The organism is Nocardioides sp. Z50_6, assembly GCF_058215755.1.
In genome coordinates this window covers 1-56,365 of the sequence record NZ_JBZAJB010000001.1, presented here as the reverse complement: position 1 = coordinate 56,365, position 56,365 = coordinate 1, and the positions used below count along the sequence as shown (strand labels likewise).

Genomic DNA, 56,365 nt, shown 5'->3' with positions numbered 1-56,365 from the left:
CGTCCACGCGGTCGCGGTGCCGACGTACCAGGCCCATCCCGCGATCCCCAGCAGGACCAGCAGGGTGCCGGGCAGGACCGGCACCAGGATGCCCACCAGGCCGATCGCCAGGACGAGCCCCGTGACCAGGGTCGCCGCGCTCACCGGTCGACCTCAGCGCAGACGTCGACGGCCCCGGACCGGGAGGTCCGGGGCCGTGTGGAGCAGGGATGCCTCAGGCGTCTGACCCGGAGGTCGAGCCGGGGGTGCCGAGCTTGTGGGTCTCATCGACGACGGCGACAGCCACCTGGCGGAGCTTGTCACCGTGCTCGCGGGCGTGGTGCGCGCAGAAGAGCAGCTCGCCGCCGCTCTGGAGCTCCACCCGGAGGTAGGCCTGCGCTCCGCAACGGTCGCAACGATCCGCCGCCGTGAGGGCGGGTGTGGGGGCAATTGCAGTAGTCACATCGGCCTCGTTTCTCTCCATCGGTGTCTGGCCCAACGTACTTGGTCCGGCAAAGATTCCCCGGGATGTCAGGTCGACGAACCACTATCCAACCATGCGGGTCTCTACCCGTTTTCGATTATGCCCAACCCTTGGTGGGCCGTTCTTGTTCCCCGCCCGCTCCCCGCCGCGGGTGTGCCGCCACGCTAGACCCGCAGACGGCGGCGGGGGTGCAGGCGTGCCGCGGCTGATCGCTGGCGTGTCGCGGGTAGATTCTCCTCCCGTGGCAGCACCGACGGACACCTCCTACAACGCAGCGCACCTCCTCGTCCTCGAAGGACTGGAGGCGGTGCGCAAGCGGCCCGGCATGTACATCGGCTCGACCGACACCAAGGGCCTGATGCACTGCCTGTGGGAGGTGATCGACAACGGCGTGGACGAGGCCCTGGCCGGGGCGGCCCAGCGGGTCGAGGTGACGCTGCTGGCTGACGGCTCCGCGGAGGTGATCGACGACGGCCGCGGGATCCCGACCGACAAGGAGCCCAAGACCGGTCTGCCCGGCGTCGAGGTCGTGGCCACCAAGCTGCACGCCGGCGGGAAGTTCGGCGGCGGCTCCTACGTCGCCACCGGAGGCCTGCACGGGGTCGGGCTGTCGGTGGTCAACGCGCTGTCGTCGCGGATGGACATCGACGTCGACCGGACCCCGGCCCAGCAGGGGATCAGCTTCCGCCGCGGGACGCCCGGGGTCTTCGAGACCGACGCGCCCGACGCCGAGTTCACCCCGCGCTCCGGGCTGACCCGCAAGGGGCGCCGGGTGGCCAAGGGGCGCAGCGGGACCCGGGTGCGCTTCTGGCCCGACCGGCAGATCTTCACCCGCGACGCCACCTTCGTCTTCGACGAGCTGGTCACCCGCGCCCGTCAGACCTCCTACATCGTGCCCGGCCTCGAGCTGGTGATCCGCGACCTGCGGGGCGAGGAGCCGGTGGTGGAGACCTTCCGCCACGACGGCGGCATCTCGGAGTTCGCGGAGTTCCTCTCCTCCGGGGAGCCGGTCACCGACGTGCTGCGCCTCCAGGGCTCCGGCAGCTTCACCGAGACGGTGCCGCTGCTGGACGAGAAGGGTCACATGACCCCCCAGGAGATCGAGCGCGAGCTCGGCGTCGACGTGGCGCTGCGCTGGAGCATGGACTACGACACCACCCTGCGCTCCTACGTCAACGTGATCGCCACCCCGAAGGGCGGCACCCACGTGAGCGGGTTCGAGCAGGCGGTCACCAAGACGTTCAACGAGGTGATGAAGTCGACCAAGGTGCTCAAGGTCGGCGACCAGGACGTCATCAAGGACGACGTCCTGGAGGGTCTGACCGCGGTGGTGACGGTGCGCCTGGCCGAGCCCCAGTTCGAGGGCCAGACCAAGGAGATCCTCGGCACGCCCGCGGCCCGGACCATCGTGCGCAAGGTGGTCGCCGGGGAGCTGAAGAAGTTCCTGACCTCCAGCAAGCGGGGCGAGAAGGCGCAGGCCAAGCTGGTCATGGAGAAGGTGGGCAACGCCTCCAAGACCCGGATCGCGGCCCGTCAGCACAAGGAGACCCAGCGGCGCAAGAACGCGCTGGAGTCCTCGGCGCTGCCCGCCAAGCTGGTCGACTGCCGCACCACGGACAACGAGCGCTCCGAGCTCTTCATCGTGGAGGGCGACTCGGCGCTGGGCACCGCCAAGCTCGCCCGCGACTCGGAGTTCCAGGCGCTGCTCCCGATCCGCGGCAAGATCCTCAACGTGCAGAAGGCCTCGGTCGGCGACATGCTCAAGAACACCGAGTGCGCCTCGATCATCCAGGTGGTCGGGGCGGGGTCGGGGCGCACCTTCGACCTCGAGGCGGCCCGCTACGGGCGGATCATCTTCATGGCCGACGCCGACTCGGACGGCGCCCACATCCGCTGCCTGCTCGCCACCCTCTTCTTCAAGTACATGCCCGACCTGCTGGCCGCGGGTCGCGTCTACACCGCGGTCCCACCGCTGCACCGCATCGAGCTGACGAACCCCAAGAAGGGCATGGACAAGTACGTCTACACCTACTCCGACGACGAGCTCCAGCGGAAGCTGGCAGAGCTGAAGAAGAAGAACGTGCGCTGGAAGGACCCGGTGCAGCGCTACAAGGGCCTCGGAGAGATGGACGCGGACCAGCTGGAGGAGACCACCATGGATCCCCGCCGGCGGACGCTGCGGCGGCTCACGGTCGACGACGCCGGCGATGCCGCGTCGGTCTTCGAGCTCCTGATGGGCTCGGAGGTGGCCCCCCGCAAGGAGTTCATCGTCCAGGGGGCCTACGAGGTCGACCTGGAGACGCTGGACGCCTGAGGCGCCGGGTCGGCTCCCAGCCGAGGGCGGGCGCCCGAGGATGAGGATCCGCGTGGGCGCCCGGCCCGTGGGCGGCTCGGGTCAGTCGACCTGGCGCATCAGGCCGGTGTCGACGTCGTAGACGAAGCCGCCGACCAGCACGGTGCTGGGGATCAGCGGGTGCGAGCGCACCTTGCGCACGTCCTGGCGCAGGCGGGCGACCTGGTCGTCGACCACGCCGAACGACTGCCAGGTGGCGTCCTCGCCGAGGGCGGAGCCGATCCGCTCCTGCAGCTCCTCCTCGCTGGCGGTGGTCATCGCGCAGCGGGTGTGCGGCACCACCAGGACGCGCTCGACCCCGAGCAGGTGGGCGCCCAGCACCAGCGCCTCGAGGGCCTGGGGGGTGACCCGGCCGCCCGGGTTGCGGAAGATCTTGGCGTCGCCGTGCTTGAGGCCCAGCATCGCCAGCGGGTCGATGCGCGAGTCCATGCAGGTCACGATGGCGACGCCGGCATGGGCCCGCCCGTCGAATCCGCCGAGGTCGAAGTCGGCCGCGAAGGCCTGGTTGGCTGCCAGCAGGTCGTCGAAGTCGGTCACGAGGAAAAATCTAGCCCACGCACCACCGGCGTCCTGGCCGGGCCCGCCGCCCGCAGCAGCACCAGGGCCAGCACGGCCGCCAGGAGGGCGCAGGCCGCGGCGCCGGCGAAGACGGTCTGCTCCTGGGCGATCCCCGCCTCCTTCAGCAGCAGGGTGAACTCCGTACACCGGGAGGGGCCGCCGCAGACCTCCCGGACCGGCGGGACGTCGGCCTGCTCGGCGTAGTAGCGGCGCAGGCCGAGCGTGGTGAGAGCCGAGATCCCCACCAGCATCCCGACCATCCGGGCCACCACCACCAGGGCGCTGCTGAGCCCGTGCACGCCCGGGTCGGTGAAGGCCAGCACGGCCGCGTTGACCGGAGCCAGGGCCAGCCCGAAGCCCAGCCCGCCGACGACCAGCGGCACGCTGGCGTGCCAGTGCTCCAGGGCGTCGATGCCCCACGTCGACATCGCGAGGAAGGCGCCGGCGGCCAGGACCATGCCGAGCGCGGCGGTCGGGCCGGAGCCCCAGCGCCGGGTGAGGAAGCCGCCGAGCACCGCGCCCACCGGGAGGGCCACCAGGAACCTGACCAGCACCAGGGCGGCCATCAGCTGGGAGTCGCCGTAGATGGTGGTCCGGGCGAAGAGGGGGATGTCGATCAGCGCCGCGATCAGGGCGGCCCCCACGAAGAGGCTGACCAGCATCGCGCCCCAGGCCGGCGTCCGGCGCAGCGCACCGCGCGGCACGATCGGGTCGGCGGCGCGGCGCAGGTGGAGCAGCAGCCCGGCCGTTCCCAGGGCGGCGCCGGCCAGGTACCAGACCCCCTGGTCGGAGAAGACCTCCACCTTGGGGTCCGCGGTGGCGAAGGCGAGGACGACCCCGCCGAGCGCCACGGAGAGCAGCGCGGCGCCGGTCAGGTCGGCCTCGCGCAGCGCACGCCCCCAGGAGCGGACGTCGACCAGGGGACGACGCGCGGTGAGCAGGCGGGCGACCAGGGCCGCCGCGGCCACCATGGTCAGCACGCCCACCGGGGTGAGCCAGCGGCTGCCGGTGACGAAGGGGACGAAGAGCTCGCCCCAGCGCAGGTCGCGCAGGATCGGCGGGGGCCGCAGGAAGGTGAGCGCGCCGGCGAGGAGCACCAGCAGCGCCAGGGCGGCGCCCGGCAGGTCACGCCGCGGGCCGCCGGGGGAGGCCAGGAGGTCGCGAGAGCGGTCGTCGAGCAGGCGCGGGGCCCGGGCGGCCAGGGCGCGGATCCCGGCGGCGAGCAGCAACCCCACGGCCAGGTTGAGGGCGAAGATGGCGCGCCAGTCGGCCAGGGCGAGCACGACGGCGCCCAGCAGCGGCCCCAGGACCGAGCCGACCTCCTGGACCGCGGAGACGATGCCCAGCGGGACGCCGCGCCGCTCCTCGGGATACAGGTCGGCCACCAGGGCGAGCGTCGCCGGGACGAGGCCGCCGCCGCCGACCCCCTGGAGGAAGCGGCCCACCACCATCGAGGGCATGTCGTAGGCGAGGGTGGTGACCAGGGAGCCCAGCGCGAACAGCACCAGGGAGGCCACCAGCACCGGGACCCGGCCCCGGAGGTCCGCGATCCGGCCGATCAGCGGCAGCATGGCCACGTAGCCGAGCAGGAACCCCGAGACGATGGGCGCGGCACGCTGGAGCTGGTCCACCGGGATGCCGGCACTGCCCATCATGTCGGGCAGCGCGAGCACGACCACGTAGGTGTCGGCGGCGGCGAAGGCCACCGCGCCCGCGGCCAGCCACAGCAGCGCCCGCTGGGCGCGATCGACCCGGGACGTCACGGGGCGACGATCTCCTTGGTGGTGCCGTAGTCCGTCAGGTCGACGGTGTAGGTCATCTCCTCGGTGTCGGGGTAGAAGACGCCGGTGAGCTCGGCGCGGCGCAGCTCGTCGTCCTCGGTGAGGAGGAAGACGGCCTCGAAGGTGTCTCCGGCGCTGCTGGGGATCACGTTCTCCATCACCGCGCCGTCGATGGTCCCGGTGTAGCTGGTGAGCACCTCGGCGTTGTCGACGCCGCCGCGCTCCTGGTCACCCTGCTGAGGGTCCTGCACCTCCTGCAGGAGGGTGGCGAAGCCCTGGTCGGGGCTGATCAGCCGCGACGGGTCGGGAGCGCCGTACTCCGCCGGGTCGACGTCGGACCAGCCCGGCGCCAGCGGGACCTGGGCCCAGACGATGTCGTCGACCGCCACCACCGGGACGCTGAAGACGCTGCCGGCCAGCCGGATGCCCAGGTCGCCCTCGAAGGCGGGTGCGTCGGTCGCCACCCCCGTGGCGCTGGTGATGCCGGTGACCCCGTCGGGCAGGTCGTCGGTGGTGAGGTCGAGGTGGAGGCCAGGCGTCTCCACCAGCCGGTCGCTCGCCGTCGCCAGCGCCTCCTCGACGTCCCGCTCGTCGGCCGGCTCGTCGGAGCTGCACGCGGACAGCGCGGCGGCGGGAGCCAGGAACAGGGCGGCCAGGGCCGTTCGCCGGAGCCCGGGGCGGGCCCGCCGGGTGCGGCGGCCCCGGGCCGGGGCGTGCAGGGGAGCGGTGTGCGAGGCAGTCATGGGGGCAGGGTGACACAGCCGCCCCCACGGGAGCGCCGCCACGCGCTCACCCATCCTCGGCGACCCCCAGCTGCCGGGCCACCGGCGACGCCACGGCGACGACCGGGATGCTGCCGGGGACCCCCGAGCCGTCCCGCCTGCCGTCGGCCGCGGGCAGCTTGACGGGCGCGCCGCTGGCAGCGGCCGCGCGGGCCGGCGCCGGCCCCGCCCAGGCCAGCACCAGGGTGTCCTCGCCCCGGAGGAAGCGGTGGCAGCGCACCCCGCCGGTGGCGCGGCCCTTGGCCGGGTACTCGGTGAACGGGGTGAGCTTCCAGGCGCCCGGCTCGGTGCCCGGGAGCGCGGTGGAGGCCCCGGAGGCGGTGAAGACCACGGCGTCCTCGCCCTGCAGCGCACCGAACCAGACGACCTTCGCCCCGGCGTTCAGCCGGATGCCGGCGATCCCGCCCCCGGAGCGGCCCTGAGGACGGACCCCGTCGGCGGAGAAGTGCAGCAGCTGCGCGTCGGAGGTGATGAAGCACAGCTCCTCCTCGCCGGTGGCCAGCGGCACGGCCCCGACCACCTCGTCGCCGTCCTTGAGGGAGATCACCTCCCACTCGTCGCGCGCCAGGACCTCGGGGTTGACCCGCTTGACGACGCCTAGCGCGGTGCCCAGGGCGAGCCCGGGTCCCTCCCCGGTCAGCGGGGCCAGCGCCAGGGCGCGCTCCCCGGCCTCCAGCTGGAGGACCTCGGTGAGCGGCAGCCCGCCCTGCAGGTTGGGGTCGTTGGCCGACGGCGGCAGCTGGGGCATGTCGAGGACCTGGGTGCGCACCAGCCGGCCCCGCGAGGTCAGCACCCCGACCTCACCCCGGACCGTGGTCCGGACCGCGGAGACGACGACGTCGTGGTTGGCCCGCCCGCCGCCCTCGCCGGGGAGCTCGTCGGTCGAGGAGCGGGCCAGCAGGCCGCTGGAGGAGAGGAAGGCGAAGCAGGGGTCGTCGGCCACCTCCAGGGAGGCGGTGCCGGCCGTGACCGCGGTGCCGGCCGAGGCGAGCAGGACCGTGCGTCGGGGGGTGCCGAAGGTCTTGGCGACCTCGGCGAGCTCCTCGGAGACGACCGCGCGCAGGCGGGCCTCGTCGTTGAGGATCGCGTCGAGCTCCTCGATCTGCTCCTCCAGCTCGGTCCGCTCCTTGTCCAGCTCCAGCTTGGAGAACTTGGTGAGCCGGCGCAGGGGCATGTCGAGGATGTACTCGGCCTGGATGGTGGTCAGGTCGAAGACCGACATCAGGCGCTCCTTGGCCGCGGCGGCGTTGTCGCTGCCGCGGATCAGCTGGATCACCTCGTCGATGTCGAGGATGGCCAGGAGCAGGCCCTCCACCAGGTGGAGACGGTCCGCGGCCTTGCCGCGACGGAACGTCGAGCGGCGCCGCACCACGTCGAGGCGGTGGGCCAGGAAGACCTCGAGCATCTCCTTGAGCCCCAGGGTGCGCGGCTGCCCGTCGACCAGGGCGACGGCGTTGATCCCGAAGGACTCCTCCAGGGGGGTCATCTTGTAGAGCTGCTCGAGCAGCGCCTCGGGCACGAAGCCGTTCTTGACCTCGATGACCAGGCGCAGCCCGTTGGTCCGGTCGGTGAGGTCCTTGATGTCGGAGATGCCCTGGATCTTCTTGGACTGGACCAGCACCTTGATCCGCTCGACGACGCGCTCGGTGCCGACGCCGTAGGGCAGCTCGGTGACGACGATGCCCTTCTTGCGCGGGGTCACCGCCTCGATCCGAGCGGTGGCCCGCATCTTGAAGCTGCCGCGGCCGGCGGCGTAGGCGTCGCGCACGCCGTCGAGGCCGACGATCTTGCCCCCGGTGGGCAGGTCGGGCCCGGGGATGAGCCGCATCAGGTCCTCCAGCTCCGCCTTGGGGTGCTTGAGCAGGTGCTGGAGGCCCTGGACGACCTCGACGAGGTTGTGCGGGGGGATGTTGGTGGCCATCCCGACCGCGATGCCGGTGGCGCCGTTGACCAACAGGTTGGGGATGGCCGAGGGCAGGACGGTGGGCTCGAGCTCGCGGGAGTCGTAGTTGGCCTTGAAGTCGACCGTGTCCTCGTCCAGGGAGCGGGTCATCGCGACGGCCGCCGGGGCCATCCGGCACTCGGTGTAGCGCATCGCGGCGGGGGAGTCGTCGGGGGAGCCGAAGTTGCCGTGCCCGTCGACCATCGGCAGCCGCATCGACCACGGTTGGGCCATCCGCACCAGGGCGTCGTAGATGGCGGTGTCGCCGTGGGGGTGCAGCTTGCCCATCACCTCGCCGACCACCCGGGCGCTCTTGACGTGTCCGCGGTCGGGGCGCAGGGACATGTCGTCCATCGTGTAGAGGATGCGCCGCTGCACCGGCTTGAGGCCGTCGCGGGCGTCGGGCAGGGCCCGGGAGTAGATGACGGAGTAGGCGTACTCCAGGAAGGAGGTCTTGATCTCGTCGCCGACGTCGATGTCGAGGATGTGCTCCTCGAAATCGTCGGGGATCGGGGGCTTCGTGCCACGTCGTGCCATGGCCGCCATTCTCCCGGTCCTGGTCCGGGTTGCCGAGGTAGGGCGCGCCGAGCCGCAGGGACGCGTTAGATTCAGCACGTGACCGATGCGGACTCCGCCACCACCACCTCCTACGAGCCACCTCGTCACTGGGAGGCGGACGTCCTGCTCCGGGACGGCCGGACCGCGCACATCCGCCCGATCAGGGCCTCCGACGCCGACCTGCTCGTCGAGTTCTACAGCCGGGTCTCCGACCAGTCGAAGTACTACCGGTTCTTCGCCCCCATGCCGCGGCTCTCCGACCGCGACGTGGCGCGCTTCACCCAGGTCGACTACCGCGACCGGGTCGCGTTCGTGCTGCTGGTGGGCGGCCAGATGATCGCGGTCGGCCGCTACGACGCCGTGGAGCCGGGCCAGGCCGAGGTCGCCTTCCTGGTGGAGGACAAGCACCAGGGTCGCGGCATCGGCCAGCTGCTGCTCGAGCACCTCGCCCAGGCGGGGCGCGAGTGCGGCATCGAGCGGTTCGTGGCCGAGGTCCTGCCCGACAACCACCCGATGATCCGCACGTTCAAGGACGCCGGCTACCAGGTGGCCAGCCAGTACGACGACGGCGTGGTGAGCCTGGAGTTCTCCATCGACCCGACCGACACCGCCATCGGGGTGATGGAGCAGCGCGAGCACCGCGCCGAGTCCGCCTCGATCGAGAAGTTCTTCAACCCGCGCTCGGTCGCGGTCATCGGCGCCAGCCGGCGCCAGGACACCATCGGCCAGGCCCTGGTGCGCAACCTGGTGCTCGGCGACTTCACCGGGCGCGTCTACGCGGTCAACCCGACGGCGGACGCGGTCTCCGGGCTCCCCACCTACGCCTCGGTCACCGAGATCCCCGACGAGGTCGACGTCGCCATCGTGGCGGTGCCCGCCGAGGCGGTCCAGGAGGTCGTCCTGGACTGCGCGGCCAAGGGCGTCCACGGCCTGGTGGTGATCTCCTCGGGGTTCGCCGAGACCGGGGAGGAGGGCCGCAACCGGCAGCGACAGCTCGTCGGGCTCTCCCGCTCCTACGGCCTGCGCCTGATCGGCCCCAACTGCCTGGGCGTGATCAACACCGCGCCCGAGGTCTCCCTCAACGCCTCCCTGTCCTCGGTGATGCCGCCGCGCGGTCGCGCGGGCTTCTTCTGCCAGTCCGGCGCGCTCGGTTCGGCGATCCTGGAGAAGGTCAACAACCGAGGGCTCGGCCTCACCACCTTCGTGAGCGCGGGCAACCGCGCCGACGTCTCGGGCAACGACCTGCTCCAGTACTGGGAGGAGGACGACTCCACCGAGGTGGTCCTGCTGTACCTGGAGTCGATCGGCAACCCGCGGAAGTTCTCGCGCATCGCGCGGCGCGTCTCGCGGCGCAAGCCGATCATCGCGGTCCGGTCGGGCCGCACCACCCAGGGTGTGCCGATGGGCCACGCCGTGCGCAAGATCGCCGCGCCCTCCCAGTCGGTGGACGCGATGTTCCGGCAGGCCGGGGTGATCCAGGTCGACACCCTGGAGGAGATGTTCGACGTCGCCCAGCTGCTCGCCCACCAGCCCCTGCCCCGCGGCCGCCGGGTGGCGGTGGTCGGCAACTCCGACGCGCTCGGGCTGCTCGCCGCCGACGCCGCCGCCGGCGCGGGCCTGGTGGTCAACAAGCAGGTCGCCCTGGGCTCCGACGCGGGCGCCGAGGACTTCGAGGACGCCCTCGACGCGGCCATCGACGACCCGGAGGTCGACGCGGTCGCGGCGATCTACATCCCGCCGCTCAACGTCTCCGGCGAGGACGTGGCCAACGTGCTGGCCGCCATCGGCGAGCAGTCCGACAAGCCTCTGGTCACCACCTTCCTGGGCGCGGAGGGGGTGCCCGAGCTGCTGCGCGTGCCGGACGTCGCCGGGTCGACCGCCGGCCGCGGCTCGGTCCCGTCCTACCCGGCGGTCGAGGCGGCCGTCCGGGCGCTGGCCCGGGTGGTGGAGTACGCGATGTGGCTGCGGAGCCCCGACAAGCCGCCGGCGGACGCCGAGCTGGTCGACCGCCCGGCCGCCAAGAAGCTGGTCGGCGAGCTGCTGGCCGAGCACCCCGAGGGCCACGACCTCGGCGAGGAGTCGCTGCACGACCTGCTGGCCGCCTACGGCATCGAGATGTGGCGCAGCTACCCGGTCGCCGACCTCGAGGCGGCGCTGGAGGCGGGGGAGCAGCTGGGCTGGGACGTGGTGCTCAAGGCGACGGCCCTCCACCTGCGGGACCGTCCCGACCTCGCCCACGTGTGGCGCAACATCGACTCCGCCGCCGAGATGACCGATGCCTGGAACACCCTGCACGAGGTGATCACCGACCCCGGGTCCGCCGGGTTCGTGGTGCAGCGCAACGCGCCGCCCGGGGTGCCGGTGGCGGTGGCCAGCATCGAGGACCCCCTCTTCGGGCCGGTGGTCTCCTTCGGGGTCGGCGGGCCGATGACCGAGCTCCTCCAGGACCGGTCCTTCCGGATCCCGCCGCTGGCCGAGCACGACGCCCAGGACATGGTCCGGGAGATCAAGGCCTCGCCGCTGCTCTTCGGCTACCGCGGGAGCGAGATCGTCGACGTGGAGGAGGTGGAGCGGATCGTGCGCCGGGTGGCCCAGCTCCAGCACGACCTGCCGCAGGTCCGCTCGCTCTCCCTCCCGCTGGTGCTGGCCGGCCGGGACGGGTGCTCGGTGCTCGGTGGCGCCTGCCGGATCGAACCGGTGCTCGACCCCCGCTCGGACTGGTTCGTGCGGCGGCTGAGCATGATGCCGGGCGACACGCTCCCGGACTGAGCGCGCGGGCGCCGCGCGCCCTCGCACTAGGATCGCGGCCGTGCTGGTCTCCGACTCCCATCGCTTCCTCTTCGTGCACGTGCAGAAGACGGGCGGCGTCAGCGTCGAGCACCTGCTCCGGCCGCTGCTCCCGGACGTGCGCACCCTGGACGGCCTGACCCGGCACGCGCGCCTGGCCCAGGTGCTGCGGGCCGAGCCCGGCCTGGTCGACTACTGGACCGTCGGCTTCGTGCGCAACCCCTGGTCCCGGCTGGTCTCCTGGTACGGGATGGTGCAGCGCTTCCGCGAGCTGGCCGCGAAGGGGTCGCCGAAGGCACGCCGCTTCCTGGAGGGCGGGGGGTTCATGGCCGGCGTGGCCCGGGACTACCCCGACTTCGAGGCGTTCGTGATGCGGGGGCCCGACGACTGGCCGCGGCTGCGCACCCCCCAGGTCACCTACCTGCGGGCGCCCGGCCGGGAGGCGGACTTCGTCGGGCGGACCGAGTCCTTCGAGGACGACGTGCGCAGCGTCATGCTGCACCTGGGGCTGCCGACGCCGGAGCGGGTGCCCCGCGACAACGCCGCCCCGCCGCGCGACTACCGCAGCGAGTACACCCCCGTCATGCGGGACCGGGTCGCCGAGGTCTTCGCCGCGGACCTCGAGGCTTTCAGCTACGTCTTCTGAGGGGCATGACAGACTGCCCCCATGCGCAGCAGGACCCCCGGTCACCCCACGGACGCGAAGGACCACGCCCGCCGCCTGCGGGTGGCCGTCGAACGGACCGGCTACTACCCCGACGTCGTGATCGACGGGGTCTTCTCCGCCCTGGGGGGCGAGGAGGTGGTCGCCTTCTACGTGCACCACGAGCCGACCTTCGAGCGCGACGAGGTACGTCGCCACCTGACCGTGGCGGTGCTCACCCCCAGCCGGCTGATCCTGGCCCACACCGACGAGCACCCCGGCGACGACCTGCTCCCCGAGCCGCACACGTCGACCTCGACGGAGGCGGTCACCCTGTCGGCCGTGCGTTCGGTGGTGGTGACCCGGATGGTCGCCAACCCGACCTCCGGGCCGGCGCCGGCCGCCGAGGCGGTGCTCACCATCGGCTGGGGCGGCGTCTCCAGGATCGACCTGGAGCCGGCCTCCTGTGCCGACCCGCAGTGCGACGCCGACCACGGCTACACCGGGGTGCTGGCCGGCGACGACTTCTCGCTGCGCGTCTCCGCGGCCGCCGAGGGCCGGGACGCCGTGACCGGCCTGCTCGACTTCGCCGAGGCGCTCTCGGCGCGGACCCGCGGGGCATGAGCCCCGACTCCTTCGGAGCACCCGACTACGGATCGCGGACCCTGAGCGACGTGGTGCCCGCGGTGGCCCGCGCCCTCGGCTCACCGCTCACGGAGGAGGGGTCGATGACCCTGCCGCCGGCCCCGTCCTACGTGGTGTTCCTGATCGACGGACTGGGCGCGCGGCTGCTCTCCCGCTACGCCCACGCGGCGCCGTTCCTCTCCTCGCTGCTCGACGACCGGGCCACCGGGTCGGCCACGGTCCCCTCGACGACGGCGACCAGCCTGACGTCGTTCGGCACCGGCCTCCCACCGGGCGCCCACGGCCTGGTCGGCTACACCTCCCGGATCCCCGGCACCGACCGGCTGCTCAACGCGCTCGCCTGGGAGTCGGGGGTGGACCCCCGGCAGTGGCAGCCGCACCCGACGGCGTTCTCCCGGCTCACCGCCGCCGGGGTCTCGGTGACGGTGGTCAACAAGCGCGACTTCGCCACCAGCGGACTCACCGTGGCCGCCCACCGCGGCGCCGACTACGTCGGCGCCGACCGGGTGGGGGAGCGGATCGCCGCCGTCCAGGCGGCCTCGGCCGCGCAGCCCTCGCTCACCTACGTCTACGACGCCGACCTGGACTGGACCGGGCACAAGTTCGGGGTGGCCTCCACCCAGTGGCTCCAGCAGCTCGCCATGGTCGACGCGGAGGCGGAGCAGATGCGCGAGGCGCTGCCGGCCCACACCCGGATGCTGGTGATCGCCGACCACGGCATGGTCGACAGCCCGCCCGGCTCCCGGATCGACGTCGACGAGCACCTCGAGCTCCGCTCCGGCGTCGCCCTGCTGGGGGGAGAGGCACGCTTCCGCCACGTCTACTGCGCCCGCGGGGCGGTCGCCGACGTGGCCGCCACCTGGCGCGAGGTCCTGGGCGACCGGGCCGAGGTGCTGACCCGCGACGAGGTGGTGGCCGCGGGCTGGTTCGGTCCGGTCGACGCGGGCGTGCTGCCCCGGATCGGCGACGTGGTGGCGGCCTGCCGGGGCGACGCCGCGATCGTCTCCACCGCCGACTTCCCCTACGAGCACCAGCTCGTCGGGCTGCACGGGTCGCTCACCGACGACGAGATGCGGATCCCCATCCTGCTGGCGTGAGCCGCGCGGGACCCGCGGCCGCGCTCAGCCGAAGGGCAGCGGCTCGGGGGCCAGGCTGACCGCCTTGGCCCGGGCCGCGGTCAGGCGGCGCCGGTGGTGCTGGCGGCACAGCACCTCGTACGCGACGTCGCTCGGCGCCTCGTCGGCCGCCTCCACGTCGCCCACCACCACGACCTCGCCCTCGACCACCATGGCGCCGTTCTCGGTCCGGGCGTTGTGCGTGGCCCGCTTGCCGCACCAGCAGAGCGCCTCGACCTGGAGCACGTTCATCCGGTCGGCCAGCTCCACCATCCGCGCGGAGCCGGGGAAGAGCACGGTGCGGAAGTCGGTCAGGATGCCGAAGGCGAAGACGTCGATCTGGAGCTCGTCGACGACCTTGGCCAGCTGCTCGACCTGCTCGGGGGAGTAGAACTGCACCTCGTCGCAGATCAGGTAGTCGATCCGGCCGCCCCGAGTCAGGGTGTCCACGACGTACTTCCAGAAGTCGAAGTCGCTGTCGACCTCGAGGGCCTCGTGGGTGAGCCCGAGGCGGCTGGAGAGCACGGCCTGGCCGCCACGGTCGTGGGCGGTGAAGATCCTGCCGGCCCGTCCCCGGGTGGCGTGGTTGTGGTTGGTCTGGAGCGCCAGGGTGCTCTTGCCCGAGTCCATGGTCCCGGTGAAGAAGTGCAGTTCGGCCACGGTCGAGGATCCTTCCACGGACCGCCGCCGGCCGGACAGCCGGGCTCGCCGTCGGTTGGGGGGTGCGGCTAGCGTCGCCCCATGGAATTCCGACACCTCGGCAACAGCGGGCTCAAGATCTCCGAGATCACCTACGGCAACTGGCTCACCCACGGTTCCCAGGTGGAGAACGACGTCGCGACCCAGTGCGTGCGGGCCGCCCTCGACGTCGGCATCACCACCTTCGACACCGCCGACGTCTACGCCAACACCGCGGCCGAGACGGTCCTGGGCGAGGCGCTGAAGGGGGAGCGGCGGGAGTCGCTGGAGATCTTCACCAAGGTCTACTGGCCGACCGGGCCCAAGGGGCACAACGACAGCGGCCTCTCCCGCAAGCACGTCATGGAGTCGATCGACGGGTCGCTGCGACGCCTGCAGACCGACTACGTCGACCTCTACCAGGCACACCGCTTCGACGCCTTCACCCCGCTCGAGGAGACCATGCAGGCCTTCGCGGACATCGTGCGCAGCGGGAAGGCGCTCTACATCGGGGTCAGCGAGTGGACCGCCGACCAGCTGCGGGCCGGGGTCGAGCTCTCCCGCGAGCTGGGCTTCCAGCTGATCTCCAGCCAGCCCCAGTACTCCATGCTCTGGCGGGTCATCGAGGACGAGGTGGTCCCGGCCTCGCGCGAGCTCGGCGTCTCCCAGATCGTCTGGTCCCCGATCGCCCAAGGCGTCCTGACCGGCAAGTACCTGCCCGGTCAGGCCCCGCCGCCCGGCTCCCGGGCCACCGACGAGAAGGGCGGGGCCGACATGATCGGCCGCTTCATGCAGGAGCGCACCCTCGAGGCGGTGCAGGGCCTGCGCCCGGTCGCGGAGTCGGTGGACCTGACCATGTCCCAGCTGGCGGTGGCCTGGGTCCTCCAGAACGACAACGTTGCCTCGGCGTTGGTGGGTGCCTCGCGCCCCGAGCAGGTGCACGAGAACGTCGCCGCCGCCGGCGTCCGCCTCCCTGACGAGGTGATGGCCCGCATCGACGAGGTGCTCGGCGACGTCGTGGTCCGCGACCCGTCCCTGACGGCCAAGCAGACCATGACCCAGCGCCCCTCGTGACCGCGACGGGCGGGCCGCTGGTCAGCGCCGAGGAGCTGGCCGGGCTGCTAGGCGCCGTGACCGTGCTCGACGTGCGCTACCGCACCGGGGCGCCGCCGGGGGAGACGGGCCGGGAGGCCTACCTGGCCGGTCACCTGCCGGGCGCGGCGTTCGTCGACCTGGACCGCGACCTCGCCGCCCCGCCCGGTCCGGGCGGGCGGCACCCGCTGCCGGCTCCGGCCGACTTCGTCGACGCCATGCGACGCTGCGGGGTCAGCGACGAGCGCCCGGTGGTCGTCCTCGACGACTGGCAGGGGCGCGCGGCGGCCAGGGCGTGGTGGCTGCTGCGCCTGCACGGGCACCGCGACGTCCGGGTGCTCGACGGCGGTCTCGCCGCCTGGCGTGCCTCGGGCGGGGTGCTGGTCGCCGGCGAGGAGGAGATCGCCCCCGGCGACCTCACCCTCGCCGCCCGGGCGGACGGCATGCCCTGGGTCGAGGCCGACGACGTCCCTGCCGTCGGCGTCCTGGTCGACGCGCGGGCGCCGGAGCGCTACCGCGGTGAGGTCGAGCCGCTGGACCCCGTGGCCGGGCACGTGCCGGGGGCCGCCAACGTGCCGACCGAGGCCAACCTCCGCGCGGACGGGCGGTTCCGGCCGGTCGCCGAGCTCGCCGACCTCTACGCGGCGGTCGGCGCCGTGCCGGGAGCCGACGTCGCGGCCTACTGCGGGTCGGGGGTGACGGCCGCCCACGACGTCCTGGCCATGGAGGTCGCGGGGGTGCGCGCGGCGCTCTACCCGGGCAGCTGGAGCGGGTGGGTCACCGATCCGCGGCGTCCGGTGGCCCGCTGAGCCCACGGGACGCCGGCGGGCGCCTCAGTCGCCGGAGCCGCCGCCGAACATGATCTCGTCCCAGCTGGGGACGGAGGCCCGCCCGCGGCTCTTGCGCACCGGACGGCGCGGCGTCTCGGCCGGCTCGTCCGCCTCGGCGGCCGGGGTCTGCGCCGGCTGCGGCGCGGCGGGCTCACGTGCCTGGTCGTCTGCCTTCGGGGTGGTGCTCGGGGAGCCGGCGCGGTCGGCGGGCTCCTTGTCGAGGAAGGCCTCGACCGGCAGGCTGTCGGACAGGTCGGCGGTCTCGTCGTGCGCCCCGGCCGGCGCGGCGGCGCCGGTGCCCGCGAGCATCTCCAGGGCGTCGTCGCCCAGCGGCAGCTCCTCGGCCGGCACGGCGGAGAGGCGGCGGCGGGTGGTCCCGGCGCCCGCCGGGGCGGGGCTCTCGGCCGCCGGCGTGGGGCCGGCCTCGCCGACCAGCCACCGCGCGTGGTCGTTCTCCACGGTCACGTAGTTGCCGGGCACGTCGAAGGTGAAGGTGGCGGTGCCGCGGCGGCCGGGCGTGCTGAACTCGCCGGTGAGGGTCCACCGGCCGTCCTCGCGCCGGAAGGCGTCCCACTCCACCGAGCCCGGGTCGAGGTTGGCGCCGCGCAGGTGGGTCGTCACCGTCTCCTCCAGCGTCCGCCCGCCGCCGAGGGAGCCGGACCCCTCCGACGAGCGGCGCCGCACCGAGGAGCGCTGGGCCCGCTCGGCGACGTGTGCGCGCTCGGCCAGCACGGGGGCGGCGTACGGCATGATCTTCTCCACCGTCGCCTTGGCGGCCTGGGCCACGGCCTCGGGGGTCTCCCCGGCCCGGATGCGGGCCTGGATGTCACGAGGGCGGAGTGCGCTGTCCATTCGAATCTCCAACTGGCCGGGGCGGGGTTCCTCTCCGCGCAGGGCTGCGCGGAGCTTGGCGTCGGCAGCGAGGGTGAACTCCTCACCCGCGTCGTTGACCAGGAGCAACCGCTTGCGGTCCTCGCTGAGTCCCACGAGCGTGAGGTGTGCCTTCGCCTGCACTGCTCCTGCTCCTGCCCTGTCGGGCCCCGGAGGTGACCGGGGCATTCATGCGGTGGTGCGAGCCTACGCCAGCCCCCACCCGGCACGGGCGGACACGCGCGCACCACGCGACCGATCAGGGCCCGAGCACGCGGCGCAGGTAGGCGTTGGCGAAGACCCGGTCCGGGTCGAGCCGCTCGCGCAGCGCCCGGAAGCGGTCGAGGTCCGGGTGCAGGCGAGCCAGCTCCTCGACCCCCAGCGAGTGCAGCTTGCCCCAGTGGGGCCGCCCGTCGTGGGCCCGGACCAGGGCCTCCATGGCGCCGAAGTACGGCCGGTGGTCCATCGTGTGCGGGACGTGGAAGGCCAGGTAGCACACGTCGCGCCCGCGGGCCGTCGACAGCGGCACGTCGTCGGCGGGGGCGGTGCGGATCTCCACCGGGAAGCCGATGCGCCAGTCGTGGGCGTCGATGACCCGCCGGGCCTCCCGCAGCACCGCCAGCCCCGCCTCCCGTGGCACGGCGTACTCCATCTCCCGGAAGCGCACCTCCCGGGTCGAGACCAGGACCCGGTGTGCCACGTCCGAGTACGACCGGGCCGACAGGGCCCGGGTCGCCAGGCGGTTGACGGTGGGGACGACGGCAGGGGCGCGGACGCCGAGGGCGGTGAGCAGGCCGAAGACCTTGTTGGAGAGCAGGTCGTCGTCGAGGCGGCGCTGCCACCCGGGGAGCGGCCGGCGCTCTCCCACCTCGTCGGCGAGCCGGGTGTTGGCCTTGAGCAGGGCGCCGTCGCTGTGGGGGAACCAGTGCACGTCGACGTGGTGGTGGGCCTCGACCAGCTCGTCGTGGGTGGCCAGCAGCTCGTCCCAGCCGACCGGCCGCTCCTCGGCGAGCAGCAGGAAGAGGGGCTCGACGCGGAACGTCAGCGTGATCAGCACCCCGAGGGCACCCAGCGCCAGGCGCCCCAGCTCGAGGACCTCGGGGCTGTGCTCCGCGTCCACGGTCAGCACCTCCCCGGTGCCGGTGACCAGCTGGAGGCCGCAGAGCTGGGCGGCCAGCCCGGCGGTCAGCCCGCCGCTGCCGTGGGTACCGGTGGAGACGGCCCCGGCGAGGGTCTGCTCGGCGATGTCGCCCATGTTGTGCAAGGAGAGCCCCAACCGCTCCAGCTCGCGGTTCAGGTCCTTGAGCCGGGTGCCGGCGTAGGCCGTGACGGTCATCGCCTCGCGGTCGACCGAGACGATGCCGGTCATCGCCTCGGGCCGCAGCATCGTGTGCTCGGGGGTCGCGATGCCGGTGAAGCTGTGGCCGGCGCCCACCATCTTGACCGTCGTCCCGGTCTCACGCGCGTGGGTCACGGCGTCGCACACCTCGCCGGCGTCGGCGGGGGTGAGCACCCGCGGCACGACGGCGGACTCGGTGCCGGCCCAGTTCGTCCATGCCGTCATGGGGTCAGGCTAGTGGGCCGCCGCGGCCGGCGTCGCGAGGTGGGCTAGCGCGTCGCCCCGGTGCCGGTCGTGGGTCGCGCGGCGCTGCCACCGAGCGGGGCGAGGGCCGACGCCGCCAGCCCCACCACCCCCGCGGCCACCGCCACCCAGAAGGCGGCGGAGGCGCCCTGGTGGTCGACCACGTATCCCGCGGCGGCGGCGCCCGGGGCGATACCGGCGATCAGCCCCGTGTGCAGGATCGCCATGCCCTCGGTCAGGCGGCCCGCCGGCACCGACTGCTCGACCAGGGTCAGGGTGGCGATCAGCGTGGGGGCGATGGCGAGCCCGCCGACCACCATCACCAGCGCCATCAGCGGGACGGAGGAGACGAAGACCGGGGGCACCATGGCGACCGCGAGGGCGGCCGTGCCCAGCCTGACCCGGAAGGCCGGCGGCCGCCGCCACGCCACCGCCCCGGTCACCAGGCCGGCGGTCAGGCTGCCCAGGGCCCAGCACGCGAGCAGGATCCCGGCCGCGGCGGCGACACCCTGCTCGTCCGCGAAGGCCACGGTCACGACCTCGGCGGAGCCGAAGAGCGTGCCGAGCGCCAGGCTCACCAGGGCCAGCGGTCCGACCACACGCCAGGGCATCGGGGGTCTGGGCCCGGTGTCGCCCCGGCCGCGGGGCGGCGGCTGGGTGCTGCGCTGGGCGGCGTAGGCGAGGGTGCCGGCAAGACCCAGGACCAGCGCCGCGAGCAGACCGGCGGCCGGGTGCCACAGGGTCGCCAGGGCGGTCACCAGCACCGGGCCGGTCATGAAGACCACCTCGTCGAGCACCGACTCCAGCGCGAAGGCGGTCTGCACCTCGCGCGGGTCGTCGAGCAGGTGCGCCCAGCGGGTCCGGACGCTGGCGCCGACCTGGGGCAGGGTGGCGCCGGCCAGCGCCGCGAAGAGGTAGGTCGTCACGATCGGCCAGGACTCCTGGACCGAGAGCACCAGCAGGCTCAGCGCGACGCCGAAGGCCGAGATCGCCAGGGGCAGGACGGCGGACTGGCCCAGCGTGTCGAGCAGCCGCCCGTGGACCAGCGCCAGGGCGGCCTCGGCGAGCACGTAGGCCGCCGAGACGGTGCCGGCGAGACCGTAGGAGCCCGTCTCGGCCTCCACGAGCAGCACGATGCCCAGGCTGACCATCGAGATCGGCAGCCTGGCCACCACGGCGGCGGAGCTGAAGCGGAGAGCGCCGGGACGGCGGAGCACACGGCGGTAGGAATCCAACATCGTGACCGCAGCCTAGGCATGCCTACGATGGCTTTCATGACCCTGGCTCCCGGTCCCGACGTCTCTCCCTACGACGCGCTGCTGCTTCTCTCCTTCGGTGGGCCCGAGCGCCCCGAGGACGTGGTGCCCTTCCTGGAGAACGTGACCCGCGGTCGTGGCATCCCGCGGGAGCGGCTGGAGGAGGTGGGGCAGCACTACTTCCTCTTCGGCGGGCGCTCGCCGATCAACGACCAGAACAGGATGCTGCTCGCGGCGCTCCGCGAGGACCTCGCGGGGGCCGGGATCGACCTCCCCGTCTACTGGGGGAACCGCAACTGGGACCCCTACCTGACCGACACCGTGCGCCAGATGGCGGCCGACGGGATCCGGCGGGCCGCGGTGCTGCCGACCTCGGCGTACTCCTCCTACTCCTCGTGCCGCCAGTACCGGGAGAACCTCGCCGACGCCGTCGCCGAGGTCGAGGGGGCGCCGCGCCTGGACCGGCTGCGGCAGTACTTCAACCACCCCGGCTTCGTGGAGCCGGTGGTCGACGCCACCCTGACGGCCCTGGCCGAGCTGGGTGACCCGCTGCACGGCGAGCCGGAGCTGGTCTTCGTCACCCACTCGGTGCCCACCGAGATGGCACGGACCAGCGGGCCGCACGGCGACGCCTACGTGGCCCAGCACCGCAGCGTGATGGAGGAGGTGGTCGACCGGGTCCGACACGAGACGGGAGGCCGGCTCCGCCACGACCTGGTCTACTGCTCCCGCTCGGGGGCGCCCCACGTCCCGTGGCTGGAGCCGGACGTCAACGACCACCTGGAGACGCTCGCCGCCCGGGGTGCCCAGTCGGTGGTGCTGGTCCCGATCGGCTTCGTCAGCGACCACATGGAGGTCATCTACGACCTCGACACCGAGGCGATGGACACCGCCAAGCGGCTCGGGCTGCGCGCCGCCCGGGCGGCCACCCCCGGCATCGACCCCCGCTTCGTCGCGATGATCCGAGATCTCCTGGTCGAGCGGGCGGCGCTGGAGCGCGGCGAGAGCCCGGAGCCGGCGGCCGTGGGGTCGCTGGGACCGTGGCCGGCCATCTGCGCACCCGGTTGCTGCCCCAACCCCCGGGGCCCGCGCCCGGCCCTGTGCGGGATGCCGGAGTGAGCGGAGACGGCCACGACCTCGCCGTCCGGCTCCGCGACGTCGCCGTCGAGGTGGCCGTCGAGGCGGCCGCTCTGGTCCGGGACCTGCGCGCCGAGGGCGTCTCGGTCGCCGGCACCAAGTCGAGCAGCGTCGACGTGGTGACCGAGATCGACCGCGCCAGCGAGCAGCTGGTCAGGCGGCGCCTGGCGCAGCGGCGCCCCGGCGACGGCGTGCTGGGCGAGGAGGAGGGGGACACCCGCGGCAGCACGGGGGTGCGGTGGGTGGTGGACCCCGTCGACGGGACCGTCAACCTGCTCTACGGCATCCCGGAGTACGCGGTCTCCGTCGCCGCCGAGGTGGCGGGCGAGGTGGTGGCCGGAGCGGTGGTGGACGTGGCCGCCGGGCACGTCTACGCCGCCGCCCGCGGTCACGGGGCCACGCGCGACGGCTCGCCGCTGCGGGTGCGCGACGACGTCCCGGTCGGCCAGCGACTGGTCCTCACCGGCTTCGGCTACCTGCCCGAGGTCCGTGCCCACCAGGGCGCCTGCGTGGCCCGCCTGCTGCCGCGGGTCCGCGACATCCGGCGGATGGGCTCGTGCGCCCTCGACCTGTGCCACGTGGCCGAGGGGCGGGCGGACGCCTACGTGGAGCAGGGCCCCCAGTCCTGGGACTGGGCGGCGGGGTCGCTGGTGGTCCAGGAGGCGGGCGGCCGCTTCGAGCGCCTTCGGGGCGGCGGACCGTCGCCGGGCCCGGGGCTGGAGCCGGGCCGCGTCCTGGTCGCGGCGCCGGCTGCGGGGTGGGAGCCGCTGGTCGCCGTGCTGGCCGAGACGGGTTTCCTGAGGGGTCCTGGCGAAGGGTCGGCGGAGGGGGAATAGGCGGGGGCCGGCGGTCGTTGGTCCGGTCGCGCGGGCGTTTGGGCCGCACTCGGGCGGGGCACTGCTCCTCGTACGAGTACATGGTGCACAATCGGCCCGCGCATGAGGACTAGGCCGGTGGCCCCGGCCAGCGGACCGGAAGTGGAAGAGGACACATGGCGACCGATTACGACGCACCACGCAAGACCGAGGAAGACCAGAGCGAAGAGAGCATCGAAGAGCTCAAGGCGCGGCGTCACGACAAGAACTCCGGCAAGGTCGACGAGGACGAGACGGAGGCCGCTGAGTCCTTCGAGCTCCCCGGCGCCGACCTGTCCCACGAGGAGCTTGCCGTCGAGGTCAAGCCCAAGCAGGAGGACGAGTTCACCTGCATGTCCTGCTTCCTGGTGCACCACCGCAGCCAGCTGGCGGACGAGAAGAAGATGACCTGCGTCGACTGCGCCTGATCCGGGCGCACCGCGCCTGCGACGCGAAGAAGGCCGCGACCCCGTGGGGGTCGCGGCCTTCGCGCGTGCGGGGCCGGGCGGCTCAGGCCTTGGCGTCCTTGTGCTCGCCGTCCTTCTGGAGGTCGGGCGGCAGGTGTCCGGTGGACTTCGCGTAGTAGGTCGCCGCCTTGCGGGTGGCGAACATCCGGGCCAGGCCGATGGCGACGCCGCTGACCGTCGCCCAGGCCACCGCCTCCCAGACGTCCACGTCCGGGTCGGCCGGGTTCTCCGGCGGGTTCTTGCCCGTGGCGGCCCGCCACGAGGTGTTCAGGGCCTTCTTCGCCAGCGCGGCGCCGGCGAGCGCGGAGCCGAGCGAGAAGACGGTCCAGAACTTGGAGCTCGATGCCATGTGTCCTCCTGGTTGTCTTCCTGGACCCTACCCGGCAGCCGGGTCCGGCATGCGCTCCGCGGCCCCCTGCCGCAGGGCGCTCGCCAGCCGGTCCGGGTGGCGGGTGTGCAGCAGCCAGTAGGGGGTGGGGTCGGCGGGGTCGACGATCTCGACCTTGACCGATCGCTTGAGGTAGGGCCGCAGCAGCAGGTAGGCGCGGGCGTCGGCCTCCACGCCGCTGACGGCGCGGGTGCGCTTCGCGTCCAGTGCCTCGACGCCGCCCACGTGGCTCAGGTCGATGTGGGCCCGTCCGGCCCGCAGCTCGCCCCCGGAGACCGAGACCCGGGCCTGCAGGGAGAGGAAGAAGGCGATCATCAGCGCCATCGCCGCGGCCGTGACGCCGAGGGAGATCAGGAAGCCGCCGAGGGTCTCGGGCATGGCGACCACGACGGCGAGCCAGAGGCTCGCCACCAGCATGGTCCCCTGGACCCACCAGCGCAGCGGGACGTAGAGGCGTTCGGCGTACTCCACGGGTCAAGAATAGGGGGGCGGGTCGCGCCGTGGGCGGTCGGGGCGTGGGGCCTCGGGCGGCGGGTAGGGTGCGTCGCCGTGAGCGCTCCCTCCCCGGACCAGTCCGACGTGCCCCTCCTGGACGTGGCCCTCGTGCGGCTCGACCCGGATCTTCCGCTGCCCGCCTACGCGCACCCGGGGGACGCCGGGGCCGACCTGTGCACCGCCGTCGACCTGAGCCTGGCGCCGGGGGAGCGCGCGCTGGTGCCGACCGGGATCGCCCTGGCGCTGCCCGAGGGGTACGTCGCGCTGATCCATCCCCGCTCGGGGCTGGCGGCCCGGCACGGCCTCTCGATCCTCAACACCCCGGGGACCGTCGACGCCGGCTACCGCGGGGAGATCAAGGTGCTGCTGATCAACCACGACCGTGTCGAGCCGCTGGAGCTGCGGCGGGGGGACCGCATCGCGCAGCTGGTGGTGCAGCGCTTCGAGCGGGCCAGGTTCGTGGAGGTCGACGAACTGCCGCAGTCCAGCCGTGGGGCCGGGGGCTACGGTTCTACCGGGGGATTCGGCGCGTCCGGGTCCTGAAAGACCCCGTTCCGCACCGTTCGGGGGAACCCGAGACCAGGAGGCACCACAGGTGAAGTTCCGCCGCAAGTCCGCCGAGGCGGCGACGCCGGTGCAGGAGACGTCCGCCGACGAGTCGGCGTCCCAGACGTCCGAGCCGCAGCCGCCCGCGCCGCCGTCGGGGCCCTACGACGCGGAGTCGCTGGACGACGGGATCGACCGGATCGACATCGGGGCGCTGCTCGTGGCGCCCACGCCCGGGCTCGAGCTGCGGCTCCAGGTCAACGAGGAGAGCGGCGAGGTCGCCGGCGTCCTGCTGGCGGGCGCGGAGGGTGCGATGGAGCTCCAGGTGTTCGCGGCCCCGCGCCACGGGGACCTCTGGTCCGAGGTCCGGCCGCAGATCGCCGAGGACGTGACCCGGCGCGGGGGCACCGTCTCCGAGCGCGAGGGGCGATGGGGGACCGAGCTGGAGTGCCGGGTCCCGGTGCGCCGCCAGGACGGCACGGAGGCTGTCCAACCCTCCCGGATGATCGGGATCAACGGCTCCCGCTGGCTGCTGCGGGCCTCCCTGCTCGGCCGGCCGGCACTCGAGCCGGACTCGGCGCAGGAGTGGGAGGACGCCCTGGCCATGATCGCGGTCCGCCGCGGCGACCAGGCGCTCCCGGTCGGACGTGCGCTCGGCTTCCGCCTGCCCCCCGACGCGCGACGGGCCGAGTGAGATGACCGTGCGCAGCAGGCTCCGCGACAGTCTCTCCCGCTGGGCCGACAGCGGGGACCAGGAGGTCAGGGACCTGCGCCGCACGCACGGCGGCGACGGGGTGCAGACGATCGCCGACGCCCCCGAGCGCGAGCCGGTGGTGCTGCGCGGCAGCCTGCGCACGGTGACCCTGCGCCCGCGCGGCGGCGTGCCCGCCCTCGAGGCGGACCTGGAGGACGGCACGGACGTGGTGACTCTGGTGTGGCTGGGCCGGCGCCGGATCATCGGCATCGAGCCCGGCCGGGCGATGACGGTCTCGGGTCGCATCGGCCGGCACGACGGTCGCCGGATCATGTACAACCCCCGATACGAGCTGGTGCCGTGAGCCTCGGGGACCCGGCGGCGGGGGAGCCGGCCGGCGGCGGCCGGGCCGGGGACGACTCCGCGGTCGACACCGTCGAGGCCGTGGTCCGGCGTCAGCTCGCCCAGGCCCTCGGCGGCCGGCGCGGCATGGTCGAGGCGGCCGTCCCGACGATCCTGTTCACCGCCACCTGGCTGATCGGCAAGGATCTGCGGCTCGCGCTGACGGTGAGCATCGTCGCGGCCGCGGCCCTCCTGCTCGTCCGCCTGGTGCAGCGCTCCACCATCCAGTTCTGCGTCAACGCCCTGGTCGGCATCGGGATCGGCTGGTTCTTCGTCAACCGGGCGGCCGCGGCGGGCGGCTCCGAGCAGGAGCAGGCGCTGGCCTACTTCCTCCCCGGCCTCCTCTACAACGGGGGCTACGCCGTCGTCCTGGCGCTCAGCTGCATCGTCGGCTGGCCCCTGGTGGGCTTCATGGTGGGCAGCGTCACCGGCGACCCCACCCAGTGGCACGGTGACAAGCAGATCGTGCGGCTGAGCAGCCTGCTCACCTGGGTGCTGGCAGTGCCCTGCATCCTGCGGGTCGTGATCCAGGGACCGATCTGGCTGGCCGGCGACTCGGGTGCGTGGGACCCGGACACCGCGATCGCCACCCTGGGCCTGCTCAAGATCGGCCTCGGCTGGCCACTCCAGCTGGCGGCCCTGGCCAGCATGGTGTGGCTGCTGGCCCGCAACCACACCCCGCTCGAGCCGGCGCCGGACGACAACGCCTGAGCCGAGCGCGGAGGGACTCCCGGGGAGCCCTCCGGCCCCACCGCGCACTCGCCGGCGGCCGGGGTCAGTGCTCTCGGGGGGCCAGGGTCTGCTCGAGCTCGGCCTCGGAGTCGGCGGCCACCACGAAGAGCAGCTCGTCGCCGGACTCCAGGGGCTGCTCGTCGCTGGGCGGGTAGACCTGGCCGTCGCGCAGGATCGTGACCAGGGCGCAGTTCTCCGGGAAGGGGACCAGCCCGGCCGGCCTGCCCACGTAGGGGGAGTCGTCGGGGAGCGTCATCTCCACCAGGTTGGCGTTGCCCTGCCGGAAGGTGAACAGGCGCACCAGGTCTCCCACCGAGACGGCCTCCTCCACCAGGGCCGACATGATCCGGGGCGTGGAGACGTTGACGTCGACACCCCAGGCCTCGGTGAAGAGCCACTCGTTGTCGGGGTGGTTGACCCGTCCCACGGTCCGCGGGACCCCGAACTCGGTCTTGGCCAGCAGCGAGGTGACCAGGTTGGCCTTGTCGTCTCCGGTGGCCGCGATGACCACGTCGCAGCGGTCCAGGCGCGCCTCCTCCAGGGAGGAGAGCTCGCAGGAGTCGGCCAGCAGCCACTCGGCGTGCGGCACCCGCTCCTGCCTCACCGCGTCGGGGTTGCGGTCGATCAGCAGCACCTGGTGGCCGTTCTCGATCAGCTCCCGGGCGATCGACCGCCCCACGGCACCGGCTCCGGCGATGGCGACGCGCATGCTCAGTCCTCCTCGGGGCCGCGGTTGAGGACGCGGTAGGCGTCGGCGGCGTTCTCCTCGCGGATCACCAGGTGGAGCACGTCACCCTCCTGGATCACGCTCTCGCGCTTGGGCAGCATGCCCTCGCCGAGCCGGTCGATCCAGGCGATCCGGCTTCGGGTCTGCTCCTGGAAGTGCACGGTGCGGTGGCCGATCCACGCCTCGGGCACCGGGACCTGGTCGAGCCGGATGGTGCCCGAGGGGTCGCGGTAGGTCGGCTCCGCGCCCGCGGGCAGGATCCGGCGCAGCACCTGGTCGGAGGTCCACTTGACGGTGGCGACCGTGGTGATGCCCAGCCGCTGGTAGACCTCGGCCCGGCCGGGGTCGTAGATCCTGGCCACCACCTGCTGGATGCCGAAGGTCTCCCGGGCGACCCGCGCCGCGATGATGTTGGAGTTGTCGCCGCTGGAGACCGCGGCGAAGGCGTCGGCGCGTCGGATCCCCGCCTTCTCCAGCACGGCCTGGTCGAAGCCGTACCCGGTGATCTTGTCCCCGTTGAAGGAGGGGCCGAGACGCCGGAAGGAGTCGGGCTCGCTGTCGATCACCGAGACCGTGTGGTTGCGGTCCTCGAGGCTGCGGGCGAGGGTGGAGCCGACCCGGCCGCAACCCATGATGACGACGTGCACGGGGAAACCGTATCCCAGTCGTGCCGGTCGGCGTGCGTGTCCGCGGAGGCCGGGGACTAGCCTTCCGCACGTGGGTGTCGGCGATGTCTCCAAGCGGATCCTGCTGGGGCGCAAGCTGCGCAGCTCCCAGCTGGGCGAGTCGCTGCTGCGCAAGCGGGTGGCGCTGCCGATCTTCGCCAGCGACGCCCTCTCCTCGGTGGCCTACGCCCCCGACGAGATCTTCATCATGCTCTCCCTGGCCGGGGCCTCGGCCTACGCCTGGTCGTGGAAGGTGGGCCTGGCCGTCGCGCTGGTGATGCTGACGGTGGTGACCTCCTACCGGCAGACCGTCCACGCCTATCCGAGCGGCGGCGGTGACTACGAGGTCGCCTCGGTCAACCTGGGCCGCAACGCCGGCGTCACGGTGGCCAGCGCCCTGCTCGTCGACTACGTGCTGACCGTCGCGGTCTCGATCAGCGCGAGCGCCCACTACGCGTCCTCGGCCCTGGAGTTCCTCCACGGCCACGAGGTGCTCTTCGCCAGCCTGATGGTGCTCCTCCTGGCCGCGGTCAACCTGCGCGGCGTCCGGGAGTCCGCGACCTGGTTCGCCGTCCCGACCTATCTCTTCATCGCCGCGGTGCTGGGGATGTGCGGCTACGGGCTGCTGCGGTGGTGGCGCGGCGACCTCCCGCTGGTGGAGAGCGCGGCCCTGGAGATCCAGCAGGCCCCCGGCTACGAGGGGCCGCTCACCACGCTGGCCCTGATGCTGCTGCTGGCCCGGGCCTTCTCCTCCGGCTGCGCTGCGCTCACCGGCGTCGAGACGATCTCCAACGGGGTGCCCGCCTTCCGCAAGCCCAAGAGCCGCAACGCCGCCACCACGCTGCTGCTGCTCGGCCTGATCTCGATCTCGATGATGATGTCGGTGATCGTGCTGGCCCGCGAGATGGGCCTGAAGTACGTCGACCCCCTGGAGCTGGAGCGGCTCACCCAGGACGGCCGTCCCGCCGCGGGCTACGACCAGCACTCCGTCATCGCCCAGATCGCGCGCGGGGTCTTCACCGACTTCCCGCCCGGGTTCTACTTCGTGGTGACGGTGACCTCGGTGATCCTGGTGCTGGCCGCCAACACCGCCTTCAACGGCTTCCCGGTCCTGGGCTCGATCCTCGCCGAGGACGGCTACCTGCCCAAGGCGCTGGGCGCCCGGGGCGACCGGCTCGCCTACAGCAACGGCATCGTCTTCCTCGCCACCGTCTCCATCGCCCTGGTCGTGGCCTTCGACGCCCAGACCACCCAGCTCATCCAGCTCTACATCGTCGGCGTCTTCGTCTCCTTCACCCTCAGCCAGCTCGGCATGGTCCGGCACTGGAGCAGGGCGCTGTCGGACGCCAGGGTCACGGCCGACCGGCGGCGGATGCAGCGGGCGCGGGTGACCGCCGCGGTGGGCTTCACCCTCACCGCCGTGGTGCTGGTGGTCGTGCTGGTCACCAAGTTCCTGCACGGCGCCTGGATCACCGTGCTGGCGATGGGCCTGTTCTTCGTGGTCATGCGGAGCATCCGATCCCACTACGACCGGGTCTCGCTCGAGCTCGCCGCCGAGGAGGAGGACAAGCTCCTGCCCACCCGGGTCCACGCGATCGTGCTCGTCTCCAAGCTGCACAAGCCCACGCTGCGGGCGCTGGCCTTCGCCAAGGCGACCCGGCCCAACGTGCTCGAGGCCGTCTCGGTCGACACCGACTCCGCCGCCACCGACCGCCTGGTCGCGGAGTGGGACGAGCGGCGCCTCGACGTCCCGCTCAAGGTCCTGCACTCGCCCTACCGGGAGATCGCCCGGCCGGTGGTGGAGTACGCCCAGGAGATCCGGCGGGCCAACCCCCGGGGTGTGGTCGCGGTCTACATCCCGGAGTACGTCGTGGGCCGCTGGTGGGAGCAGCTCCTGCACAACCAGACCGCGCTGCGGCTCAAGGGCCGGCTCCTCTTCTCCCCGGGCGTGATGGTCACCTCGGTGCCCTTCCAGCTGCAGTCCTCGCAGGTCGCCCGCGAGCGAGAGGACCGCGAGGGGCCGCGGGTCAAGGCCGGGGACCTGCGGCGGGGGCGCGTCGGGCAAGGGTCGGAGACGGTCGGTCAGACCAGGAGGAGGACTCGGTGAGCAGGTCGGTGCGGCCCCGCAAGGCGCGTGGCCGGTCCCGGGTGGGAGAGCGTTTCGAGGCCGAGGTGGGCCCCGTCGCCCACGGCGGACACTGCGTGGTGCGGGTGGTGGCCGACCCGGCGACGCCGGAGCAGACCCGCGTGGTGTTCACCCGGCACGCCCTGCCGGGGGAGCGGGTGGTCGTCGAGATCACCGAGGGCACCGACGGCGACCGGTTCTGGCGCGGTGACGCGGTGCAGGTGCTGCGAGCCTCCGAGCACCGCGTCACGCCCCCGTGCCGCTTCGCCGGCCCCGGGCTCTGCGGCGGCTGCGACTTCCAGCACGTCGAGCTGGCCCACCAGCGCGAGCTGAAGGCGGCGGTGGTCCGCGAACAGCTCGTCCGGCTGGCCGGGCTGCCGCCCGAGGACCCCCTGGTCGCCGGGCTGGTCGTCGAGCCGGTCCCCGGCGACGAGCACGGGTTGCGCTGGCGCACCCGGAGCCGCTTCGTCCCGCTGCCCGGGGGAGGACGCGGGATGCGCAAGCACCGCTCCCACGAGGTGATCGAGGTCGACGACTGCCTGATCGAGTCGCGGCAGCCCGAGGTCTCCCACGTGGTGCTCGGGCGGGAGTTCGCGGTGGCCCCGGGTGGGTTCTGGCAGGTCCACCCCGGCGCCCCCGAGGCCCTGGTGAGCGCGGTGCTCGAGATGCTCGACCCCCGGCCCGGGGAGTCCGTGCTGGACCTGTTCGCCGGGGTCGGGCTCTTCGCCCGCTTCCTGGCCGAGCGGGTCGGGCCGGGAGCGCGGGTGGTCGCGGTCGAGGGCGACCGCGAGGCGGCCCGCCAGGCGCAGGCCAACCTCGCCGGCTCCGCCAAGGTCCGGGTGAGCGCGGGCGGCGTCGAGGAGGTGCTGGCGCGCGAGTACGACGAGCCCTTCGACCTGGTCGTCCTCGACCCGCCGCGTACCGGCGCGAAGCGCGCTGTCGTCTCGCAGGTGGCGGACCGGGCACCCCGGGCCGTGGCCTACGTGGCGTGCGACCCGGCTGCGCTCGGCCGCGACCTGGGTCTCTTCGCCGAGGCCGGCTACCGGGTGACGGCGCTGCGCGCCTTCGACGTGTTCCCGATGACGCACCACGTGGAGTGCGTGGCGCTGCTGGAGAGGATCGGCTCCGCCCCGCGCTGAGCGAGGCTCGCGTCACGCGCCGAGGCGTGGGTGTGGTGCAGAATCACGCAGCATGGCTGAGAACCCCGCCGGTGGTCCGACCCTGCTGGCGCGGCTGACCGGAGCGCAGGAGCAGATGCTCGACGACCTCGGCGGGCTGGTCGCCTGCGAGACCCCGTCGGAGGACCTGGCGGCCTGTGGAGCGGGCGCGGACGCGGTGGCCGCCCTGGGGGAGCGTCTGCTCGGTGTGCCGCCGACGTCCGAGGTCGTCGAGGGCAGGCGTCACCTTCGGTGGGCCTTCGACTCCGACGTGCCGGGGGTGCTGCTGCTCGGTCACTACGACACGGTCTGGCCGGTGGGCACCCTGGTGCGCTGGCCGTTCGAGGTGGACCGGGCCTCCGGGACCGCCACCGGCCCGGGATGCTTCGACATGAAGGCCGGGCTCGTCCAGATGTTCCACGGGGTCGCCTGCCTCGACGACCGGGCCGGGCTGGAGATCCTGGTGACCGCCGACGAGGAGGCGGGCTCCACCACGAGCAGGGGGCTGATCGCGGAGGCCGCCCGGCGCTCCCGGGCGACGCTGGTGCTCGAGGGGGCTGCGGGCCCGGACCTCAAGCACGCCCGCAAGGGCACCGGGATGTACCAGTTCGCCATCACCGGTCGAGCGGCGCACGCCGGGCTGGAGCCCGAGCGAGGGGTCAACGCCCTGACCGCGCTGGCCGACGTGGTCGTCGACGTCAACCGGCTCAGCCGACCCTCGGCCGGGACGACCGTCACCCCGACGATCGGCCGCAGCGGCACCGCGAACAACGTGGTCCCCGCCACGGCCTGGGTGGAGGTCGACGTGCGGGTCGAGAGCCCCGACGAGCTCAGACGGGTCGACGAGGGGCTCCGCGGCATCACCCCGCGACTCCCCGGGGCCGAGCTCGTGGTCACGGGCGGGCCGACGCGCCCGCCCATGACGAGCGACCAGGCGGCCGGGCTGGTTGCGACCGCCCGGGCCGTCGCTGCGGACCTGGGCATCGCGGTGCCGGGCGCCGCCGCCGTCGGTGGCGCCTCCGACGGCAACATCACCGCAGCGCTGGGATGCCCCACCCTCGACGGGCTGGGCGCGGTGGGTGGGAATGCACACGCGGAAGGGGAGTTCGTCCGGGTCGCGGCGATGCCGGAACGTGCCGCCCTCCTGGCTGGTCTGGCCCGCGCGCTCCTCGAGGATCCGGCGAGCAGCGCCTGAATCCCCGGGTGCGGGCGGAGCGCACCGGGAAGCTCGGGCGCTCTGCCCGACGTGCCCGCCGGAGCGGGGCTCGTCGTGAGGTGTGGCGGGCGGGCAACCGTATGGTCCGTCGTGTATCTTGATATCGAGAGATATTCCCCGGTGCCGCACGTCCGGTTAGGTCAGCCTTGCTTACGCCCTCGTGGAGGGCGGCGGCAAGATGGATGCGGTGACACCCACAATCCCCGCTAGGAGACGCGACTGATGGTCAGTCAGGACAGCTTCGGTGCCAAGGGCACCCTGGACGTGGACGGGAAGTCCTACGAGATCTTCCGTCTGAGCGCGGTGGAGGGCGACGGCCTCGATGTCGACTCGCTGCCCTTCAGCCTGAAGGTTCTCCTGGAGAACCTGCTGCGCACCGAGGACGGTGCCGACATCACCGCCGACGACATCAAGGCCCTGGCCGGGTGGGACGCCGACGCGCAGCCCGACAAGGAGATCCAGTTCACCCCGGCCCGGGTGATCATGCAGGACTTCACCGGCGTGCCCTGCGTGGTCGACCTCGCCACCATGCGCGAGGCGATGGCCGAGCTCGGGGGCGACCCCGCCAAGATCAACCCGCTGGCCCCCGCCGAGATGGTGATCGACCACTCCGTCATCGCCGACGTCTTCGGTACCCCCGAGGCGTTCGGGCGCAACGTCGAGATCGAGTACGAGCGCAACCGCGAGCGCTACCAGTTCCTGCGCTGGGGCCAGGGTGCCTTCGACGACTTCAAGGTCGTCCCGCCCGGCACCGGCATCGTGCACCAGGTCAACATCGAGCACCTGGCCCGCACCGTCTTCACCCGTGAGGTCGACGGCGTCCTCCAGGCCTACCCCGACACCTGCGTCGGCACCGACTCCCACACCACGATGGTCAACGGCATCGGCGTGGTGGGCTGGGGCGTCGGCGGCATCGAGGCCGAGGCCGCGATGCTCGGGCAGCCCGTCTCCATGCTGATCCCGCGGGTCGTGGGCTTCAAGCTCTCCGGCGACCTGCCCGAGGGCTCGACCGCCACCGACCTGGTGCTGACCATCACCGAGATGCTCCGCAAGCACGGCGTGGTGGGCAAGTTCGTGGAGTTCTACGGTCCCGGCGTCTCGGCGCTGCCCCTGGCCAACCGCGCCACGATCGGCAACATGAGCCCGGAGTTCGGCTCCACCATCGCGGTCTTCCCGATCGACGAGGAGACCCTGAAGTACCTCGAGCTCACCGGCCGCTCGGCCGAGCAGCTCGCCCTGGTGGAGTCCTACGCCAAGGAGCAGGGTCTCTGGCACGACCCCTCGGCGGAGCCGCGCTACTCCGAGAAGCTCGAGCTCGACCTCTCCACCGTGGTGCCGTCCATCGCCGGGCCCAAGCGCCCGCAGGACCGCATCGAGGTCACCGAGGCCAAGCCCGCCTTCCGCAGCGCGCTGGCCGACTACGTCGCCGCCGACGAGACCGGCGGCGAGGACCGCGAGCCCGGGGTGCCCGGCCAGGAGAAGCCCTTCGGCGTCAACACCGGCGCCGACGAGGCCTCCGCGGAGTCGTTCCCGGCCAGTGACGCGCCCTCCACCAACGGCAACGGCGACGGTCACGACGACGCGCCCGCCCCCCAGGACTGGCACTCCGCCGCGGCCAAGGACGGCGGCCGTCCGAGCAGCCCGGTCGAGGTGACCCTCGAGGACGGCACGAAGTTCACCCTCGACCACGGGGCGGTCACCATCGCGGCGATCACCTCCTGCACCAACACCTCCAACCCGTCGGTGATGATCGGCGCCGCCCTGCTGGCCAAGAAGGCGGTCGAGAAGGGCCTGCAGCGCAAGCCGTGGGTCAAGACCACGCTGGCGCCGGGCTCGAAGGTCGTCTCGGACTACTACGAGAAGTCCGGCCTGACGCCGTACCTGGACAAGCTCGGCTTCAACCTCGTCGGCTACGGCTGCACCACCTGCATCGGCAACTCCGGCCCGCTGATCCCCGAGGTCTCGGCCGCCGTCAACGAGGCGGACCTCGCGGTCGTCTCGGTGCTGTCGGGCAACCGCAACTTCGAGGGCCGGATCAACCCGGACGTGAAGATGAACTACCTGGCCTCGCCGCCGCTGGTGGTCGCCTACGCGCTGGCCGGCTCGATGGACGTCGACCTCTTCAACGACCCGCTGGGCCAGGACGCCGAGGGCAACGACGTCTTCCTCAAGGACATCTGGCCGTCGCCGTCCGAGGTCGAGGAGACCATCGCCGGTGCGATCAACGCCGAGATGTTCGGTAACTCCTACCAGGACGTCTTCGCCGGGGACGAGCAGTGGCAGTCGCTGCCCACGCCCGAGGGCGACACCTTCGCCTGGGACGCCGAGTCGACCTACGTCCGTCGTCCTCCGTACTTCGACGGGATGCCCGCCGAGCCGGAGCAGGTCACCGACATCGAGGGCGCGCGGGTGCTGCTCAAGCTGGGCGACTCGGTCACCACCGACCACATCAGCCCGGCCGGTGCCATCAAGAAGGACTCCCCGGCCGGCCGTTACCTGGCCGAGCACGGTGTCGGGCAGCGGGACTTCAACTCCTACGGCTCGCGCCGGGGCAACCACGAGGTGATGATCCGCGGCACCTTCGCCAACATCCGGCTGCGCAACCAGCTGGCGCCCGGCACCGAGGGCGGCGTGACCCGTGACTTCACCAGCGGCGGCGAGGTCACCTCGGTCTACGAGGCCTCGGAGAACTACATCGCCGCGGGCACCCCGCTGGTGGTGCTGGCGGGCAAGGAGTACGGCTCCGGCTCGTCGCGCGACTGGGCGGCCAAGGGCACCTCGCTGCTGGGCGTCAAGGCCGTCATCGCCGAGTCCTACGAGCGCATCCACCGGTCCAACCTGATCGGCATGGGCGTCATCCCGCTCCAGTTCCCCGAGGGGGAGACGGCGGAGTCGCTCGGCCTGACCGGCGAGGAGACCTTCTCCATCACCGGGATCACCGCGCTCAACGACGGCACCACGCCGCGCACGGTCACGGTGAAGGCCGACGACAAGGAGTTCGAGGCGGTCGTCCGCATCGACACCCCCGGTGAGGCGAACTACTACCGCAACGGCGGCATCATGCAGTACGTGCTGCGCAACCTCCTGCGCAGCTGAACCGCTCGAAGGGGCCGGTCCGGGATCTCCCGGGCCGGCCCCTTCGGTGTGCCGGGGGAGCTGTCGTGCCAGGGGACCTCGGACCTGTCAGCGGAACAGTGTGGCTCGTTCGTCCGCCGCCTCCTGGGCGGCCGCCGCGACGACCTCGGCCAGGGCCACGGCCTGGGCATGCAGGTCGGGGATGGCGCCCACCTCCCACTCCAGCCCCTTGCGGGCGGCCCCCAGCCAGAACAGCCCCTCGAGGACCCGGCCGCTCTCGTCGACCGGGTGGCCCGGCGACACCAGGTCGGCCCCGAGCCCGAGGCGGTGGGGCCGCAGCAGGCCGCGGTCGAGCAGCGCGTCGACCAGCCGGCTCCAGCCCCGTGTGGGCACCGGGCGGGGACCGGTGCAGTTGAGGACGAGGTCGAAGTCCGCGGGAACGACCTGGTCCAGGGTGCGCACCACCAGGGTGCCCTGGTCGCGCAGGCGGTCCAGGTGGTGTGCCATCGCCGGGGACATGCGGTGCCGGTGCAGGTCCCAGGTGTGGGCGTAGGTGGCGGCGAACCGCGCCTGGTCCTCAGGCGAGAGCCCGGCCCACAGCTGGTTGGCGAAGCCGCGGGCGGCGTCCACCGCGTCGCGCCAGTCGGTGCCGTCGGTGGGCTCCACCACGTGCGCGGTAGGTAGGGCGCCCCGGCGCGAGGCGGCGACGATCTCGGCCCGGGGGAGGAGGTGCTCCAGCTCCACGGCCATGTCCAGCATGGTCAGCCCGGTGCCCAGGAGGAGCACGTTCCCGACGCCGTCCACCCGCGAGCGCCAGTCCGCCTCCCACGGGTCCGGGACGAACCGCTCCCCGAGATCGTCGGCGAGGTGGTCCTGGGGGCGGGGTGGCGGGTTCCCCAGCGCCAGGACGACCCGGTCGGCGCCCAGGCTCGCGCCGGAGGCCAGCTCGGCCCGCCACCTGGCCCCGTCGTCGGCGAGGTCCACCACCTCGTCGCGGGTGCGTCGCAGCGAGGAGCCGGCGGGCACCTCCACCTCCTCGAGCACCGCGGCGAGGTAGTCGCCGTAGATGCGGCGAGAGGGGAAGGAGCGTGCCCCGAGGTCCATGCCGCGCGCTGCGCACCAGCGGATCAGGTGGCCCGGGTCGCCGTCGACGGCGCTGAGCCGCTCGGCGAAGTTGTTGACCGTGTGCCGCGGGTTCTCGGTGCGGTAGGCCAGGCCAGGTCCCGGGCGGGGGGTGCGCTCCACCAGGTGCACGTCGACGGGACTCTCCGCGGTGGTCCGCCGGAACAGGTGGAGGACCGCGATCACCGCGGAGGCGCCGCCGCCGACCACTAGGACCTCCAGCGGCCGGGGACGGGTGCTGCTGCGAAGGACGGTCATGCTGACTCCTGGGTGCCGCGGAGGACCTCAATGGGACAATGTCTACCAAATTACTACACAAGAGCCTTCCCGACGGAGACTCGCTACCGTGTCGGGATGATCGTCGCTCTGAGCATCAGTCCCGCGTCCGCCGACGAGACCGGAGGGGTCGCCGCCGCGGTCGCCGAGGCCGTCCAGGTGATCCGTGACTCCGGCCTGCCGTGCGAGACCAACTCGATGTTCACCAACATCGAGGGGGAGTGGGACGAGGTGATGGCGGTGGTCAAGGAGGCCGTCTTCAAGGTCGCCGAGGCGTCGCCGCGGGTCGGCCTGGTCCTGAAGGCCGACCTGCGGGCGGGCCACGACTCCGGGGAGCTCGAGGGCAAGGTGCGTCGCCTCGAGGCGCACCTCTCGGAGACGGGCTGAGGGCCGTGGAGACCCTGAGGACCGACTACCTGACCGGGGACGTCGAGCGGGTGCTGGACATCACCGACGACTGCGCCGAGTTCGTGGCCGGCCGCGGGGACGGGCTGCTCCACCTCTTCGTGCCGCACGCCACGGCGGGGCTGGCGATCCTGGAGACCGGCGCGGGTTCCGACGTCGACCTGCTCGCCGCCCTCGGCGACCTGCTCCCCGCCGACGACCGCTGGCGGCACCGGCACGGCTCTCCGGGGCACGGACGCTCCCACGTGATGCCCGCGCTGGTCCCGCCCTACGCGTCGGTCCCGGTCGACGGCGGCCGCCTGGCGCTCGGCACCTGGCAGAGCATCTGCCTGGTCGACCTCAACGTGGACAACGCGGTGCGACAGGTCCGGATGGACTTCCTGCGCGGGTGAGCATCGAACACCTGTTCGACGTACGATGACCGGGTGCCCACCTACGTCGCCCCGCCCGGCTGGCCCTCCCAGGTCAGGCCGCCGGACGCGCCCGACTGGGAGCGCACGGCGGTCAACTGGCTCTTCGACATCTGTCCCCCCGAGTACCGCGCCCACCAGGCGCTGCGCCGGCACGTCGTCGTCCTGGCCAGGTTCGCGGTGCTGCAGGTCGAGGCGCAGCAGGCTGCCTGTCGTCGCGGGCTCAGCGAGGCGCGGGCCGACCTGCGCGACGTGGCCGACCTCGACACCGTGGAGGCGGCGGTCGCGACCTGGCAGGCCGAGGAGGCGCGGCTGCTCGGCGTCCGGCGGGCGGTGGGGCTGGTCGAGGAGGCGCTGCGCGGGCGGCGCTTCGTGGCCCGCCTGTAGGTTCGCGCCATGCCGTCCCCCCGCCGCTTCGCCGGCGCGCTGCTCGTCGACCCGCGCGGCTGGCTGCTGCTGCAGGAGCGCGACGAGCACCCGGTGATCGACCCCGAGCGCTGGGGGCTGCCCGGCGGCCACGTGGAGCCCGGCGAGGAGTACCTCGCCGCGGCGCACCGCGAGCTGGCCGAGGAGACCGGGATCGAGCTTCCCGACGGCGCACTGGCCTTCTGGCGGGAGTTCAGCGTCGACCACCGGCACGCCTACGGCACCTTCGACGCGATGCAGGTCTTCGTCGCCCGCACCGGCCTCGGCGACGAGGACGTCGAGTGCCGGGAGGGCCGGCGGATCGTCTTCGTGGAGCCGTCCCGGGCCCGGGACCTGCCCCTGACGGCGGCCGCGGCGGTGATCCTCCCGGCCTTCCTCTCCTCGCCCGTCTACGCCAGCATGAGCCCATGAGTGCAGCCGACCCCCGCCTCACCGTCCACCCCGTCCCCGGGCAGGGTGCCGAGGACGTCCTGGTCACCCCGGAGGGGGACGTCCTCACCGGCACCGAGGACGGTGTCGTCTGGCGGCTGTCGCCGGACGGCGCCCGTCTGGACCGGGTCGCGACGACGGGCGGGCGCCCGCTGGGCCTGGAGCTGATGCCCGACGGTGACCTGCTGGTCTGCGACGCGCGGCGCGGCCTGATGGTGGTCGGCGCCGGCGGCCGGGTCGAGGTGCTCGCCGCCGAGGTGGGCGGCATACCTCTGCGCTTCTGCAACAACGCCGCGGTGCAGGCCGACGGCACGATCTGGTTCAGCGACTCCTCGCAGCACTACGGCATCGAGCGGTGGAAGGACGACTTCGTCCAGGCCACCCGCACCGGACGGCTGCTGCGCCGGGACCCGGACGGGAGGGTGGAGGTGGTGCTGGCCGGACTCGCCTTCGCCAACGGGGTGGCGCTGGCTCGGGGCGAGGAGTTCGTCGCCGTCGCGGAGACGGGGGCCCGGACGGTGGTGAGGCACTGGCTCAGCGGCCCGCGGGCGGGCGAGCGCGACCTGCTCTGCCCCGACCTGCCGGGCTACCCCGACAACATCTCCCGCGGCAGCGACGGCCTCATCTGGGTGACGATCGCCAGCCCGCGCGACCCCCTGGTCGAACGGCTGCAGCGTGGCCCGGTCGCCGTACGCCGCCTCGTCACCCGGGTGCCCGAGCGGCTCCAGCCGAAGCCGCGCCGGACCATCCGGGTGCAGGCCTACGACGACCAGGGGCGGCTCGTGCACGACCTGGACGTGGACCACCCCGGCTTCCACATGGTCACCGGCGTCCGCGAGCACCTCGGCCGGGTCTGGCTGGGCAGCCTGCACGAGCCGGCGGTCGCCGTCCTGGACCTGACCACCTGACGCACGCCGCGACCCCCAGGAGGAACACATGTCGCAGACCCTGAGTCCCGCCGACGTCGAGGCCGCCGGTCTCGCGGACTGGCGGATGCTCTTCCACGCCCTCCAGACGCGGTACCTGACCGGCGACTACGCCACCGGGCTTGCCCTGGTGGCCGACATCGGGCGCGCTGCCGAGGAGGCCGACCACCATCCCGACCTGGACCTGCGGTACGGCCACCTCAACGTGCGGCTCCACAGCCACGACGCCGGCGGGGTCACCGGGCGTGACGTGCGCCTGGCCCGGCGGATCAGCGAGCTCGCGGCCGCCCACGGGGCCGGCGCGGCGCCCCACCGTCTCTCCGCGGTCGAGGTGGGCCTCGACACCCCGGACCGGGAGGCGGTCGCGCCGTTCTGGCGAGCGGTGCTGGCGATGACCAGCCCGTCGGACGACGACGAGGTCCGCGACGACTCCGCCGACCTGCCGCGGCTGTGGTTCCAGGCCAGCGGGGGAGAGGAGCCCCGGCAGCGGTTCCACCTGGACGTGATGGTCCCGGCCGAGCAGGCCCGGGCCCGGATCGAGGCCGCGCTGGCGGCCGGTGGCGTGCTGGTCGACGACGGGAACGCCCCCACCTTCACGGTGCTGGCCGACCCCGAGGGGAACCGGGTGTGCGTGTGCACGATGGAGGGTCGCGACGGCTGACGGCCCTGCTGGGGTCTTCCCCTAGACTCGATCCTCGGACCGGTGGACTCCACCAGCACCGGTCCAGACCACCGCAGCACCCCCGTCAGGAAGCGAAGGACCATGGCCCACCTGGAGTCGATCTCCACACCGCGGGATCTCCGGGACCTCGACGACGCCGAGCTCGCCGAGCTGGCCTCCGAGATCCGCGACTTCCTGGTCGCCACCTGCTCCCGGACCGGTGGCCACCTGGGCCCCAACCTCGGCGTGGTGGAGCTGACCATGGCCATCCACCGGGTCTTCGACAGTCCCCGCGACCGTGTCGTCTTCGACACCGGCCACCAGACCTACGTGCACAAGCTGCTCACCGGACGGGTCGCGGGCTTCGACAAGCTGCGCCAGGAGGGCGGGCTCAGCGGCTACCCGAGTCGCGCCGAGTCCGAGCACGACATCGTGGAGAACTCCCACGCCTCCACGGCGCTCAGCTATGCCGACGGGCTGGCCAAGGCCTACCGGATCCGCGGCGAGGACCGGCACGTCGTGGCGGTGATCGGCGACGGCGCCCTGACCGGCGGGATGGCCTGGGAGGCCCTCAACAACATCGCCATCGCCCAGGACAGCCGGCTGGTGATCGTGGTCAACGACAACGAGCGCTCCTACACCCCGACCATCGGCGGGCTGGCCACCGCGCTCACGAGCCTGCGCACCAACCCCCGCTACGAGCAGGTCCTCGACCTGGTCAAGCGCCGTCTCACCGCCGTCAAGGGCGTGGGCCCGGCCGCCTACGACGCCCTGCACGCGATGAAGAAGGGCATGAAGGACGCCCTGGCGCCCCAGGGCCTCTTCGAGGACCTCGGCCTCAAGTACGTCGGCCCCATCGACGGGCACGACCGGGCCGCGGTGGAGCAGGCGCTGAGCCAGGCCAAGAAGTTCAACGGCCCGGTCATCGTGCACGCGCTGACCAAGAAGGGGTTCGGCTACCAGGCCGCGATGGCGCACGAGGCCGACCAGTTCCACGCCCCTCGCCCCTTCGACGTGGAGACCGGCGAGGAGCACCCCACCGGCCGCATCTGGACCGACCACTTCGCCGAGGAGATGGTCCGCATCGGCGAGCGGCGCAGCGACGTGGTCGCGCTGACCGCGGCGATGATGCACCCCGTCGGGCTCGACCACTTCGAGCGCCGCTTCCCCGAGCGGACCTTCGACGTCGGCATCGCCGAGCAGCACGCGGTCACCTCGGCCGCCGGGCTGGCGATGGGTGGCCTGCACCCGGTCTTTGCCGTCTACGCGACCTTCCTCAACCGTGCCTTCGACCAAGTGCTGATGGACGTGGCGCTGCACCAGTGCGGCGTCACCTTCGCGCTGGACCGCAGCGGGGTCACCGGCGACGACGGCGCCAGCCACAACGGCATGTGGGACATGTCGATCCTGCAGGTCGTCCCGGGCCTGCGGCTGGCCGCGCCGCGGGACGCCGCCCGCCTGCGCGAGCTGCTCAACGAGGCCATCGACGTCAAGGACGCGCCCACCGTGGTCCGCTTTCCCAAGGGGCCGCCGCCGGCGGACCTGGAGGCGGTCGGCAAGGCCGGCGGCGCCGACCTGATGGTCCGCAAGGGCACCAAGGACGTGCTGGTGGTCGCCGTGGGCTCGATGGTCGAGGTGGCGGTCGACGTGGCGGACCGGCTGGTCGCCCAGGGCATCGGCGTCACCGTGGTGGACCCGCGCTGGGTCAAGCCCGTCGACCCGGCGATCGTCCAGCTCGCCCGGGAGCACCGCCTGGTGGTCAGCGTCGAGGACAACGGCGTGGTGGGCGGCTGCGGCTCGGTCCTGCTGCAGACCCTCAACGCCGAGGGCGTCACGACTCCCGTGCGGTTGCACGGCATCCCGCAGGAGTTCCTGGACCACGCCAAGCGCGCGGTGATCCTCTCCCGGATCGGGCTGGACGCGCAGTCGCTCGCCCGGTCGATCGTGGAGGAGGTCACGGCCACCGATCCGGAGGGCTCGCTGGTGGAGGCCGACAACACCCCCTGAACGCCCCGGCGCCGCGTTGGGACCATCGACCTACCGGCGCGTAACCCCTAGCGTCGAAGCGTGGGAGTCATGCGCCGCAAGCCGGTGGAGCAGTCCATCGCGGAGACCGAGGAGCCGGAGCACCGGCTGAAGAAGAACCTGAGCGCCCTGGACCTGATGGTCTTCGGGGTCGGCGTGATCATCGGCGCCGGGATCTTCGTGGTGACCGGCACGGTCGCCAAGACCAACAGCGGTCCCGCGATCACCTTGTCCTTCCTCATCGCCGGGCTGGCGTGCGGTCTGGCCGCCCTCTGCTACGCGGAGTTCGCCTCGACCGTCCCGGTCGCCGGCAGTGCCTACACGTTCAGCTACGCCACCTTCGGCGAGCTGGTGGCCTGGATCATCGGATGGGACCTGGCGCTGGAGTTCACCATCGGGGCGGCGGCGCTGGCGACGAGCTTCTCCGGCTACTACCAGGAGGTGGTGGCCGGCAGCTTCCTGGAAGTGCCCACCGGGGTCGCCTCCGCCGCCGACGGGTTCGTCGACCTCCCGGCCGTGGTGATCTCGCTGGTGGTCACGGTCGTGCTGATCCTCGGCATCAAGTTCTCCAGCCGGGTCAACCAGGTCGTGGTGGCCATCAAGCTGCTGGTCGTCGCGGCCGTGCTGATCTTCGGCTTCTCCCACATCAAGGCCTCCAACTACGTCCCGTTCATCCCCGAGTCGAAGCCGGCGCCTGCGGGCAGCGGGGGCTTCCTCGACAGCACGCTGATCAGCACCCTCACGGGCGCCGAGCCGGCGGTCTACGGGCTCGCGGGGGTGATCGCCGGCGCCGCGATCGTCTTCTTCGCCTTCCTCGGCTTCGACATCGTCGCGACCACCGCGGAGGAGACGCGCAACCCGCAGCGGGACATCCCGCGCGGGATCATCGGCTCCCTGGTGATCGTGACCGTCCTCTACATCGCCGTCAGCCTGGTGGTCACCGGGATGCAGCCCTACGAGCAGATCGACGAGAACGACGCCGCGCCACTCGCCACCGCCTTCGATGCCGTCGGGATGGAGTGGATGGGCCGGCTGATCGCCATCGGTGCCTGCATCGGCCTCATCGTGGTGGTGATGATCCTGATGCTCGGACAGACCCGGGTCGGCTTCGCGATGGCCCGTGACGGCCTGCTGCCCGGCGTCCTGGCCAAGGTGCACCCGTCCTTCGGCACGCCGTACGTCTTTACCGCGATCACCGGCGTGGCGGTCGCCGGGATCAGCGGCTTCGTCGAGCTGGACACCCTGGTCAACCTGGTCAGCATCGGCGCCCTCTTCGCCTTCGTGCTGGTGAGCCTGGGGGTGGTGCTGCTGCGGCGTCAGCGGCCGGACCTGCCCCGGGCCTTCCGGACGCCGCTGGTCTACGTGGTGAGCCCGGCCTCGGTGCTGCTGTGCGCCTACCTGATGCTCAACCTGACCGGGGCCACGTGGGTGCGGTTCCTGGCCTGGATGGCGCTGGGCCTGGTCGTCTACCTCCTCTACGGGCGGACCCACTCCCGCCTGGCCCGCGCCGCGGCCGAGCACGCCGGCTGAGACGCCCCGGGGGAGTGCCACAGGAACGACGAGGGCGCCCGACCCGCAGGTCGGACGCCCTCGTGCTCAGCGCCGGCTGACGCCGGCGGTACCGCTCAGTGGAAACGCTTGCCGTTGACCTTCTCCGAGATGCCGGAGGAGTCGAGCAGCATGGTCAGGCCGCCGTTCCAGAACGAGAAGCCGGCGCCGGTGATCATCGCCAGGTCCAGGTCCTCGGGGGCCACGGCGACACCCTCGTCGAGCATCAGGCGGGCCTCCTCGGCCAGCCCGGAGAGCGCAGCCTCGCGCAGCTCCTCCTTGCTCAGCTCGACCGGGTTCTCCGGCTTCTCCTGCAGCGCCTTGATCTCCGGGTCGATGGAGAGGTCGGGCAGGTAGAACGAGGACTTCTTCTCCGCCACGACCCGCTCCAGCAGCGGCGAGACGTAGAACCGGTCGGGGAACGCCTTGACCAGGGTCTCGTTGTTGTGGAGCGCGATCGCCGGGCCGACGAGGCCGAGCAGCATGAACGGCGGCATCGGGGCGATGCCGGCGAACGCGGCGTCCGCGGTCTCGATCGGGGTGCCGGCGTCGACCGCCTTGGCGACCTCGCCCAGGAAGCGGCCGAGGAGGCGGTTGACGATGAACGACGGGCTGTCCTTGACCAGGATGCAGGTCTTCTTCAGGCCCTTGCCGGTGGCGAAGGCCGTCGCCAGGGTGGCGTCGTCGGTGGCGTCGCCCTTGACGATCTCGAGCAGCGGCATGATCGCGACCGGGTTGAAGAAGTGGAAGCCCACGACCCGCTCGGGGTGCTGCAGCTCGGCGGCCATCTCGGTGATGGACAGCGACGAGGTGTTGGTCGCCAGCACGCACTCGGGGGAGACGACCTTCTCCACGTCGGCGAAGACCGACTTCTTGACCGACATCTCCTCGAAGACGGCCTCGATCACGAAGTCGGCGCCGGCGAAGGCGGTCTCCTTGTCGGCCGAGCCCGAGACCAGCGACTTGAGCCGGTTGGCCTTGTCCTGGCTGATCCGGCCCTTGCCCAGCAGCTTGTCGATCTCGGCGGTGACGTAGTCGACGCCCTTCTGCGCCCGCTCCTCGTCCAGGTCGGTGAGGACCACCGGCACCTCGAGGCGGCGGGCGAAGAGCAGCGCCATCTGCGAGGCCATCAGGCCCGCGCCGACGATGCCGACCTTGGTGACCTTGCGGGCCAGGGACTTGTCCGGCGCCCCCGCGGGACGCTTGGCCCGCTTCTGCACCAGGTCGAAGGAGTAGAGGCTGGCCAGCAGCTCGGGCGTCCTGGACATGTCCTCCAGGCCCTGGTCCTCGGCCGCGAATCCCTCCTCGCGGGTCGAGGTGCGAGCCGCCTCGAGCAGCTCGACCACGCGCTGCGCCGCCGGGGAGGCACCGCCCGTCTTGGCGAGCACGATGCCCTTGGCCCGCGCGACGGCGGCGTCCCAGCCGGCGCCGCGGTCGACCTCGGGACGCTCCACGACCACCTTGCCGGTGAGCACGTCCGCGGCCCAGAGCATCGACTGCTCCAGGTAGTCGGCGCCGGAGAAGACCGCGTCGGCGATGCCGAGCTCGTAGGCGTTCTTGCCGCCGACGACCTTGCCGTTGTTGAGCGGGTTCTCCACCATCACGGTGACGGCGTTGTCGGCCCCGATCAGGTTGGGCAGCAGCCACGCGCCGCCCCAGCCGGGGACCAGGCCGAGCATGACCTCGGGCAGGCCGAGGGCCGGCGCGGAGTCCATCACGGTGCGGTAGGTGCAGTGCAGCGCCACCTCGAGGCCACCGCCGAGGGCGAGGCCGTTGATGAAGCCGAAGGAGGGCTTGCCGCCCTCGCCCAGCTTGCGGAAGACGCCGTGGCCGAGCTCGGCGATCAGGCGGACGCCGTCGGGGCCACCGGCGGAGATCCCGGAGAGGTCGGCCCCGGCCGCGAGGATGAACGGCTTGCCGGTCACGCCCAGCGCGGTGATCTCGTCGTCGCCCAGCGCCGCGTCGATCGCCTCGTTGAGCGAGATCAGGCTCTTGAAGCCGAACGTGTTGGGCCGGGTGTGGTCCATCCCGTTGTCCAGGGTGATCAGGCCCAGGACGCCGGCGTCACCCGGCAGGGTGACCTTGCGAAGCTTGGCGTGCGTCACGACCTCGTTCTCGGGGGCGAGGGACGCGGCCTTCTCGATCAGGGTGCTCAGGTCGGACATCAGGCCTTCTCTCCGTTCCAGTGCGGGTTCTCCCAGACGATGGTCCCGCCCATGCCGATGCCGACGCACATGGTCGTGATGCCGTAGCGGGCCTCGGGGCGCTCCTCGAACGCAGCTGCGAGCTGGTTCATCAGGCGCACGCCGGAGGAGGCGAGCGGGTGACCCATGGCGATCGCACCGCCGTAGGGGTTGACGCGCGGGTCGTCGTCGGCGATGCCGTAGTGGTCGAGCAGCGCGAGGACCTGGACGGCGAACGCCTCGTTGATCTCGAAGGCGTCGATGTCGTCGATGGTCAGGCCCGCCTGCTTGAGCGCCTTCTCCGTCGACGGGATCGGGCCCGCGCCCATCACCTCGGGCTCGACGCCCACGAAGGAGTAGGAGACCAAGCGCATCTTGACCGGCAGGCCCAGCTCCTTGGCGGTCTCCTCGTCGGCGAGGATCGCCGCGGTGGCGCCGTCGTTGATGCCCGAGGCGTTGCCGGCGGTCACGTTGCCGTGCGCGCGGAACGGGGTCTTGAGGCCCGCGAGGGTCTCCATGGAGGTCTGCGGGCGCGGCGCCTCGTCGGCCAGGGCCAGGCCCCAGCCCTCCTCGGCCGAGCGCGTGGCGACCGGCACCAGGTCGGGCTGGATCTTGCCTGCGGCGTAGGCCTCGGCGGTGCGCTGCTGGCTCCGCACGGCGAACGCGTCGGCGCGCTCCTTGGTGATCGCGGGGTAGCGGTCGTGCAGGTTCTCGGCGGTCTTGCCCATCACCAGCGCGTCGGGGTCGACGATCTTCTCGGAGATGATCCGCGGGTTGGGGTCGACGCCCTCACCCATGGGGTGGCGGCCCATGTGCTCGACACCGCCGGCGATCACCACGTCGTAGGAGCCGAAGGCGATGCCGCCGGCGGTGGTCGTCACCGCGGTCATCGCACCGGCGCACATGCGGTCGATGGAGTAGCCGGGGGTGGTGTTGGGCAGGCCGGCCAGCAAGGCGGCGGTGCGCCCCATCGTCAGGCCCTGGTCGCCGATCTGCGTGGTGGCCGCGATCGCGACCTCGTCGACCCGCTCCGGGGGGAGCGAGGGGTTGCGCCGCATGAGCTCGCGGATGCACTTGATGACGAGGTCGTCGGCACGGGTCTCGGCGTACTGGCCCTTGGCCTTGCCGAACGGCGTGCGCACGCCGTCGACGAAGACGACCTCTCGCAACTGTCGGGGCACGAAGTCTCCTAGTGGTGTGGGTGTCCCGGTCGTAGCCCGGGCGAAGTAATGTTACCTCCCGGTAACAAATTGGGCAGGGGGTCCCCCGTGTGCCCGTGATCACGTCGTCTCGCGCTGCCCGCGACGCGCCGGGCCGCGGGGCAGCATAGGCTGACGCCATGCCTGACGCCCCGAACCGCCTGGTGCACATCGTCGACGACGTGCCGGAGCTCGAGGGGGTCCACGAGCTCACCATGGTCGTGGTGCTCTCCGGGTTCCTCGATGCGGGGCAGTCGGCCGAGGTGGCCGTGCGGCACCTGCGTGAGCTGGGCGAGGGCCCGGTGGTGGCCACCTTCGACGTCGACCAGCTCCACGACTACCGCGCCCGGCGCCCCCCGATCGCCTTCGTCGAGGACCACTACGAGGGCTTCGAGGCCCCCCGGCTCTCGGTGCGGCTGATGCGGGACTCCGGCCAGACACCCTTCCTCCTGCTGTCCGGGCCGGAGCCCGACATCCGGTGGGAGGGCTTCGCGCTGGCCGTCCGCGAGGTCGTCACCCGGCTGGGCGTCACCCGGGTGGTGAGCCTGGGCTCGGTGCCGATGGCGGTGCCGCACACGCGTCCCATCGCCGTCACCCACCACGCCAACGAGCCGGGCCTGCTGACCGGGCGGAGCCCGTGGCGCGGCGAGCTGCGGGTGCCCTCGAGCGCCCAGGCGCTGCTCGAGGTCCGCCTGGGGGAGTGGCAGCACCCCGCCCTGGGGTACGTCGCCCACGTGCCGCACTACCTGGCCCAGATGGAGTACCCGCCGGCCTCGCTGACCCTCCTGGAGAACCTGGAGATCGGCGGCCGGCTGACCATCGACCTGACTTCGGTGCGCCGGGCCGCGGAGGAGTGCGAGGAGGAGATCGCGCGCTACCTGAGCAGCCACGAGGAGGTGCGCGACGTCGTCGTGGCGCTCGAGCAGCAGTACGACTCCTTCCAGCGCGCCGAGGAGTCGGGCGCCTCGCTGCTGGCCGCGAACGAGCCGCTGCCCACCGCGGAGGACCTGGGGCAGCAGTTCGAGCAGTTCCTGGCCGGTCTGGACCACCCCGACAGCGACCCGGGGCAGGCCTAGTGCCCGGGTCCGCGGCGGAGCTGCTGGAGCTCCTGGACCTGGAGCATCTCGACGTCGACCTCTTCCGCGGGCGCCAGCCCGACACCCGGCGACAGCGGGTCTTCGGTGGCCAGGTCGCCGCCCAGGCGCTGCTGGCCGGATCTCGCAGCGTGGAGGCGCCCTTCGCGCTGCACTCCCTGCACTCCTACTTCCTGCGCCCCGGCGACACGGCGGTGCCGATCCTCTACGACGTCGAGCGCATCCGCGACGGCCGCACCTTCGTCTCCCGCCGGGTGGTGGCCCGCCAGCACGGGCGCCCGATCTACTACCAGACCTGCAGCTTCCAGGTGCCCGAGGAGGGCTTCGACCACCAGGAGGCCATGCCTGCGGTCCCGCCGCCCGCGGAGGCGGTCCCGCTGGCGTCGCTGATGGGCCGCCGGGGCGACGAGCAGGCCGAGGAGTGGCGCCGCGAGTGGGCCGCCCTGGACGTGCGCTACGTCGGGACCTCCCGGCGCGGGCTCGAGCCCGACCCCAGCCGGCCGGCGGTGGCGCGCGCCTGGGTCCGGGTCGACGGCGAGCTGCCCGACGTCCCCTTCATCCAGCAGGCCGCGCTGCTCTACGGCACCGACCTCACGCTGCTCGGAGTCACCCTGATGCCCCACGGCGTCAACATCGACTCCGCCGACCTCCGGCCGGCCTCGCTCGACCACACGGTGTGGTTCCACCGGCCCGGCCGTGCCGACCGGTGGTGGCTCTACGACCAGCACTCGCCCTCCGCGTCGGGTGGGCGCGGCCTGGCCCTGGCCAGCGTCTTCGCCGAGGACGGGACGCTGCTGGCGACCGTCGCCCAGGAAGGGCTGATCCGCCGCCTGCGCTAGCCGCGGCCATTACCATCACATCGATGTAATTCGTGGGAAGAGGCGACAGACACGCCGAACGCGTGTTTATCTGTGTGCGCTTCCGTGGCAGTTGAGCCCTTGCGTGGCATGCGGGTCCCGTGGGACTCGGGTGTCGGTGAGTGCCTCACCGCGGACGCTCCCCCTACGTCCAAGGCGGTCACCTGTGCTCCTCTCCTCGCGTCCCAGCCGTCGTGCCCGCTCTGCCGTCGCCCTGGCCGCGCTGGCCGCGCTGGTGGTCTCCTCCGCCGGGCTGGCGGCCTCCGCCCAGATCTCGGAGCCGAGCAAGCGGCTCGCCGTCCCGGTGACGTCCTTCCGGATGCCGTTCACCTGCGCCCAGGAGTGGAGCGCGGGCACCCGCGCCCGGCACTCGCCGAGCCAGCACGCGGTGGACTTCAACCGGAGCAAGGACCTGGGCAAGGCGGTGGTGGCCGCGGCGCCCGGCCGGGTGACCATCGCCAACCAGCGCAACGCCCGCGGCTACGGCAAGCACGTCGTGATCGACCACGGGAACTTCGAGACCACGACCTACGCCCACCTGCGCAACGTCTTCGTCACCGTCGGCTCCAGCGTCGACCAGGGCACCTTGATCGGCGCCGTCGGCAGCACCGGGAACAGCACCGGGCCGCACCTGCACTTCGAGCAGAAGGTCGGCCGCGACGTCGTCCCGGCACACTTCACCGGCATCCCGCTCGGCTACGGCACCGTCGCCTCGACCAACTGCGTCGACGTCCCGATGTCCGCCAACCTGACCGGGGAGCGCCCGGCGGAGCTCGCGGTCTTCCGGCGGACCGCCAAGAGCGACTTCGTGGTCCACCAGCCCGACGGCCTCGCCCCCCTGGTGCTGCGCTTCGGTGCCGGCACCGACGAACCGCTCCTCGGCGACTGGGACGGCAACGGGACCGCGGAGCCGGGGGTGTGGAACCCCCGGGGGCGGATGTTCAAGCTGGGCGGCCCGGCCGGGACCACGCAGTTCCGGTTCGGCGTCCGCGGCGACCGGCCGGTGGTGGGGGACTGGGACGGCGACGGGCGCTCCGACGTGGGCGTCTTCCGGCCGAGCGCGGCTGCCTTCTTCCTGCGCCACGCCACGGGGGAGGTCGAGACGATCGCGTGGGGCGACCGCGACGACCTGCCGGTGACCGGTGACTGGAACGGCGACGGGCGCACCGACGTGGGCGTCTACGACCGCGGTCTGCTGCTCTTCACCCTGCGACACCCGGACGCCACCGGGACGCCGGTCGCCGCCTCGGTGCCGTTCGGCTACCCGGGAGACCTTCCGGTGACGGGGGACTGGGACGGCAATGGCGTGACCGACGTCGGCTCGTGGACCCCGTCGACGGCCGTCTTCAACCTCGCCCAGACGCCCCTCGACGCCGCCGCGGCCCGCACCGTGTCCACGGTGCAGTTCGGGCAGCCCCGCTGAGTCAGCCCCGGTCGGCTCTCGGACCGGACCTCAGAGGGCGACGGCGCGGCCCACCAGGTGGGGTGCGGAGTCACGGGGGCTCATCAGCGAGAAGCTCCACTCCGAGCGGTCGCCCTCCAGGCCGAAGGCGACCTGGCCGGGCAGGAAGATCGGCTTGCGGAACGAGACCTCGACCCGCACGGCGTCGGGCAGCCGGTTCTCGATGGCAGCCAGGCTCCGGGCCTTGGACCACATGCCGTGGGCGATCTGCCGCTTGAAGCCGAGCGCGCGGGCGGTGAGGGGGTAGAGGTGGATCGGGTTGAGGTCGCCCGAGACGGCCGCGTACCGGCGGCCCAGGTCTGCGGGGAGGTCCCACCCGGCGCGCCCCTGCGGCACCCGGGGCAGGTCGAGTCCCCGGGCCGCGTCCTCCTGGCCGCGCCCGCGGCGCAGGTAGGTGGAGACCGACTCCCACACCACGTCGTCGCCGGAGCTCACGGACGTCACGAAGTCCAGCAGGGTGCCCTTGGGGTGCGGGCGGGGCGGGCGCACCGAGGTGGTGGCGCCCAGCAGCTCCCCGTGGCCGATCGGGCGGTGCGAGGTGATGGTGTTCTCCAGGTGCACCGTGCCGATGGCTGGCCACGGGAACTCCGGGCTGCTCATGATCTCCATGTGCAGGTCGAAGGCGAGCAGGTGCGGGTAGGTGAGCGGCACGGTGTCGCGCCGCGGGAAGCCGCAGACCCGCGCGTACGCCGCCACGTGGTCGGGGTCCAGGGCCCGCACCGGACCGGTGCGGGCCATCCCGTCGAAGGAGTCGACAGGGGCCTTGCGGACCCCCGGCAGCTGGTTGACGCCCGGCACGGCGGGCAGGGCGACCCGGGCCAGGCTGAGCACGCCGGACACCTCAGGCCCCCAGCATCATCTGGCCGCAGACCCGCACCACGTTGCCGTTGACCGCGGTCGAGGCCGGGGAGGCGAACCACGCGATCGTCTCGGCGACGTCGACCGGCAGACCGCCCTGGCTCATGGCGTTGAGCCGCTGACCGACCTCGCGGGTGGCGAAGGGCACGGCCGCGGTCATCTGGGTGACGATGAAGCCGGGCGCCACCGCGTTGACGGTGATCCCGTCCTCGAGCTCGTCGGCGAGGCTGTCGACGAGGCCGATCACGCCGGCCTTGGAGGCGGCGTAGTTGGTCTGCCCGACGTTGCCGGCGATCCCGGCGATGGAGGCGACGCCGATGATCCGCCCGTTGTCGTTGACCACGCCCTGCTCGAGCAGCTCCCGGGTGATGAGCTCGGGGGCCAGCAGGTTGACCGCGATCACGCTCTCCCAGCGGTCCGCGGCCATGTTGGCCAGCTTCTTGTCGCGGGTGATGCCGGCGTTGTGCACCACGACGTCCACGCCGCCGTGCTGCTCGCGCAGGTGGTGGGCGATCCGCTGCGGGGCGTCGGAGTGGGTGATGTCGAGGCTGAGGTGGTCACCGCCGAGCTCGGCCATCAGGGTCTGCAGGTCGCTCGCGGCCTGGGGCACGTCGACGCCGACGACGGTGGCACCGTCGCGGTGCAGGACCCTGGCGATCTGCTCGCCGATGCCCCGGCTGGCGCCGGTGACCAGGGCGACCTTGCCGGCCAACGGCTTCTCCCAGTCGGGAACCGGGGCGGCGTCCTTGCTGCCGTGGGCGCCGATCCGCACCACCTGGCCCGAGACGTAGGCCGACTTGGGGGAGAGCAGGAACGCCAGCGTGGACTCGGTCGCGGCCTCCGCGCCCGGCGACACGTAGACCAGCTGGGAGGTGCCGCCGCGCCCGATCTCCTTGCCCAGGGAGCGGGTGAACCCCTCCAGGGCGCGCTGCGTCACCCGCTCGCGGCCCTCGAGCTCCTCCGGAGGGGTGCCGAGCACCACCACCCGCGGGCAGGAGGCGAGGCGTCGCATCAGGGGGGTGAAGAAGTCGCGCAGGGCCACGAGGTCGCCCGGCTCGGTGAGCCCGGTCGCGTCGAAGACCAGGCCCTTGTACGTCGTCCCCTCCTGGTCCTGGGAGAGCGTGGCGACGCCCAGGCCGTCCAGCAGCTTGGGCAGCTGGTCTGCCAGCCGGCCGCGGCCTCCGACGAGCACGGTGCCGTCCACCAGCGGGGCGCCCTCGGTCCACCGCTCCAGCCTGGCCGGGCTGGGGAGGCCGAGGTTCTTGACGAGCAGCTTGCCGAAGGGGGTGGAGACGAAGCCCTGGTAACGGTCGCTCATGTCGCGAGTGCCTTTCGGTGGTGGGACGCATCGGTGGGCAGCCGCGGTCACCGGCGCCGTGGATAGACTGCCTCACATGTAACTCCAGGTGTAACTCTGCGTCCAGATTTCGTGACCTTGCCCTCATCGGGTTCCGGCCCGGGCCGGCAGGCGGAAGGATGGGACGCCGCGAGTCACCGCACCACGCAGGTTCCGCGACCCCGACCCCGCCAACCCCGCACCACTCCACGCCAACTCCAGGAGCACCAGATGCAGGCCCAGACCCGCCGCGTCGCCGTCATCGGCGGCAACCGGATCCCCTTCGCGCGTTCCAACGGCGTCTACGCCGACGTCTCCAACCAGGAGATGCTCACCGCCGCGATCGACGGCCTGGTCACCCGCTTCGGCCTGGAGGGCCAGCGGGTCGGCGAGGTGGTGGCCGGTGCGGTGCTCAAGCACGCCCGCGACTTCAACCTGACGCGCGAGTGCGTGCTGGGCTCCAAGCTGGACCCGGGCACCCCCGCCACCGACATCCAGCAGGCCTGCGGCACCGGCCTGCAGGCGGTCATCCAGGTCGCCAACAAGATCGCCCTGGGGCAGATCGACGTGGGCATCGCCGGTGGCTCCGACACCACCTCCGACGCGCCGGTGGCGATCAGCGACAAGCTCCGCAAGAAGCTGATGAAGGTGAACTCCGCCAAGGACCTGAAGGGGCGGCTCACCGCGCTCGGCCAGATCCGGCCCGGCGACATCGGCCTCGACATCCCGCAGAACGGCGAGCCTCGGACCGGCAAGTCGATGGGCGAGCACGCGGCCCTCACCGCGCTGGAGTGGCGGGTGGGTCGCGAGGAGCAGGACGAGCTCGCCGCGCGCTCCCACCAGAACCTCGCCCGCTCCTACGACGAGGGGTTCCAGGACGACCTGGTCACGCCCTTCCGCGGCGTCGAGCGCGACACCAACATGCGGGCCGACTCGACCCCCGAGAAGCTCGCGAAGCTCAAGCCGGTCTTCGGCAAGGGTGCTGCGGCGACGATGACCGCGGGCAACTCCACCCCGCTCAGCGACGGCGCCTCGGCGGTCCTCCTGGCCTCCGAGGAGTGGGCGAAGGAGCGCGGGCTCCCGGTGCTGGCCTACCTCACGGCCCACGAGACCGCGGCGGTCGACTACGTGCACGGCCACGAGGGGCTGCTGATGGCGCCCGCCTACGCGGTCGCCCGGATGCTGGAGCGCGAGGGCCTGACCCTGCAGGACTTCGACTACTACGAGATCCACGAGGCGTTCGCCTCCCAGGTCCTCTCCACGCTCAAGGCCTGGGAGGACCCGGTCTTCTGCAAGGAGCGCCTGGGCCTGGACGCCCCGCTGGGCTCCATCGACCGCGACAAGCTCAACGTCAACGGCTCCTCGCTGGCCGCCGCCCACCCCTTCGCCGCCACCGGCGGCCGCATCGTCCCGGTGCTCGCCAAGCTGCTCGACGCCAAGGGCTCCGGCCGCGGTCTCATCTCGATCTGCGCGGCCGGCGGCCAGGGCGTCGTCGCGATCCTGGAGAAGCCCGCGTCGTAGTCGGCGCATGCCACGGGCCTCGGCTGGGCACCCCAGATCCGTGGTCGACATCTCCAGCAAGGCCCGCCAGGCGGGCGACCGTGCCGAGGACAGCCCCTGGCTCGACGTGCTCATCCGCGTCGGGCTCGTGGCCTACGGCATCACGCACCTGCTCATCGCCTGGGTGGCGCTCCAGCTCGCCTGGGGCGGCTCCTCCTCGGAGAAGGCCTCCAGCCAGGGGGCCTTCCGGCAGCTGACCTCCAGCGGCCTCGGCACCGCGGTGCTGTGGGGCGTCGCGATCGGCCTGGTGCTGCTGGTGCTGTGGCGTCTCCTGGAGGCCGCCTTCGGTCACGAGGACGAGGACGGTGCCGAGCGCTGGCTCAAGGCCGGGGGCTCCCTGCTCAAGGCGGCCCTCTACGGTGCCCTGGCGTTCACCGCCTTCCGCACGCTGCTCGGCAGCGGCGGAGGCGGCGGGAAGCCGCTGACTGCACAGGTGATGTCCTGGCCCGCGGGCCAGTGGCTGGTCGTCCTCGCCGGGCTCTGCGTCATCGGCTACGGCGGGTGGCAGGTCTACCGGGGGGTGTCGCAGAAGTTCCTCGACCACCTCGACCAGTCCGGGCGGATGGGCGAGGCGGGCCGGGCCTACCGCTGGTTCGGCACCGCGGGCTACGTCGCCAAGGGCGTCTCGATCGGCCTGGTCGGGATCCTGGTCACCCACGCCGGCTGGACCCACGAGGGCAAGGACCAAGGACTCGACGACGCGCTGGCGGAGGTGCTCGAACAGCCGTTCGGCCCCTGGCTGCTGAGCGTGATCGCGCTCGGCATCGCCTGCTACGGCCTCTTCTGCTTCGTCCGCGCCCGGCACCTCGACCGCTGAGCACGACCGCCGGCTGTTAGCATCCGGCCTGAACGACATCCTTTAACGAGCCGTCCGGTGAATCGCTGCATTTGCGCAGGTCAGAGGCCTGGGAGTGTCGGAGTAGGTAGCAAAACCTCGCCCCGAAGAGTCGCACCATTCACGGGCGCACTACTCCTCGCTCGTGGCGTTCACCTTCCGCGGGACCGTGCTCTTGCGGCACCGGATGCGACCTTGTTTAGGGCGTCACCAACTCCTTCCCCAAGCCTGAGCGCGATGGAGTCGACCTGACGATCAGTCAGTGGAGGCCTGGACGTGTCCTCGGCGGGCGCCTCGTAAGAGACCAGCACCGTGTCTTGCTGACGCAGCAGTCGCTGGTCGCGCCAGACGATGTGCACCCAGAGATGGTCAGCTTCGCCCAACAAACGGTCATGAGGCAGGCGGTGGCTGTAGCCCGGGCTGAGCGCCGCGATCCTGTGGGTCCGCCATCCTCTCTCGGGTGGCGTGTCGGGGTCCGACCGGAGTTCGACCTTGATGTCGCGGGCTCGTGCGGCGCCCTGGTTGGCGAGCTCAATGCGGCGGGGGGTCCAACTGACGACCGGCGCAGCGCGTCTGCCTTCAAGGCCAGTACGAAGCAGGGCGATGAACGAGAAAATCAGTGCGATCGCGCCGGTGATGTCGCCGATTCCAATCTCAGAAGCAAGGTCCATATGGAGAGTGGAGCAGATGACTCCGACAGATGAGGGCGCATCTGGGCAGTCCCAGGTGATCGCGCGGCCCCAGCGCGCCGGATCTGCCGCACTTATCGCGGCATGAGGGGGGCGGCGCTCCGGCATGCGGTTCCTTCCATCCGCTCGAGCGTTTGACGAGTCAGACCGAGTCCAGCCAGTAGCGTCTGATCGTGGCGCAATTCACTCCGAAGGTTCTCCGCCTGCTGTCGGTCTATGTGACCGACGTCGTGATCCGTGAGATAGATGCACTCTTCGGGGACAACGAAATCCGGCTCGGGCCGGAACAGCCAGACCCCGGCGACCCGAGCGAGCGCAGAGAGCGGATGCGCCGCTACTTGGCGACGCTGGACCTCAACAATCCTGCGGACCACGCGAAGCTCATCGCCGTGTACAGCGATGTGATGCAGGACATCGGTGAGCGCTCCAAGCATGGTGGCGACTACTACGACCTCATGCCGTTGAAGGCCAGATGGCTGAACACCCTCACCAGTGCCGGGTTCGAGGTGGATCAGTGGTCGTTCGTTGTGACCGATCCGTCGCGCCTCGCGGCCCCGGTCACGTTCTCGGCCGACGCACTCGCAGCCTTGGCTAATCCGGCGGTTATCCACGATCACCTAGCGCGCCTAGGAGACACGGTGGAGTCGGACCCCCGGCTGGCCGTGAGCACGGCCAAGGCACTGATCGAGTCCACCGCGAAGTGTGTCCTTTCGGCTCGCGGGGTCGCGTACACGAAGTCAGATGACGTGACTCAGTTGGTCGCCCGGTCCCAGCAGGCCCTCGGATTGGCGGCTAAGGGAGCGAGCGGCGAGGACCAGTCGCTCCGGCGCGTGCTTGGGTCACTCGCCACTTTGGCGCAGAACGTCACTGAGATACGTAACAAGGTCGGCGTCGATCACGGGACCGAGAGTGTGCCGACATGGGTCCGCCCGCGTCACGCCCGACTGGTCATCGGCGCGGCGCAGGTCTGGTGCCAACTCATGCTTGAAACCCTCGGCGACTCCGATGCTCCCTGGCGTAGTGGCAACGTCACTGGCGATAGTCCGTGAGCGCACGAGTCGCGGCAGATCAGTGCGTTGTTCATGTCAAGATGCGCGCATGTCTGACTCCATGAGCCTGGCCCTGACCGTTGTCTGGGGTCTGCTCGCCCTTGCTTCGTACCTTCTTGCCGAGCAGAGGCATCGTCGGGAGGTTCGGGCTGGGCGGACCGGCTACAGCACGACGGTGCGCGTGGTGCTTGCAACCCCATTCGTGCTGGCGCTGCTGGTCCTGGCGCTGGACTTGACGGCCTGAAGCTCTTCGCGGGTTGTCGTGCCAGACAACGCCGCGTTGCCCGCTCATCGGCTGCTTGTTCCATTGACCCAGGACCGGTGCCTGGCGAGGCTCGGTCCAGGCGCCCGGGCTGTCGCTCTCATTTCGGCTGCCCATGCTGGTCGTGTGGCTCTCATT

General features: G+C 72.3%; 53 protein-coding genes (1 of these 53 cut by a window edge). 33 read left to right on the top strand and 20 right to left on the bottom strand.

What is annotated here, in order from left to right; genetic code table 11:
* Both AC4BGE_RS00265 and AC4BGE_RS00260 read right to left on the bottom strand, forming a co-directional pair.
* Window positions 1-144, bottom strand: partial view of a DUF456 domain-containing protein gene (locus AC4BGE_RS00265; RefSeq protein ID WP_490570097.1) — the 5' portion only. 333 nt of this gene lie to the left of the window's left edge; only the first 144 of its 477 coding nucleotides appear in the window; it begins with the start codon at window positions 142-144; its stop codon lies beyond the left edge, outside the window.
* A gap of 70 nt (window positions 145-214) precedes the next feature.
* Window positions 215-463: a DUF7455 domain-containing protein gene (locus AC4BGE_RS00260; RefSeq protein ID WP_490574003.1), complete on the bottom strand. Its 249-nt coding sequence runs from the start codon at window positions 461-463 to the stop codon at window positions 215-217.
* A gap of 241 nt (window positions 464-704) precedes the next feature.
* Here AC4BGE_RS00260 and AC4BGE_RS00255 point away from each other — a divergent pair, with 241 nt between their 5' ends.
* Window positions 705-2,777 carry a DNA gyrase/topoisomerase IV subunit B gene (locus AC4BGE_RS00255; RefSeq protein WP_490574002.1) on the top strand — a complete coding sequence of 691 codons (2,073 nt, stop codon included), beginning with the start codon at window positions 705-707 and terminating at the stop codon, window positions 2,775-2,777.
* Window positions 2,778-2,858: 81 nt separating this feature from the next.
* Here AC4BGE_RS00255 and AC4BGE_RS00250 read toward each other — a convergent pair whose 3' ends face one another.
* The 4 genes from AC4BGE_RS00250 to AC4BGE_RS00235 are packed head-to-tail and all read right to left on the bottom strand — an operon-like array spanning window position 2,859 to window position 8,416.
* Window positions 2,859-3,353, bottom strand: a complete 495-nt coding sequence (locus AC4BGE_RS00250; RefSeq protein ID WP_490570100.1) for a beta-class carbonic anhydrase — start codon at window positions 3,351-3,353, stop codon at window positions 2,859-2,861.
* A complete protein-coding gene (locus tag AC4BGE_RS00245) occupies window positions 3,350-5,137 on the bottom strand; it encodes an MFS transporter (protein WP_490574001.1) in 1,788 nt (595 codons plus the stop codon). The genes AC4BGE_RS00250 and AC4BGE_RS00245 overlap by 4 nt, the downstream gene beginning before the upstream one ends.
* On the bottom strand, window positions 5,134-5,898 hold the full coding sequence (locus tag AC4BGE_RS00240) for an LppX_LprAFG lipoprotein (RefSeq protein ID WP_490574000.1): 765 nt from the start codon (window positions 5,896-5,898) through the stop codon (window positions 5,134-5,136). Before AC4BGE_RS00240 ends, AC4BGE_RS00245 begins: the two co-directional genes overlap by 4 nt.
* 46 nt (window positions 5,899-5,944) lie before the next feature.
* Window positions 5,945-8,416, bottom strand: coding sequence for a DNA gyrase/topoisomerase IV subunit A (locus AC4BGE_RS00235; RefSeq protein ID WP_490573999.1), 2,472 nt, complete (start codon window positions 8,414-8,416; stop codon window positions 5,945-5,947).
* Window positions 8,417-8,494: 78 nt separating this feature from the next.
* Here AC4BGE_RS00235 and AC4BGE_RS00230 point away from each other — a divergent pair, with 78 nt between their 5' ends.
* From AC4BGE_RS00230 to AC4BGE_RS00215, 4 genes are read left to right on the top strand one after another with little or no spacing between them, the layout of a single operon-like run.
* On the top strand, window positions 8,495-11,206 hold the full coding sequence (locus AC4BGE_RS00230; RefSeq protein ID WP_490570104.1) for a bifunctional acetate--CoA ligase family protein/GNAT family N-acetyltransferase: 2,712 nt from the start codon (window positions 8,495-8,497) through the stop codon (window positions 11,204-11,206).
* A gap of 40 nt (window positions 11,207-11,246) precedes the next feature.
* Window positions 11,247-11,870: a sulfotransferase family 2 domain-containing protein gene (locus AC4BGE_RS00225; RefSeq protein ID WP_490573998.1), complete on the top strand. Its 624-nt coding sequence runs from the start codon at window positions 11,247-11,249 to the stop codon at window positions 11,868-11,870.
* A gap of 21 nt (window positions 11,871-11,891) precedes the next feature.
* The gene (locus AC4BGE_RS00220; RefSeq protein WP_490570106.1) at window positions 11,892-12,491 is read left to right on the top strand and encodes a DUF5998 family protein; all 600 of its coding nucleotides are present in this window, start codon (window positions 11,892-11,894) and stop codon (window positions 12,489-12,491) included.
* Complete coding sequence (locus AC4BGE_RS00215) at window positions 12,488-13,609, top strand: alkaline phosphatase family protein (RefSeq protein WP_490573997.1); 1,122 nt, start codon at window positions 12,488-12,490, stop codon at window positions 13,607-13,609. Before AC4BGE_RS00220 ends, AC4BGE_RS00215 begins: the two co-directional genes overlap by 4 nt.
* 24 nt (window positions 13,610-13,633) lie before the next feature.
* Here the strand turns inward: AC4BGE_RS00215 and AC4BGE_RS00210 are convergent, their stop codons facing one another.
* Window positions 13,634-14,287 (bottom strand): thymidine kinase, encoded by a 654-nt coding sequence (locus tag AC4BGE_RS00210; RefSeq protein ID WP_490570108.1) that lies wholly within the window; start codon window positions 14,285-14,287, stop codon window positions 13,634-13,636.
* An 81-nt stretch (window positions 14,288-14,368) separates the two neighbouring features.
* Between AC4BGE_RS00210 and AC4BGE_RS00205 the strand changes: the two genes are divergently transcribed.
* Entirely contained in the window at window positions 14,369-15,379 is a 1,011-nt protein-coding gene (locus AC4BGE_RS00205; protein ID WP_490570109.1) for an aldo/keto reductase family protein, read from the top strand.
* Entirely contained in the window at window positions 15,376-16,206 is an 831-nt protein-coding gene (locus AC4BGE_RS00200; protein WP_490573996.1) for a sulfurtransferase, read from the top strand. The genes AC4BGE_RS00205 and AC4BGE_RS00200 overlap by 4 nt, the downstream gene beginning before the upstream one ends.
* A 24-nt stretch (window positions 16,207-16,230) precedes the next feature.
* Here AC4BGE_RS00200 and sepH read toward each other — a convergent pair whose 3' ends face one another.
* The 3 genes from sepH to AC4BGE_RS00185 all read right to left on the bottom strand — a co-directional run bounded on the left by sepH (window position 16,231) and on the right by AC4BGE_RS00185 (window position 19,917).
* Complete coding sequence (sepH, locus tag AC4BGE_RS00195; RefSeq protein WP_490573995.1) at window positions 16,231-17,241, bottom strand: septation protein SepH; 1,011 nt, start codon at window positions 17,239-17,241, stop codon at window positions 16,231-16,233.
* Between the two features lie 115 nt (window positions 17,242-17,356).
* A complete protein-coding gene (locus AC4BGE_RS00190; protein WP_490573994.1) occupies window positions 17,357-18,661 on the bottom strand; it encodes a D-arabinono-1,4-lactone oxidase in 1,305 nt (434 codons plus the stop codon).
* Window positions 18,662-18,705: 44 nt separating this feature from the next.
* Entirely contained in the window at window positions 18,706-19,917 is a 1,212-nt protein-coding gene (locus AC4BGE_RS00185) for an MFS transporter (RefSeq protein WP_490570113.1), read from the bottom strand.
* 36 nt (window positions 19,918-19,953) lie between these two features.
* On the opposite strand from AC4BGE_RS00185, the gene AC4BGE_RS00180 reads away from it, so the two are divergent.
* From AC4BGE_RS00180 to AC4BGE_RS00170, 3 genes are all read left to right on the top strand, one after another.
* Window positions 19,954-21,054 carry a ferrochelatase gene (locus AC4BGE_RS00180; protein WP_490573993.1) on the top strand — a complete coding sequence of 367 codons (1,101 nt, stop codon included), beginning with the start codon at window positions 19,954-19,956 and terminating at the stop codon, window positions 21,052-21,054.
* On the top strand, window positions 21,051-21,908 hold the full coding sequence (locus AC4BGE_RS00175) for an inositol monophosphatase family protein (protein WP_490573992.1): 858 nt from the start codon (window positions 21,051-21,053) through the stop codon (window positions 21,906-21,908). The genes AC4BGE_RS00180 and AC4BGE_RS00175 overlap by 4 nt, the downstream gene beginning before the upstream one ends.
* Before the next feature lie 155 nt (window positions 21,909-22,063).
* Entirely contained in the window at window positions 22,064-22,354 is a 291-nt protein-coding gene (locus AC4BGE_RS00170) for a DUF4193 domain-containing protein (RefSeq protein ID WP_490570116.1), read from the top strand.
* A gap of 82 nt (window positions 22,355-22,436) precedes the next feature.
* Here the strand turns inward: AC4BGE_RS00170 and AC4BGE_RS00165 are convergent, their stop codons facing one another.
* Both AC4BGE_RS00165 and AC4BGE_RS00160 read right to left on the bottom strand, forming a co-directional pair.
* Window positions 22,437-22,742 carry a DUF4235 domain-containing protein gene (locus tag AC4BGE_RS00165; protein ID WP_490573991.1) on the bottom strand — a complete coding sequence of 102 codons (306 nt, stop codon included), beginning with the start codon at window positions 22,740-22,742 and terminating at the stop codon, window positions 22,437-22,439.
* Window positions 22,743-22,769: 27 nt separating this feature from the next.
* On the bottom strand, window positions 22,770-23,252 hold the full coding sequence (locus AC4BGE_RS00160; protein ID WP_490570118.1) for a DUF3093 domain-containing protein: 483 nt from the start codon (window positions 23,250-23,252) through the stop codon (window positions 22,770-22,772).
* A gap of 108 nt (window positions 23,253-23,360) precedes the next feature.
* Here AC4BGE_RS00160 and dut point away from each other — a divergent pair, with 108 nt between their 5' ends.
* From dut to AC4BGE_RS00140, 4 genes are read left to right on the top strand one after another with little or no spacing between them, the layout of a single operon-like run.
* Complete coding sequence (dut, locus tag AC4BGE_RS00155; protein ID WP_490570223.1) at window positions 23,361-23,819, top strand: dUTP diphosphatase; 459 nt, start codon at window positions 23,361-23,363, stop codon at window positions 23,817-23,819.
* 52 nt (window positions 23,820-23,871) lie between these two features.
* Window positions 23,872-24,516 carry a DUF3710 domain-containing protein gene (locus AC4BGE_RS00150; RefSeq protein ID WP_490570119.1) on the top strand — a complete coding sequence of 215 codons (645 nt, stop codon included), beginning with the start codon at window positions 23,872-23,874 and terminating at the stop codon, window positions 24,514-24,516.
* A gap of 1 nt (window position 24,517) precedes the next feature.
* The gene (locus tag AC4BGE_RS00145; protein ID WP_490570120.1) at window positions 24,518-24,880 is read left to right on the top strand and encodes an OB-fold nucleic acid binding domain-containing protein; all 363 of its coding nucleotides are present in this window, start codon (window positions 24,518-24,520) and stop codon (window positions 24,878-24,880) included.
* Window positions 24,877-25,629, top strand: a complete 753-nt coding sequence (locus AC4BGE_RS00140; RefSeq protein WP_490570121.1) for a DUF3159 domain-containing protein — start codon at window positions 24,877-24,879, stop codon at window positions 25,627-25,629. The genes AC4BGE_RS00145 and AC4BGE_RS00140 overlap by 4 nt, the downstream gene beginning before the upstream one ends.
* Before the next feature lie 64 nt (window positions 25,630-25,693).
* Here the strand turns inward: AC4BGE_RS00140 and AC4BGE_RS00135 are convergent, their stop codons facing one another.
* Both AC4BGE_RS00135 and AC4BGE_RS00130 read right to left on the bottom strand, forming a co-directional pair.
* On the bottom strand, window positions 25,694-26,359 hold the full coding sequence (locus AC4BGE_RS00135) for a potassium channel family protein (RefSeq protein WP_490570122.1): 666 nt from the start codon (window positions 26,357-26,359) through the stop codon (window positions 25,694-25,696).
* Between the two features lie 2 nt (window positions 26,360-26,361).
* Window positions 26,362-27,009 (bottom strand): potassium channel family protein, encoded by a 648-nt coding sequence (locus tag AC4BGE_RS00130; RefSeq protein WP_490570224.1) that lies wholly within the window; start codon window positions 27,007-27,009, stop codon window positions 26,362-26,364.
* An 85-nt stretch (window positions 27,010-27,094) separates the two neighbouring features.
* Here AC4BGE_RS00130 and AC4BGE_RS00125 point away from each other — a divergent pair, with 85 nt between their 5' ends.
* The 4 genes from AC4BGE_RS00125 to AC4BGE_RS00110 all read left to right on the top strand — a co-directional run bounded on the left by AC4BGE_RS00125 (window position 27,095) and on the right by AC4BGE_RS00110 (window position 34,636).
* Window positions 27,095-29,149, top strand: a complete 2,055-nt coding sequence (locus AC4BGE_RS00125; protein WP_490570123.1) for an APC family permease — start codon at window positions 27,095-27,097, stop codon at window positions 29,147-29,149.
* On the top strand, window positions 29,146-30,306 hold the full coding sequence (locus AC4BGE_RS00120; protein WP_490573990.1) for a class I SAM-dependent RNA methyltransferase: 1,161 nt from the start codon (window positions 29,146-29,148) through the stop codon (window positions 30,304-30,306). The genes AC4BGE_RS00125 and AC4BGE_RS00120 overlap by 4 nt, the downstream gene beginning before the upstream one ends.
* Before the next feature lie 52 nt (window positions 30,307-30,358).
* Window positions 30,359-31,519: a M20/M25/M40 family metallo-hydrolase gene (locus AC4BGE_RS00115; protein ID WP_490573989.1), complete on the top strand. Its 1,161-nt coding sequence runs from the start codon at window positions 30,359-30,361 to the stop codon at window positions 31,517-31,519.
* A 243-nt stretch (window positions 31,520-31,762) separates the two neighbouring features.
* Entirely contained in the window at window positions 31,763-34,636 is a 2,874-nt protein-coding gene (locus AC4BGE_RS00110; RefSeq protein ID WP_490573988.1) for an aconitate hydratase, read from the top strand.
* 87 nt (window positions 34,637-34,723) lie between these two features.
* On the opposite strand, the gene AC4BGE_RS00105 is transcribed toward AC4BGE_RS00110, so the two are convergent.
* Complete coding sequence (locus AC4BGE_RS00105; protein WP_490573987.1) at window positions 34,724-35,995, bottom strand: FAD/NAD(P)-binding protein; 1,272 nt, start codon at window positions 35,993-35,995, stop codon at window positions 34,724-34,726.
* Between the two features lie 96 nt (window positions 35,996-36,091).
* On the opposite strand from AC4BGE_RS00105, the gene AC4BGE_RS00100 reads away from it, so the two are divergent.
* The 8 genes from AC4BGE_RS00100 to AC4BGE_RS00065 all read left to right on the top strand — a co-directional run bounded on the left by AC4BGE_RS00100 (window position 36,092) and on the right by AC4BGE_RS00065 (window position 42,825).
* Window positions 36,092-36,400 carry a thiamine-binding protein gene (locus AC4BGE_RS00100; protein ID WP_490570136.1) on the top strand — a complete coding sequence of 103 codons (309 nt, stop codon included), beginning with the start codon at window positions 36,092-36,094 and terminating at the stop codon, window positions 36,398-36,400.
* Window positions 36,401-36,405: 5 nt separating this feature from the next.
* On the top strand, window positions 36,406-36,810 hold the full coding sequence (locus tag AC4BGE_RS00095; RefSeq protein WP_490570137.1) for a YjbQ family protein: 405 nt from the start codon (window positions 36,406-36,408) through the stop codon (window positions 36,808-36,810).
* A 33-nt stretch (window positions 36,811-36,843) separates the two neighbouring features.
* Window positions 36,844-37,215, top strand: a complete 372-nt coding sequence (locus AC4BGE_RS00090; protein ID WP_490570141.1) for a hypothetical protein — start codon at window positions 36,844-36,846, stop codon at window positions 37,213-37,215.
* A gap of 9 nt (window positions 37,216-37,224) precedes the next feature.
* Window positions 37,225-37,665 (top strand): NUDIX domain-containing protein, encoded by a 441-nt coding sequence (locus AC4BGE_RS00085; protein WP_490570142.1) that lies wholly within the window; start codon window positions 37,225-37,227, stop codon window positions 37,663-37,665.
* Window positions 37,662-38,591: an SMP-30/gluconolactonase/LRE family protein gene (locus AC4BGE_RS00080; protein WP_490573986.1), complete on the top strand. Its 930-nt coding sequence runs from the start codon at window positions 37,662-37,664 to the stop codon at window positions 38,589-38,591. Before AC4BGE_RS00085 ends, AC4BGE_RS00080 begins: the two co-directional genes overlap by 4 nt.
* 28 nt (window positions 38,592-38,619) lie before the next feature.
* A complete protein-coding gene (locus tag AC4BGE_RS00075) occupies window positions 38,620-39,270 on the top strand; it encodes a 4a-hydroxytetrahydrobiopterin dehydratase (protein ID WP_490570144.1) in 651 nt (216 codons plus the stop codon).
* A 102-nt stretch (window positions 39,271-39,372) separates the two neighbouring features.
* On the top strand, window positions 39,373-41,277 hold the full coding sequence (gene dxs / locus AC4BGE_RS00070) for a 1-deoxy-D-xylulose-5-phosphate synthase (RefSeq protein WP_490574518.1): 1,905 nt from the start codon (window positions 39,373-39,375) through the stop codon (window positions 41,275-41,277).
* A 69-nt stretch (window positions 41,278-41,346) separates the two neighbouring features.
* On the top strand, window positions 41,347-42,825 hold the full coding sequence (locus AC4BGE_RS00065) for an amino acid permease (protein ID WP_490574517.1): 1,479 nt from the start codon (window positions 41,347-41,349) through the stop codon (window positions 42,823-42,825).
* A 95-nt stretch (window positions 42,826-42,920) separates the two neighbouring features.
* Here the strand turns inward: AC4BGE_RS00065 and AC4BGE_RS00060 are convergent, their stop codons facing one another.
* Both AC4BGE_RS00060 and AC4BGE_RS00055 read right to left on the bottom strand, forming a co-directional pair.
* Window positions 42,921-45,008, bottom strand: a complete 2,088-nt coding sequence (locus tag AC4BGE_RS00060) for a 3-hydroxyacyl-CoA dehydrogenase NAD-binding domain-containing protein (protein WP_490573985.1) — start codon at window positions 45,006-45,008, stop codon at window positions 42,921-42,923.
* On the bottom strand, window positions 45,008-46,207 hold the full coding sequence (locus AC4BGE_RS00055; protein WP_490570147.1) for a thiolase family protein: 1,200 nt from the start codon (window positions 46,205-46,207) through the stop codon (window positions 45,008-45,010). Before AC4BGE_RS00055 ends, AC4BGE_RS00060 begins: the two co-directional genes overlap by 1 nt.
* Window positions 46,208-46,365: 158 nt before the next feature.
* On the opposite strand from AC4BGE_RS00055, the gene AC4BGE_RS00050 reads away from it, so the two are divergent.
* From AC4BGE_RS00050 to AC4BGE_RS00040, 3 genes are all read left to right on the top strand, one after another.
* Window positions 46,366-47,301 (top strand): proteasome assembly chaperone family protein, encoded by a 936-nt coding sequence (locus AC4BGE_RS00050; protein ID WP_490573984.1) that lies wholly within the window; start codon window positions 46,366-46,368, stop codon window positions 47,299-47,301.
* Window positions 47,301-48,158: an acyl-CoA thioesterase gene (locus AC4BGE_RS00045; protein ID WP_490570149.1), complete on the top strand. Its 858-nt coding sequence runs from the start codon at window positions 47,301-47,303 to the stop codon at window positions 48,156-48,158. The genes AC4BGE_RS00050 and AC4BGE_RS00045 overlap by 1 nt, the downstream gene beginning before the upstream one ends.
* A gap of 184 nt (window positions 48,159-48,342) precedes the next feature.
* Window positions 48,343-49,599: a peptidoglycan DD-metalloendopeptidase family protein gene (locus AC4BGE_RS00040; RefSeq protein WP_490570150.1), complete on the top strand. Its 1,257-nt coding sequence runs from the start codon at window positions 48,343-48,345 to the stop codon at window positions 49,597-49,599.
* Between the two features lie 30 nt (window positions 49,600-49,629).
* On the opposite strand, the gene AC4BGE_RS00035 is transcribed toward AC4BGE_RS00040, so the two are convergent.
* Both AC4BGE_RS00035 and AC4BGE_RS00030 read right to left on the bottom strand, forming a co-directional pair.
* The gene (locus tag AC4BGE_RS00035; protein WP_490573983.1) at window positions 49,630-50,478 is read right to left on the bottom strand and encodes a MaoC family dehydratase; all 849 of its coding nucleotides are present in this window, start codon (window positions 50,476-50,478) and stop codon (window positions 49,630-49,632) included.
* Window position 50,479: 1 nt separating this feature from the next.
* Window positions 50,480-51,814 (bottom strand): 3-oxoacyl-ACP reductase, encoded by a 1,335-nt coding sequence (locus AC4BGE_RS00030; protein WP_490573982.1) that lies wholly within the window; start codon window positions 51,812-51,814, stop codon window positions 50,480-50,482.
* Between the two features lie 249 nt (window positions 51,815-52,063).
* Between AC4BGE_RS00030 and AC4BGE_RS00025 the strand changes: the two genes are divergently transcribed.
* Entirely contained in the window at window positions 52,064-53,353 is a 1,290-nt protein-coding gene (locus AC4BGE_RS00025; RefSeq protein ID WP_490573981.1) for an acetyl-CoA C-acetyltransferase, read from the top strand.
* Between the two features lie 40 nt (window positions 53,354-53,393).
* Entirely contained in the window at window positions 53,394-54,209 is an 816-nt protein-coding gene (locus AC4BGE_RS00020) for a DUF1206 domain-containing protein (protein WP_490573980.1), read from the top strand.
* 170 nt (window positions 54,210-54,379) lie between these two features.
* Here the strand turns inward: AC4BGE_RS00020 and AC4BGE_RS00015 are convergent, their stop codons facing one another.
* Window positions 54,380-54,898, bottom strand: coding sequence for a hypothetical protein (locus AC4BGE_RS00015; protein ID WP_490573979.1), 519 nt, complete (start codon window positions 54,896-54,898; stop codon window positions 54,380-54,382).
* Window positions 54,899-55,089: 191 nt separating this feature from the next.
* Between AC4BGE_RS00015 and AC4BGE_RS00010 the strand changes: the two genes are divergently transcribed.
* The gene (locus AC4BGE_RS00010) at window positions 55,090-55,965 is read left to right on the top strand and encodes an abortive infection family protein (protein WP_490573978.1); all 876 of its coding nucleotides are present in this window, start codon (window positions 55,090-55,092) and stop codon (window positions 55,963-55,965) included.
* A 49-nt stretch (window positions 55,966-56,014) separates the two neighbouring features.
* Entirely contained in the window at window positions 56,015-56,209 is a 195-nt protein-coding gene (locus tag AC4BGE_RS00005) for a hypothetical protein (RefSeq protein ID WP_490573977.1), read from the top strand.
* Window positions 56,210-56,365 lie beyond the last annotated feature (156 nt).

Coding starts and splice junctions, on each gene's coding strand:
- AC4BGE_RS00260 (WP_490574003.1), bottom strand. CDS start 463: ATGGAGAGAAACGAGGCCGATGTGACTACTGCAATTGCCCCCACACCC.
- AC4BGE_RS00240 (WP_490574000.1), bottom strand. CDS start 5,898: ATGACTGCCTCGCACACCGCTCCCCTGCACGCCCCGGCCCGGGGCCGC.
- AC4BGE_RS00235 (WP_490573999.1), bottom strand. CDS start 8,416: ATGGCACGACGTGGCACGAAGCCCCCGATCCCCGACGATTTCGAGGAG.
- AC4BGE_RS00220 (WP_490570106.1), top strand. CDS start 11,892: ATGCGCAGCAGGACCCCCGGTCACCCCACGGACGCGAAGGACCACGCC.
- AC4BGE_RS00215 (WP_490573997.1), top strand. CDS start 12,488: ATGAGCCCCGACTCCTTCGGAGCACCCGACTACGGATCGCGGACCCTG.
- AC4BGE_RS00205 (WP_490570109.1), top strand. CDS start 14,369: ATGGAATTCCGACACCTCGGCAACAGCGGGCTCAAGATCTCCGAGATC.
- AC4BGE_RS00190 (WP_490573994.1), bottom strand. CDS start 18,661: ATGACGGCATGGACGAACTGGGCCGGCACCGAGTCCGCCGTCGTGCCG.
- AC4BGE_RS00185 (WP_490570113.1), bottom strand. CDS start 19,917: ATGTTGGATTCCTACCGCCGTGTGCTCCGCCGTCCCGGCGCTCTCCGC.
- AC4BGE_RS00180 (WP_490573993.1), top strand. CDS start 19,954: ATGACCCTGGCTCCCGGTCCCGACGTCTCTCCCTACGACGCGCTGCTG.
- AC4BGE_RS00170 (WP_490570116.1), top strand. CDS start 22,064: ATGGCGACCGATTACGACGCACCACGCAAGACCGAGGAAGACCAGAGC.
- AC4BGE_RS00165 (WP_490573991.1), bottom strand. CDS start 22,742: ATGGCATCGAGCTCCAAGTTCTGGACCGTCTTCTCGCTCGGCTCCGCG.
- AC4BGE_RS00145 (WP_490570120.1), top strand. CDS start 24,518: ATGACCGTGCGCAGCAGGCTCCGCGACAGTCTCTCCCGCTGGGCCGAC.
- AC4BGE_RS00135 (WP_490570122.1), bottom strand. CDS start 26,359: ATGCGCGTCGCCATCGCCGGAGCCGGTGCCGTGGGGCGGTCGATCGCC.
- AC4BGE_RS00130 (WP_490570224.1), bottom strand. CDS start 27,009: ATGGGTTGCGGCCGGGTCGGCTCCACCCTCGCCCGCAGCCTCGAGGAC.
- AC4BGE_RS00115 (WP_490573989.1), top strand. CDS start 30,359: ATGGCTGAGAACCCCGCCGGTGGTCCGACCCTGCTGGCGCGGCTGACC.
- AC4BGE_RS00110 (WP_490573988.1), top strand. CDS start 31,763: ATGGTCAGTCAGGACAGCTTCGGTGCCAAGGGCACCCTGGACGTGGAC.
- AC4BGE_RS00105 (WP_490573987.1), bottom strand. CDS start 35,995: ATGACCGTCCTTCGCAGCAGCACCCGTCCCCGGCCGCTGGAGGTCCTA.
- AC4BGE_RS00100 (WP_490570136.1), top strand. CDS start 36,092: ATGATCGTCGCTCTGAGCATCAGTCCCGCGTCCGCCGACGAGACCGGA.
- AC4BGE_RS00085 (WP_490570142.1), top strand. CDS start 37,225: ATGCCGTCCCCCCGCCGCTTCGCCGGCGCGCTGCTCGTCGACCCGCGC.
- AC4BGE_RS00080 (WP_490573986.1), top strand. CDS start 37,662: ATGAGTGCAGCCGACCCCCGCCTCACCGTCCACCCCGTCCCCGGGCAG.
- AC4BGE_RS00075 (WP_490570144.1), top strand. CDS start 38,620: ATGTCGCAGACCCTGAGTCCCGCCGACGTCGAGGCCGCCGGTCTCGCG.
- dxs (WP_490574518.1), top strand. CDS start 39,373: ATGGCCCACCTGGAGTCGATCTCCACACCGCGGGATCTCCGGGACCTC.
- AC4BGE_RS00065 (WP_490574517.1), top strand. CDS start 41,347: ATGCGCCGCAAGCCGGTGGAGCAGTCCATCGCGGAGACCGAGGAGCCG.
- AC4BGE_RS00060 (WP_490573985.1), bottom strand. CDS start 45,008: ATGTCCGACCTGAGCACCCTGATCGAGAAGGCCGCGTCCCTCGCCCCC.
- AC4BGE_RS00050 (WP_490573984.1), top strand. CDS start 46,366: ATGCCTGACGCCCCGAACCGCCTGGTGCACATCGTCGACGACGTGCCG.
- AC4BGE_RS00030 (WP_490573982.1), bottom strand. CDS start 51,814: ATGAGCGACCGTTACCAGGGCTTCGTCTCCACCCCCTTCGGCAAGCTG.
- AC4BGE_RS00025 (WP_490573981.1), top strand. CDS start 52,064: ATGCAGGCCCAGACCCGCCGCGTCGCCGTCATCGGCGGCAACCGGATC.
- AC4BGE_RS00015 (WP_490573979.1), bottom strand. CDS start 54,898: ATGGACCTTGCTTCTGAGATTGGAATCGGCGACATCACCGGCGCGATC.
- AC4BGE_RS00005 (WP_490573977.1), top strand. CDS start 56,015: ATGTCTGACTCCATGAGCCTGGCCCTGACCGTTGTCTGGGGTCTGCTC.